The 47,626-nt window shown below is 44.6% G+C and carries 48 protein-coding genes and 3 pseudogenes; 34 read left to right on the top strand and 17 right to left on the bottom strand.

Translation table 11 applies throughout. From position 1 onward, the window contains the following. The 17 genes and pseudogenes from PSI14_RS16135 to PSI14_RS16055 form a co-directional block, all read left to right on the top strand. Positions 1-215, top strand: a pseudogene (locus PSI14_RS16135) (hypothetical protein); the annotation flags it as partial. Between the two features lie 299 nt (positions 216-514). Then, positions 515-1,201, top strand: coding sequence for a Rha family transcriptional regulator (locus PSI14_RS16130; RefSeq protein ID WP_273576839.1), 687 nt, complete (start codon positions 515-517; stop codon positions 1,199-1,201). Between the two features lie 350 nt (positions 1,202-1,551). Beyond that, positions 1,552-1,776, top strand: coding sequence for a DUF2560 family protein (locus tag PSI14_RS16125; protein WP_038218577.1), 225 nt, complete (start codon positions 1,552-1,554; stop codon positions 1,774-1,776). Positions 1,777-1,833: 57 nt separating this feature from the next. Continuing rightward, positions 1,834-2,289: a terminase small subunit-like protein gene (locus PSI14_RS16120; protein ID WP_046337074.1), complete on the top strand. Its 456-nt coding sequence runs from the start codon at positions 1,834-1,836 to the stop codon at positions 2,287-2,289. Next, positions 2,258-3,706 (top strand): phage terminase large subunit family protein, encoded by a 1,449-nt coding sequence (locus PSI14_RS16115; protein WP_273576837.1) that lies wholly within the window; start codon positions 2,258-2,260, stop codon positions 3,704-3,706. Before PSI14_RS16120 ends, PSI14_RS16115 begins: the two co-directional genes overlap by 32 nt. Further along, positions 3,706-5,793: a portal protein gene (locus tag PSI14_RS16110; RefSeq protein ID WP_273576836.1), complete on the top strand. Its 2,088-nt coding sequence runs from the start codon at positions 3,706-3,708 to the stop codon at positions 5,791-5,793. Before PSI14_RS16115 ends, PSI14_RS16110 begins: the two co-directional genes overlap by 1 nt. Before the next feature lie 13 nt (positions 5,794-5,806). Then, positions 5,807-6,715 carry a scaffolding protein gene (locus PSI14_RS16105; protein WP_273576835.1) on the top strand — a complete coding sequence of 303 codons (909 nt, stop codon included), beginning with the start codon at positions 5,807-5,809 and terminating at the stop codon, positions 6,713-6,715. 1 nt (position 6,716) lies between these two features. Continuing rightward, a complete protein-coding gene (locus PSI14_RS16100) occupies positions 6,717-7,997 on the top strand; it encodes a P22 phage major capsid protein family protein (RefSeq protein WP_273576834.1) in 1,281 nt (426 codons plus the stop codon). Positions 7,998-8,039: 42 nt separating this feature from the next. Then, the gene (locus tag PSI14_RS16095; RefSeq protein ID WP_273576833.1) at positions 8,040-8,285 is read left to right on the top strand and encodes a DUF2829 domain-containing protein; all 246 of its coding nucleotides are present in this window, start codon (positions 8,040-8,042) and stop codon (positions 8,283-8,285) included. 3 nt (positions 8,286-8,288) lie between these two features. After that, on the top strand, positions 8,289-8,465 hold the full coding sequence (locus tag PSI14_RS16090) for a hypothetical protein (RefSeq protein ID WP_273576832.1): 177 nt from the start codon (positions 8,289-8,291) through the stop codon (positions 8,463-8,465). Further along, the gene (locus PSI14_RS16085) at positions 8,462-8,971 is read left to right on the top strand and encodes a packaged DNA stabilization gp4 family protein (protein WP_273576830.1); all 510 of its coding nucleotides are present in this window, start codon (positions 8,462-8,464) and stop codon (positions 8,969-8,971) included. Before PSI14_RS16090 ends, PSI14_RS16085 begins: the two co-directional genes overlap by 4 nt. Next, the gene (locus tag PSI14_RS16080) at positions 8,931-10,349 is read left to right on the top strand and encodes a packaged DNA stabilization protein (protein WP_273576829.1); all 1,419 of its coding nucleotides are present in this window, start codon (positions 8,931-8,933) and stop codon (positions 10,347-10,349) included. Before PSI14_RS16085 ends, PSI14_RS16080 begins: the two co-directional genes overlap by 41 nt. A 2-nt stretch (positions 10,350-10,351) precedes the next feature. Then, entirely contained in the window at positions 10,352-11,029 is a 678-nt protein-coding gene (locus PSI14_RS16075) for a hypothetical protein (RefSeq protein WP_046337066.1), read from the top strand. Beyond that, complete coding sequence (locus PSI14_RS16070; protein WP_046337065.1) at positions 11,029-11,391, top strand: hypothetical protein; 363 nt, start codon at positions 11,029-11,031, stop codon at positions 11,389-11,391. Before PSI14_RS16075 ends, PSI14_RS16070 begins: the two co-directional genes overlap by 1 nt. Before the next feature lie 2 nt (positions 11,392-11,393). Further along, entirely contained in the window at positions 11,394-12,068 is a 675-nt protein-coding gene (locus PSI14_RS16065) for a P22-gp17 family phage DNA ejection protein (protein ID WP_273576828.1), read from the top strand. Then, positions 12,068-13,336, top strand: coding sequence for a phage DNA ejection protein (locus PSI14_RS16060; protein WP_273576827.1), 1,269 nt, complete (start codon positions 12,068-12,070; stop codon positions 13,334-13,336). Before PSI14_RS16065 ends, PSI14_RS16060 begins: the two co-directional genes overlap by 1 nt. Further along, positions 13,336-15,633, top strand: coding sequence for a hypothetical protein (locus tag PSI14_RS16055; RefSeq protein ID WP_273576826.1), 2,298 nt, complete (start codon positions 13,336-13,338; stop codon positions 15,631-15,633). Before PSI14_RS16060 ends, PSI14_RS16055 begins: the two co-directional genes overlap by 1 nt. Positions 15,634-15,646: 13 nt before the next feature. Here the strand turns inward: PSI14_RS16055 and PSI14_RS16050 are convergent, their stop codons facing one another. Beyond that, positions 15,647-15,937, bottom strand: a complete 291-nt coding sequence (locus tag PSI14_RS16050; protein ID WP_273576825.1) for a hemolysin XhlA — start codon at positions 15,935-15,937, stop codon at positions 15,647-15,649. Further along, complete coding sequence (locus PSI14_RS16045; protein WP_273576824.1) at positions 15,927-16,268, bottom strand: hypothetical protein; 342 nt, start codon at positions 16,266-16,268, stop codon at positions 15,927-15,929. The genes PSI14_RS16050 and PSI14_RS16045 overlap by 11 nt, the downstream gene beginning before the upstream one ends. Before the next feature lie 160 nt (positions 16,269-16,428). On the opposite strand from PSI14_RS16045, the gene PSI14_RS16040 reads away from it, so the two are divergent. Further along, entirely contained in the window at positions 16,429-18,537 is a 2,109-nt protein-coding gene (locus PSI14_RS16040) for a phage head-binding domain-containing protein (RefSeq protein WP_273576823.1), read from the top strand. Positions 18,538-18,568: 31 nt separating this feature from the next. On the opposite strand, the gene PSI14_RS16035 is transcribed toward PSI14_RS16040, so the two are convergent. Further along, positions 18,569-20,410: an acyltransferase family protein gene (locus PSI14_RS16035; protein WP_273576822.1), complete on the bottom strand. Its 1,842-nt coding sequence runs from the start codon at positions 20,408-20,410 to the stop codon at positions 18,569-18,571. A 517-nt stretch (positions 20,411-20,927) separates the two neighbouring features. Between PSI14_RS16035 and PSI14_RS16030 the strand changes: the two genes are divergently transcribed. Then, positions 20,928-22,142, top strand: a complete 1,215-nt coding sequence (locus PSI14_RS16030) for a tyrosine-type recombinase/integrase (RefSeq protein ID WP_273576821.1) — start codon at positions 20,928-20,930, stop codon at positions 22,140-22,142. A gap of 222 nt (positions 22,143-22,364) precedes the next feature. Continuing rightward, on the top strand, positions 22,365-22,577 hold the full coding sequence (locus tag PSI14_RS16025; protein WP_273576820.1) for a helix-turn-helix transcriptional regulator: 213 nt from the start codon (positions 22,365-22,367) through the stop codon (positions 22,575-22,577). Between the two features lie 267 nt (positions 22,578-22,844). On the opposite strand, the gene PSI14_RS16020 is transcribed toward PSI14_RS16025, so the two are convergent. Further along, positions 22,845-23,027 carry a YlcI/YnfO family protein gene (locus PSI14_RS16020; RefSeq protein ID WP_187651465.1) on the bottom strand — a complete coding sequence of 61 codons (183 nt, stop codon included), beginning with the start codon at positions 23,025-23,027 and terminating at the stop codon, positions 22,845-22,847. Between the two features lie 190 nt (positions 23,028-23,217). Here PSI14_RS16020 and PSI14_RS16015 point away from each other — a divergent pair, with 190 nt between their 5' ends. From PSI14_RS16015 to PSI14_RS16005, 3 genes are read left to right on the top strand one after another with little or no spacing between them, the layout of a single operon-like run. Continuing rightward, a complete protein-coding gene (locus PSI14_RS16015) occupies positions 23,218-23,409 on the top strand; it encodes a hypothetical protein (protein ID WP_273576819.1) in 192 nt (63 codons plus the stop codon). Beyond that, positions 23,402-23,809, top strand: a complete 408-nt coding sequence (locus PSI14_RS16010) for a hypothetical protein (RefSeq protein WP_273576818.1) — start codon at positions 23,402-23,404, stop codon at positions 23,807-23,809. The genes PSI14_RS16015 and PSI14_RS16010 overlap by 8 nt, the downstream gene beginning before the upstream one ends. Before the next feature lie 2 nt (positions 23,810-23,811). Continuing rightward, entirely contained in the window at positions 23,812-26,226 is a 2,415-nt protein-coding gene (locus PSI14_RS16005) for a primase-like DNA-binding domain-containing protein (protein WP_273576817.1), read from the top strand. A gap of 452 nt (positions 26,227-26,678) precedes the next feature. Here the strand turns inward: PSI14_RS16005 and PSI14_RS16000 are convergent, their stop codons facing one another. Beyond that, positions 26,679-27,125: a hypothetical protein gene (locus PSI14_RS16000; RefSeq protein ID WP_273576816.1), complete on the bottom strand. Its 447-nt coding sequence runs from the start codon at positions 27,123-27,125 to the stop codon at positions 26,679-26,681. A gap of 256 nt (positions 27,126-27,381) precedes the next feature. Between PSI14_RS16000 and PSI14_RS15995 the strand changes: the two genes are divergently transcribed. The 9 genes from PSI14_RS15995 (at position 27,382) to PSI14_RS15955 (ending at position 34,067) form a co-directional block, all read left to right on the top strand. Continuing rightward, on the top strand, positions 27,382-28,536 hold the full coding sequence (locus PSI14_RS15995) for a phage major capsid protein (RefSeq protein ID WP_273576815.1): 1,155 nt from the start codon (positions 27,382-27,384) through the stop codon (positions 28,534-28,536). 42 nt (positions 28,537-28,578) lie between these two features. Then, positions 28,579-29,127, top strand: a complete 549-nt coding sequence (locus PSI14_RS15990) for an HK97 family phage prohead protease (RefSeq protein ID WP_273576814.1) — start codon at positions 28,579-28,581, stop codon at positions 29,125-29,127. 2 nt (positions 29,128-29,129) lie between these two features. Beyond that, a complete protein-coding gene (locus PSI14_RS15985) occupies positions 29,130-30,347 on the top strand; it encodes a phage portal protein (RefSeq protein WP_273576813.1) in 1,218 nt (405 codons plus the stop codon). Then, positions 30,344-30,679 (top strand): phage head closure protein, encoded by a 336-nt coding sequence (locus PSI14_RS15980; RefSeq protein WP_099115757.1) that lies wholly within the window; start codon positions 30,344-30,346, stop codon positions 30,677-30,679. The genes PSI14_RS15985 and PSI14_RS15980 overlap by 4 nt, the downstream gene beginning before the upstream one ends. After that, positions 30,676-30,978 carry a head-tail connector protein gene (locus tag PSI14_RS15975; RefSeq protein WP_273576812.1) on the top strand — a complete coding sequence of 101 codons (303 nt, stop codon included), beginning with the start codon at positions 30,676-30,678 and terminating at the stop codon, positions 30,976-30,978. The genes PSI14_RS15980 and PSI14_RS15975 overlap by 4 nt, the downstream gene beginning before the upstream one ends. After that, positions 30,978-31,403, top strand: a complete 426-nt coding sequence (locus PSI14_RS15970; RefSeq protein WP_273576811.1) for an HNH endonuclease — start codon at positions 30,978-30,980, stop codon at positions 31,401-31,403. Before PSI14_RS15975 ends, PSI14_RS15970 begins: the two co-directional genes overlap by 1 nt. Before the next feature lie 117 nt (positions 31,404-31,520). Next, positions 31,521-31,874 carry a phage terminase small subunit P27 family gene (locus PSI14_RS15965; RefSeq protein WP_273576810.1) on the top strand — a complete coding sequence of 118 codons (354 nt, stop codon included), beginning with the start codon at positions 31,521-31,523 and terminating at the stop codon, positions 31,872-31,874. Next, complete coding sequence (locus PSI14_RS15960; RefSeq protein ID WP_273576809.1) at positions 31,871-33,532, top strand: terminase large subunit; 1,662 nt, start codon at positions 31,871-31,873, stop codon at positions 33,530-33,532. Before PSI14_RS15965 ends, PSI14_RS15960 begins: the two co-directional genes overlap by 4 nt. Before the next feature lie 271 nt (positions 33,533-33,803). Further along, the gene (locus PSI14_RS15955; protein WP_273576808.1) at positions 33,804-34,067 is read left to right on the top strand and encodes a helix-turn-helix domain-containing protein; all 264 of its coding nucleotides are present in this window, start codon (positions 33,804-33,806) and stop codon (positions 34,065-34,067) included. A gap of 369 nt (positions 34,068-34,436) precedes the next feature. Here the strand turns inward: PSI14_RS15955 and PSI14_RS15950 are convergent, their stop codons facing one another. Next, positions 34,437-36,194 (bottom strand): SMC family protein, encoded by a 1,758-nt coding sequence (locus PSI14_RS15950; protein WP_273576807.1) that lies wholly within the window; start codon positions 36,192-36,194, stop codon positions 34,437-34,439. Continuing rightward, a complete protein-coding gene (locus PSI14_RS15945) occupies positions 36,187-37,275 on the bottom strand; it encodes a hypothetical protein (RefSeq protein WP_273576806.1) in 1,089 nt (362 codons plus the stop codon). Before PSI14_RS15945 ends, PSI14_RS15950 begins: the two co-directional genes overlap by 8 nt. A gap of 632 nt (positions 37,276-37,907) precedes the next feature. Between PSI14_RS15945 and PSI14_RS15940 the strand changes: the two are divergent. Beyond that, positions 37,908-39,023 (top strand): annotated as a pseudogene (locus PSI14_RS15940) (tyrosine-type recombinase/integrase); the annotation flags it as partial. 8 nt (positions 39,024-39,031) lie between these two features. Here PSI14_RS15940 and PSI14_RS20285 read toward each other — a convergent pair. From PSI14_RS20285 to PSI14_RS20275, 7 genes and pseudogenes are all read right to left on the bottom strand, one after another. Beyond that, positions 39,032-39,404 (bottom strand): annotated as a pseudogene (locus tag PSI14_RS20285) (IS1 family transposase). Positions 39,405-39,470: 66 nt separating this feature from the next. Further along, positions 39,471-39,704 carry an IS1-like element transposase gene (locus PSI14_RS20280; RefSeq protein WP_370688869.1) on the bottom strand — a complete coding sequence of 78 codons (234 nt, stop codon included), beginning with the start codon at positions 39,702-39,704 and terminating at the stop codon, positions 39,471-39,473. A gap of 423 nt (positions 39,705-40,127) precedes the next feature. Next, positions 40,128-40,364, bottom strand: a complete 237-nt coding sequence (locus tag PSI14_RS15930) for a hypothetical protein (RefSeq protein ID WP_273576804.1) — start codon at positions 40,362-40,364, stop codon at positions 40,128-40,130. A gap of 423 nt (positions 40,365-40,787) precedes the next feature. Then, positions 40,788-41,630 carry an IS3 family transposase gene (locus PSI14_RS15925; protein ID WP_273576840.1) on the bottom strand — a complete coding sequence of 281 codons (843 nt, stop codon included), beginning with the start codon at positions 41,628-41,630 and terminating at the stop codon, positions 40,788-40,790. 20 nt (positions 41,631-41,650) lie between these two features. Then, positions 41,651-42,136, bottom strand: a complete 486-nt coding sequence (locus PSI14_RS15920; protein WP_273576803.1) for a helix-turn-helix domain-containing protein — start codon at positions 42,134-42,136, stop codon at positions 41,651-41,653. 83 nt (positions 42,137-42,219) lie between these two features. Continuing rightward, positions 42,220-42,627: a hypothetical protein gene (locus PSI14_RS15915; RefSeq protein WP_273576802.1), complete on the bottom strand. Its 408-nt coding sequence runs from the start codon at positions 42,625-42,627 to the stop codon at positions 42,220-42,222. Further along, positions 42,624-43,100, bottom strand: a complete 477-nt coding sequence (locus PSI14_RS20275) for a scabin-related ADP-ribosyltransferase (RefSeq protein WP_273576801.1) — start codon at positions 43,098-43,100, stop codon at positions 42,624-42,626. Before PSI14_RS20275 ends, PSI14_RS15915 begins: the two co-directional genes overlap by 4 nt. Positions 43,101-43,510: 410 nt before the next feature. On the opposite strand from PSI14_RS20275, the gene PSI14_RS15905 reads away from it, so the two are divergent. Beyond that, a complete protein-coding gene (locus PSI14_RS15905; RefSeq protein ID WP_273576800.1) occupies positions 43,511-43,696 on the top strand; it encodes a hypothetical protein in 186 nt (61 codons plus the stop codon). Positions 43,697-44,087: 391 nt separating this feature from the next. Here PSI14_RS15905 and xerC read toward each other — a convergent pair whose 3' ends face one another. The 3 genes from xerC to PSI14_RS15890 form a co-directional block, all read right to left on the bottom strand. Further along, positions 44,088-45,161 carry a site-specific tyrosine recombinase XerC gene (xerC, locus tag PSI14_RS15900; RefSeq protein ID WP_273576799.1) on the bottom strand — a complete coding sequence of 358 codons (1,074 nt, stop codon included), beginning with the start codon at positions 45,159-45,161 and terminating at the stop codon, positions 44,088-44,090. Between the two features lie 17 nt (positions 45,162-45,178). Next, the gene (locus tag PSI14_RS15895; protein ID WP_273576798.1) at positions 45,179-45,301 is read right to left on the bottom strand and encodes a hypothetical protein; all 123 of its coding nucleotides are present in this window, start codon (positions 45,299-45,301) and stop codon (positions 45,179-45,181) included. Between the two features lie 78 nt (positions 45,302-45,379). Continuing rightward, on the bottom strand, positions 45,380-47,626 hold a 2,247-nt coding region (locus PSI14_RS15890; protein WP_273576797.1), incomplete at its 5' end, for a toprim domain-containing protein.

Genomic DNA, 47,626 nt, shown 5'->3' with positions numbered 1-47,626 from the left:
TGTTAATTATTATAAACAAATTTCAGAACCAACAGGCGACATCTTGCAGATGTCCGTGCAAGCTTTCCATTCTGGGCTATTTGGGGGGAATACCACATCACAGGCCATGGCATAAGTCTGCATTGAAGCTAAAAGAGCAGCGCCTGCCAATAGGCAAGGAAGAAGATATTTTTTCATTTTACTCTCCACGTGTAACGTTATTATTGAAGGATTAATAAGCCTAATAATATTAGCTCCACCTAACAATAAGCCAAAAATGCTCAACAATTAGTCAACATCTAAAACTAAAGTCAATATTTCTTTACCCATTCCCTTGAGTGGTTAAAGGAATCCCCCATGCCATCAGTTAACGCTGGTGGCATTTTTGTATCTGAGTTCCGCGCACTCACCGCGCATTAAGTATCTAACCCGAGTCCGTTCACAAAAGCGCCCTTAGAGGACACCAGATAATGGTGATCTCGGGGTCTGGCTGTCCTACGTGAGCTGAGGGCTCTTTTTTGACAGGAGATTCACTATGAAATTAGTAGAAATTAAGAAATTTGATTTACTGGCTAACTCTATGGCAATTGCAGAGGGTGCGAAGAAGGCCCACGACACAGTTATCAAACTGGTTGATAGAAACATTTCTGACTTAGAAGAGTTCGGAAGGGTCGGATTTGAAATCCGAGCCTTTGATACAGCAGGCGGTAAACAGAAGCAAAGGGTCGCTCTGCTAAATGAGCAACAAGCCACGCTTCTGATTACTTACATGAGAAACAACGATATTGTCCGTGCATTCAAAAAGAAGCTGGTATCTGAATTCTTCAAAATGCGTTCAGCATTAGCATCCAAGAAGATGGATCGCAACACATCCAGATTGGAATACAGACCCATGACTGATGCTATCAAGAAATCACGGGAGGATTTAGGAAAGGATATTCTTCCGCGTCATTTCAGCAATGAAGCTGATTTAATCAACCGTATCGCATTGGGTATGACTGCGGCTAAGTTCCGTGTCCATCATGACATTGAGAAGAAAGAGCCTATCCGTGACTATCTGACACCAGAACAAATCCGGTGTGTTGCTGAGTTACAGAGGGCTAACACAGTGTTCATCTCTATGGGGTGGGACTATGAGCAACGCAATCATGCACTGATGGGCATCTACGAGAAGAACCACAAGAAGCCATTACTGGAAGAGCTGCATAGGTTGGCAGCTTGATGTTGCAATAAGAGGCTCTAATTTCGGAGCCTCCTCAAAATTGAGTGCGCTGATTTCATTAGTAAAGATGGGAATGCCGTCGAGGTCTTCAGTTTGGTTTTCGGTTTATTCAGCGACCAAATACTGAACAGAGGACAAAGCATCCTCAGAAAGATTAATCTAAGTACTTGATATTACCGAGACCGTCACTTTGGCACACCACTCAGTCAAACTTTCGGCTTATTGCTATTTTACAAAATTCTGCAAAGCATCCACATTCGGGTGCTTGATAGAGGTTTGTATAGGTTTTCGACTACCGTGATGTCGAGATTGCACGGGGTTATATTTCAATACATAGCAGGAAATTCCAAATGACAGAATTAACACCATCGCAACGAATGAGGTTGGAGATACTCCGACTGGTAATGAACGACACGGCAGCGGCACAAAAGGCCATTGAGTTTATCGGTGATGACACACTCAAGTTTGAGCTGTTCAAGGATCAATACAAACTCGTGCAAACCGAGTCCGGTGTTGTGGCTAGAACTGATAAATCCATTCGCAATGCTCAAGAGGCATTGAGTCTATTCAAATAGTTCATCACACAGCCTATTCATAGAGTGGGCTGGATAATGAGTTAAGGAGGTATTCGAATGGAGACTGAAAAGAAAAATAAAGGCGGCAGGCCTACCGACTATATGCCAGAGGTTGCGGAGGATATCTGTGCGCTATTGATGGAAGGGGAAAGTTTAAGGTCAATTTGCCAACGTCCGGGGATGCCATCGATTCGTGCTGTGATGTATTGGTTGCAACGACACGAAGAGTTCATGCAACAGTACGCGCGGGCGAGAGAGATTCAAGCAGAGGTTTTGGCTGAGGATGTTATCACTATCGCTGATACTGCTAAAGCAGAGGGTGCCGATGTAGCGAAAGCCAGATTGCAGGTTGATGCCCGTAAGTGGTATGCGTCAAAGATGGCACCTAAGCGATATGGCGACAAGATTCAACACGAGCAGAAAATCACGTTCACTGATATAACCGATTCAGAGTTAGATAAACGTATTAAGGAGTTGCAACATGCACAATCTGGATCGGGAGCAAAAGATTGAGCTATTGCGATTGCTGGAAGAGCAGCAGCGCCGTAAACAAGTTTATCGCTATCGGCACTACTTCGATACTCGCTATTTATGGCAGAAGAAGTTCATTACCGCCACAGCCGAATACACCCAGTGCGCCCTGATTGCGGCGAACCGAGTGGGGAAGACTGATACAGCCACATACATTGATGCCATTCATCTACTGGGGGAGTATCCGTCAGGCTGGACGGGGCATAGGTTCGAGCACGCTCCACTCATGTGGTGTCTCGGTTACTCTGGTGAGAAGTGTCGCGACCTGCTTCAAGCTGCCATTATCGGCAAGAAAGTTAACGGTGAGTTTGTTGGGGGGTTGATTCCTCCTGAACGTATCGTTTCAACCGAGCCGATGACAGGAACACCGAATGCGGTTCGTTCCGCTTACATCAAGCATCGCAGTGGCGAACTTAGCAAGGTTCAGTTCTGGTCATACACCCAAGGGCAGCACGCTTTAATGGGTGATGATATCGACTGGTTTCACATTGACGAAGAGCCCGAAGACCAGACTATCTACCCTCAGGTTCTGACGCGAACAGCGACAGGTGATCGGGGTAATGGTGGCAGGGGAATATTGACCTTTACACCCGAAAACGGCCGAACCGAACTGGTGATTAAACTGCTTGATGACCCAGCGGAATCTCAGTTCTGTATGAACGTTGGTTGGAATGATGCGCCACATCTGACAGAAGAAACAAAACGAAGCCTTCTCGAATCTTACCCAGCACACCAGCGCGACATGCGAACAAAAGGTATTCCCATGCTTGGCCAAGGCCGCATATTCGATTTCAGCGAAGAGGTGATTACTTGCGAGCCATTCCCGATACCTAAGCACTATATGGTTATCGATGGCATGGACTTTGGCTGGGATCATCCGCAAAGCCGCGTCCAGTTGGCAATAGACCTAGATAGCGAAACCTTCTATGTAACAAAAGCATGGAAGGCAAGTAAGACATCTCCGGCTGAGGCGTGGGGCGCTACTAAATCATGGGCTAATAAAGTGCCTACAGCGTGGCCACAGGATGGACTGCAAACAGAGAAGGGCAGTGGCTTGCAACAACGTGAATATTATCATGCCGCAGGTTTTTTAATGCTTCCTGACCCGGCGCAATGGACAGACGGCTCTCGCTCGGTTGAACCTGGATTGTTTGAGCTTCATGACCTAATGAGTACGGGGCGATTCAAGGTTTTCAGTGGGCTGCGTGACTGGTTCGAGGAATTCAACTTCTATCACCGGGATGATCGCGGTCGCATTGTAAAGACGCGTGACGACCTTCTTGATGCAACACGCTATGCCTACATGATGCGCCGTTTTGCTAAGCGTTATGGCGACATCGGAATTGTAAAAGAGAAGAAGATACCGGCACCCATCAGGCCGATAACAAGAGGTAGATAATGGCCGAAACAAATAGCAGGCTGGAGGCAATTCTACAGCGGTTTGATGAGGATTGGACAACCAGCGAAGAAGCCAGAACCGAGGCGCGTAACGATCTGTTCTTTAGTCGTGTGTCGCAATGGGACGACTGGCTAAACAAATATACAACCCTGCAATACCGTGGGCAGTTTGATGTCGTACGCCCTGTGGTGCGCAAACTGGTGGCAGAGATGCGCCAGAACCCGATTGATGTCATGTACCGACCCAAAGAGAGCGCCAATCCTGATAGTGCCGATGTTCTGATGGGCATGTACCGAACAGACATGAGGCACAACACGGCTAAAACATCGGTAAACATTGCCGTTCGTGAGCAAATAGAGTGCGGTGTTGGTGCATGGCGCTTAGTGACGGACTATGAAGACCAAGACCCGACCAGTAATAATCAGGTCATTCGTCGCGTTCCCATTCACGGTGCTTGCTCCCATGTCATTTGGGACGGTAATAGCCAGCAGATGGACAAATCTGATGCAAAGCACTGCACCATCATCCATTCACTGAGTAAAAATGGTTGGACGACATTTGCTGAGGAGTTCGGGTTAGATGGTGATGATATTCCCACATTTCAGAGTCCCAATACATGGTCGTTCCCGTGGTTCACGCAGAACACTATTCATGTAGCAGAATACTACGAGGTAGAGGAAAAGAAAGAACTCGTATTTATCTACCAAGATCCGTTATCCGGCGAACCTGTCAGCTATTTCAAGCGCGAAATCAAAGACGTGATCGATGAGCTGGCTGATAAAGGGATGGTCAAGATAGGTGAGCGCAAGGTTAAGCGTCGCCGTGTCTATAAAACCATTTTGTCATGCTCTGCCGTCCTGAAAGATAGAGAATTGATTGCAGGTGAGCATATACCCATTGTTCCGGTGTTCGGCGAATGGGGATTCGTGGATGATAAAGAAGTTTATGAAGGTGTAGTCAGGCTAACCAAAGACGGGCAGAGGCTACGCAACATGATCATGTCATTCAATGCTGACATCGTAGCCCGAACGCCGAAGAAAAAGCCGATATTCTGGCCTGAGCAAATCGCTGGTTATGAGTATATGTACAGCGGTACAGATGATTATCCGTATTACCTGATGAACAAAACGGATGAAAATAACGGAGATATGCCTACTCAGCCGATCGCCTACATGGATAATCCAGAAGTACCACAGGCTAATGCCTATATGTTGGAGGCGGCGACTAATGCAGTGAAATCCGTTGCTACAGTGGGTGTTGATTCTGAGGCGGTGAACGGTAATCAGGTAGCATTCGATACCATCAATCAGCTAAATATGCGGTCAGACCTAGAAACCTATGTGTTTCAGGACAATCTATCTACCGCCATGCGCCGAGATGGTGAGATATACGCCTCAATCGTCAATGATATCTATGATGTACCCCGCCATGTGGTCATGACGTTGCCTGATGGTAGCGAGAAAGACGTGCAGGTTATGTCTGAGGTCGTGGATCTAATGACGGGGCAACGTGCAGTACTCAATGATGTTCGCGGGCGTTATGAGTGCTACACCGATGTTGGCCCATCGTTCCAATCCATGAAAGAGCAGAATAGGGCTGAGATTGGCGAGTTATTGAAATCGGTTCCCATTGAGCATCCGGCGTGGAATGTCCTGTTATTGCAGTTCCTGTCATTGCTGGATGGAAAAGGTATCGATATCACCCGTGAGTACGCGACCAAGCAGCTTGTCGTGCAGGGTTTGAAGAAACCAGAGACACCAGAAGAGGAGCAGTGGTTAGCTGAGGCTCAGCAACAATCTCAGCAGCAACAAGACCCAATGATGGTGGCAGCAATGGCAGAGCAAGAGAAAGCGCAAGCTGAAATCGTCAATGCACAGACCAGAGCACAAGAGACACAAATCAAAGCATTCACCGCTCAGCAACAGGCTCAAGAATCACAGGCGAACACCATCTACAAACTGGCTCAGGCTAGGAACATAGATGAAAAAGCCGTGATGGACGCTATCAAATTGCTGAATGAGGTTGCTAAACAGCAACAATCTAACATTCCTACCGCCAATACTGGCGAGATCCCTCAAACCATGTGAGAGAGTAATAAACATGAGTGATACCAACGAAATTCAGGCTACTGAAGCATTAACCCTGTCCGGTAATCAGGCGGCGGCATCCACTGAAAGCAATGTTGATAATGCCAATTCAACGGGGCAGAGCGACGGATTTGATATTGTCCTGAGTGACGATGAGACCCAGAAACAAGACCCGGCAACAAACGCGCATTTTGCAGCCAAGCGTATCGAGCGTAAGCGCCAGCGCGAGCTGGAGCAGCAGATGGAGGCGGTGCAACGTGGAGAGTTACCGGAGGATTTACGGGTAAAACCTGAGTTACCCACACAGCCAGATATCAATAATTATTTGTCTGATGATGCATTGGCTAAGTATGACTATGACCAAAACAGGGCGCTAGCAGCATTCCAACAAGCTAACCTTGAATGGCAGATGAATGCGATGGATGCTCGCAGCAATGCAGTAGCGGAGCAAGGTCGCAAAACTCAGGCGTTTACCCAGCAATCAGCACACATTGTCGAGTCAGCAAGGAAACACTATGACGCCGCAGAAAAACTTAACCTGCCTGATTATCAGGAGAAAGAGGACGCTTTCCGCCAAGTCGTACCGCCCGGTATTGATACGGAAATTATGCATCTCTTCCCGGAGAAGTCGGCTGCGATCATGTATCACCTGGGCGCAAATCCAGAGAAAGCGCGGCAACTGCTGACACTCGGATCACAGCAAGCGCTAATTGAACTTACGCGCCTTGCTGACAAGTTAACTATCAAACCTCGCGGTAAGCAAATCTCTGCCGCTCCTCCGGCTGATGCACCATTAAGTGGCGATGTTACTGCTGTTACTGCTGCTAATCGTGATGCCATCCAGAAACAGATGGATGCAGCAGCCAGTAAGGGTGACACCACGCTTTACCGCAAGTTAAAACAACAGTTGAAAGGAATTTGAAATGGCTTTAAACGAAGGTCAAGTGATCACATACATGGTCGATGAGGTGATGGAGACCGTGGAAAACCTCACACCCATGGCGCAGCGTGTAGAAAAATATGCACCGCCTGCGGGTGATATGCAGCGTTCACAGAATACCGTGTGGATGCCGCTGGAACAGGAAGCGCCTACCCAGCCGGGGTGGGATCTCACCAGCAAAGAAACGGGTATTTTGGAACTGTCCGTTAAGTGCAACATGGGTGTGCCTGATAACGACTTCTTCCAGCTTCGTGCGGATGATCTGCGTGATGAGCACTCTATACGTCGCCGCCTCAAAGCATCCGGTCAAAAACTGGCGAACAACGTCGAGATGGCAATCGCGAAGCAAGCTGTGGAAATGGGTTCTCTGGTTGTGGCAAGTCCAGAACCAATCGGCTCAGCTAAAACGGGCTGGGATTTCATTTCTGAGGCCGAAGCGTTGATTTTCTCCCGGGAATTGAATCGCAGTGCGGGTTTGAGCTTCTTCTTCAACCCAACAGATTACCGTGGGGCAGGTCAGGATCTGACAAACAAAGACTTCTATGGTCGGATTTCGGAGGATGCGTACAAGTCGGGGACTATCCAGAAGCAGATCGCCGGATTCAATGACGTTCTGCGCTCTCCGAAAATGCCATCTCTACCAGCGTCTACAGCGACAGGCCTCACTGTTTCTGGTGCTCAGAAGTTCAAGCCTCAAGCATGGATTGCTGATGCTGATGGAAATCGCGAGAACGTAGATAACCGTACTGCTGTCGTTAAGTTGAGCGGCGCTGGTCTGAAACGGGGTGACAAGATTTCTTTCGCTGGGGTGAAATATCTGTCTCAGATGGCGAAGAACATTCTGACGCAAGATGCAACATTCTCCGTGGTGGCTGTTAACGGGAGTGATGTCACTATCACGCCAAAGCCTGTTGCACTCAGCGACGACAAGTTAACACCGGAAGAGCGCGCCTACGCCAACGTGAATATTTCGCTAGCTGATGGAATGGCAGTCAATGTACTGAACATCAAGACCACACAGGCGAATGTGTTCTGGGCTGATGATTCAATCCGACTGGTATCACAACCGATCCCAGTCAATCATGATCTGTTCTCAGGCATGAAGACTCAGAGCTTCTCAATTCCTAACGTGGGGCTGAATGGTGTTGTGGCCTACCAAGGGGATATCGGCACATTGTCCGGTAAGTGCCGTATTGCGCTGTGGTACTCCGCGTGTGCGGTTCGTCCAGAGGCTATCGGTGTTGGGTTGGCAGGTCAGAAATAATTACAGGGGTTTCGACCCCTTTCTTTTTTTGGAGTAATCACAATGGCTACATTTAGTGAAGCATTAGAAGCGGTAAAAGCAGGGAAATTTATTCATAGGGCTGGATGGAATGGCGCGAACCAGTTTATTGCCCGTATTTATGCAGGTAATGCCGCATATCGCAAAGGCGCAATCATTGCTGATATGCAAGATTGCCTTGGACTGAAAAACACCCAAGGAACTATGCAGCCCGGTTGGGCGCCGTCACAAGGTGATTTATTTGCAGAAGATTGGGTTATTCAGGAGTGACAGATGCAAAAGATGCTCTACAAATCAGACGGTGACGTCAGTGTCTGGGGAATGATGCTGCAAATCACGATCATTGAACCAGAGGAATTGGACGAATATTTGGCTGATGGCTGGGTTGAACATCCGAATGACACGTTGAAAACCGAGCCCGTAAATCTGGGTAAAGGTAAGGAAAAATGAGTCTAATAACCAAGGGTGACTTAGTTCAGGCAGCACTACGCAAGTTGGGTGTTGCCTCCAATGCCACGTTATCCGATATCGAACCGCAATCAATGGAAGATGCTATTAGTGATTTAGAGTTGATGATGGCGGAATGGTATCAGGACGGCGCAGGCATTGATGCCGGATATCGATTTGCTGATGCTGATAATCCACCCGCTGACGGTGACGAGCACGGCATGAAAAGTGGCGCTATCAGTGCTGTTATTCATAACCTCGCTGTGCGGATTGCCCCAGATTACGCCATTGAGCCGCCAATAAAGATCATCAACACCGCCAGATATGGCAAAGAGCTTTTGTATAAGCAATCTGCCATATCCCGCGCCAAGAAATCACGCTCTGATTATCCGGCACGAATGCCTATTGGTTCAGGTAATCATTGGGCGACTGTTAACGGCTGGCATTTTTATTCCGGGGACAAACCACATGCCGATTCAACAACTCCCCCTGATGAAGGGGACAGGTAAAGACTATCGCTCTGCCGATTATGTCGATTTGCTTCCGGTCAACATGTTGGCCACACCGAAAGAAATATTGGGCGCTTCCGGTTATCTTCGTTCTTTTCCTGGCATTACAAAACGCGCTGATGTTATTGGGATCTCTCGAGGTTCCGAGTTCAATACTAAAGAGGGTGCTGTCTATCGCGTGTTGGGGAGTAAGTTGTATAAATCCAACAATGCTATTGGTGATGTCTCCGGCTCCGGTCGTATCAGCATGGCACACAGTTACAATAGTCAAACAGTAGCGGCCAATGGTGTCATGTCACTTTATCGCTATGACGGCACGGTCAAACGTCTGGAGAACTGGCCTGCCTCGTCTAAATTCCAACAATATGAAATCGGCTCTGTGCGTGATATCTGCCGATCCCGTGGGCGCTATATCTGGGCGAAAGATGGCACTGATACATTCGGCGTAACTGATCTTGAGGATGAATCACATCCAGACCGTTATCGTGCATTGTACCGGGCGGAGTCTCAACCCGATGGCATTATCGGCATCGATACATGGCGTGATTTCGTGGTGTGTTTTGGTTCATCAACGATTGAGTATTTCTCTCTGACGGGTGCGACTGATACACAGGCCGCTATCTATGTCGCTCAGCCCTCATTAATGGTGCAGAAAGGCATTGCCGGCACGCATTGCAAAACAGTGTTCGGTGATTCCCATGCCATTATCAGCCATCAGGCCACTGGTGCGCCATCGGTCTATGTCATTCGTCAGGGACAAGTAGCCCCGATAGCCACAGCATCAATAGAGAAGATACTGAGAGACTACACAGCGGATGAACTGGCTGCTGGTGTAATGGAAACGGTGCGGTTCGATGCACACGAATTATTGATTATCCATCTACCGCGTCATGTTTTGTGCTACGACGCCTCAGCCAGTCAGAGTGGTGTGCAGTGGTGCATCCTGAAAACTGGCCTGTTTGATGATGTCTATCGCGGTATCGATTTCATGTTCGAGGGTAATCAGATAACGGTTGGTGATAAACGCGAGCCTATGACCGGACAGCTTAATTTCTCTGCATCTGACCAGTACGGGCAGCAGCAGGAGCATTTGCTGTATACGCCAATGTTCAAAGCCGACAACGCACGGGTATTCGATTTTGAGTTAGAAGCCTCGACAGGTGTATCTCAATACGCTGACAGGTTATTTCTATCTGCAACGGCTGACGGTATCAATTACGGCCGAGAACAGATGATCGAACAGAACGCGCCATTTGTTTATGACAAGCGGGTGCTTTGGCGGCGTGTTGGTCGCATCCGTAAGAACATTGGATTCAAGGTTAGGGTTATAACCCGCTCTCCTGTCACTCTCTCCGGCTGCCAAATCAGGTTGGAATAATTATGGCTGATAATAGTCTCAAAAACCCTGTAGAAATACAGGCGACTCGAATAGATGCAACGTTGCTCCCCAGTAATTTCTCCCAACCCTATTTTCTGTATGTTGTTCAACAGGGATCTGATTTAGGGAATGTGGCAAATAAGGCTAATCAGGCGGGTGATGGAGCCTATGATGCTCAGGTTAAAAATGATAAACAGGATATTATCTTGGATGATCATGGAAAAAGAATAACTCGGGCAGAAGAAACGCTAGAAGACCACGAAGTCAGAATCATCAAAGCAGAGGAAGACTTAGCAAAACTTGAAGTTAGGGTTTTGAATATCGAGCATGACGTTGATGGTCTTAAGATAAAGATACAAGATATAGATGGTCAGATATCTGAAATAAAAGTTGATTATGTATCCAAGAAAGCAACAGCAACTCAAGTTATCTCGTCACCCATCGATGTAAAAAACAACTACCTAATAAATGGCCTTAATGTTGTTGGTCAAAGGGTTACTGGTTTTACTGCAATGACTGGGGCGGCAAATAAAGGGGCAATTGATGCCAATCAGTCATGGAACGCAGGTGAAACTTACGATCAATCTGCCACCCAATCTCTAATGAATGCAGTCACATCGCTAGCCAAAAGATGCAAAGCGTATGAAGACGCGCTCAGGACTCACGGACTCATCAACTAATGACCAAAATTGACATGATTACAGGCTCACAACTCATGCGGTTGTGGGGCGTTCCGTCATGGGTGGATTATCCGGCTGATTATTATCTCTGGCAGGGCTGCGGTGTATTTGTGGTGATTGAGCGAGGCGAATATGTTGAATTGCATATGGCGATGAAGAAAGGCGAAAGACATCGCTCCAGTGATGCCGCCAGCAATATTCTTTCATTGATTGGCAATAGGGTTATCCATGCGCCGATCCTTTCAGCATCGAAGCACGTCTGTAATTTGGCGCGGAAATTTGGTTTTCACCTGCAATCAGATGATGTCGTTGAACTCATTGATGGGCGCAGAGAACAATTATTTTTAATGGTTAGGAGTTAATTATGGGTGGAATAGTTAGCGGTATCGGTAGCGCTGTCGGTGGGATAATCGGTGGTATCGGGGCGAGTAAAGGCGCTAAAGAGCAGTCCCGGTCAAACGACAGAGCCATCGATGCTCAGACACAGATGTTTGAGCAGCAAGGCCAGTGGTTATCACCATTCCGTGAAGCGGGTCAATCTGGTCTTTCTGGGTTGCAGGGGATGGCAGGGAAACCTATCGACCGAAACGCCTTGCTCGGTCAGTACTTCAATAGCCCGGAGTACGCACAATTAGCAGATCAGGCACGATATCAAGCGCTGGCGGGTGCTGAGGCAACAGGTGGGTTAGGTTCTACGGCAACAGGTAATCAGTTAGCCAGCATTGCGCCGCAACTGGGACAAAATTTCCTGAACATGAAAACGGCTGAGCAACAAGACATGTATAACCAGTTGCTGGGGTTGGTTAACGTTGGTCTGTCTGGTGCGGGTGCTCAGTCTGCGGCAGCGGCTAACAATGCGAATGCTCTCGGTTCGTTGTACAGCCAACAAGGGGCAATAAATGCAGGTAGAAAAGCACTTCCTTGGCAGATTGCAGCAGGTGCTAGCAATAGTATCAATAATGGTGCATCACAGGACATTAATCAGTTCGGCGGCATGGCCAGCAAAATGTTTGGCGGGATGATGGGGGGCATGTTCTGATGGTTCAGCCAATTAACTATTATGAATCTCTCATGCCTGATTTGGCAGGTCAGGCACTAAAGGAGACACAAAATAGGCTCGGTCAATCTCAATTGACGGGGCTAAACCTGCAAAACCAGCAAATGCAGCAGCAGATGAGCGAGCAGCAAGCATTTAAACAGGCGTTACCCGGTGCTATTAATGATCCGCAAAAGCTGCGAGAACTGGCAGTTCAATACCCCTCTCAACTACAAAATATTCAGGCTCAATTGGGGTTCAGAAGCGCACAAGATGTTGCAGCACTAGATAGCACGGTAAACCAATTGCAGTTAGCGATATCGACAGGCGATCCGCGCAATGTGGCAGCGGCTATTGTGCAGAATGCTGAGATTATCCGGTCTAAAGGTGTCGAGCCTCAGCAACTAATGACTATGTACGCGAACAATCCTGAGCAATTCAATGAGGTTCTTTCTACCGTTAAGCTGGGGACATTGAGCGCGAAAGACCAGTTTGCAGTGTTGGATAAGAAAGAAGGCCGGGAAATTGATCGCGGGAAATTGTCGGAGAGCATCCGCAGTAGTCAAGCGTCTGAGTCGCTACAGGCACGAGGCCAAGATATATCCGCAACCACAGCGCGCAGAGGGCAAGATATCCAAATGCGCGGGCAGGATATTTCCGCTGAAAATGCTCGTCTCGACAGGGAGATAAAAAAGTCTGCACTGGCTCAAAATGCCATTGACCGTCAATTGAAAACAGAAACAAATCAAATCAAGCGCGATGATTTACTTCTGAAACAACAAGAGTTTAAACGGAAAGGCGAGCAAGCTAAAACTGATAAATATGATACTTATCTCAGTCAGGTCAATGCTATTGATCAAACCATCGGTACGGCAAACCGGATATTGGATAGCCCGGGATTTAATGGATATTTTGGGATTAACATAAACCCCTTTGGTAACAGGTATCTTCCCGGTACTGATGCCGCCAATACTGAGGCCTTGGTTGACACACTGAAATCACAGACATTTCTAGCAAACGTTCAGTTAATGAAGGGGCTAGGGGCATTATCTAATGCGGAAGGGCAAAGAGTGACAGATGCTATAGGTAAGCTTTCTCCCTCCATATCAGAAAAAGCGGCCAAAGAAACGATTAAGACAATCATTTCCGTCACCAATAAGGGAAAGCAGAGACTGGATAATAAATTCAGTACAGAGGCGGAGAAATATAGAAAAGAGCAAGCTGCTCCATCCAGTAATCAAAGTGAATATTCAAGTTTATGGGGTGACTAATGGCTAAACCGTGGCGGGACGTTGTTGCGTCCTCACAATACCAATCGCTAAACCCACAACAGCAGGCAGCGGCGCAGGAACAATATTTCAATGAAATAGTTGTACCTAAAGCCGGTGATAAGGTCGAAGCCGCACGACAACAATTCTATGCAGCCTATCCATTACCACAACAGCAACAAGCGGGTAGCCCAATCGCAGAAGCTGGAAAAGGCTTTCTTCAAGCTGGCGTAAACGTGGCTAATATTATTCCCAGCATTGGTGATGCCGTGGTTAGTGCTGGCGCTTGGGCGGGTGAAAAGGCTGGATTAGGTGATGGAACATACACACCCGCACAACGATTTGAGTTACCAAACAGTCTTAAGCCCCAAGATTCTTACGCTAAAATCGGCGCAGAAGTCGCGCCGTACTTAATACCGAGTGTTGGCACAGAGAAAGCCGCAGTAGCCCTTGGCTCCGTTGCCAATGCGGGTAAACTGGAGAGAGGCGCAACTAAACTGGCTGATATGGTGGCTGAAAATACTATAGGCGCATTGGCTCAGAACAGCTCAAAAGATAATGCGGGTGGGCTGGCGACTGACCTCGGTATTGGTACTGCTGCTAGCGGAGTGGCTAGGGTTGTCACGCCGGTTCTGGGCAAAGCACTGAATGTCGTTGGTGAAAAGACAGGACTGAATAAGCTATTCCGGGGAGCAGAGGAAGGTGCTGGAGCAGGTGGAGCAGGTGGAGCCGGACAAGGTGCACCGCAACCTCCTCCTCAGAAACAACTAACGCCAGAAGAAACACTTCGCCAAATGGCAGCCCAGAAGAACCCCGACTTAGCTTCTTCCCTTCAAGGTCTTGATGTCAAAGTGCAGCCTGATGTAAAAGCCGCCGCTGATAGACTTGGAATAACTGAGGATCTTCTCCCTTCCCATTTATCAGGCAACCAACAATATCAAGCCGTTGAACAGGCCATTAAATCCCGTGCTGGTTCTGCACTAAAGCAGCAAGAAGATGTGGCCATCCTGAAACTTTCTGAGAGTGCCGGAAAACTCATTGATGACGTTGCTAAAGCCCCTGATGCACTATCATTGAATCAGAAAATTATTGGACAGGTTGACAGCAGGATGGCAGCACTTGAGCATCGTAGTGATCAGCTTTATAAACAGGTTGATAATGCCATGCTGCCCGCAACCCGTGTTGAGGCTAATAATACAGCCGCAGCACTTGAGAGAAAGGCTGATGAACTAGGGGGCTGGGAAAATCTGGACACGATCGAGAAGGCTGTATTCAAGGTCGTTAATCCCAGTCAGGATGGTATTCTCACTTATGCCAACTTGAATAAGCAGCGCCGTTTAGTTGGTCAGGCATTATTTAAAAATCGCGGTCCATATAAAGATGCTGATGAGGGAGCATTGCGATATCTCTACTCTCAGTTATCTAAAGATCAGCGGGCTGTATTAGGTGATGTGGGGGCTGGCAGGGACTTTGAAGTCGCTCAGCGCTTGGTTCAAATGCGTAAAGGGCTGGAAGATCAGATGGTGCAGTTGCGCGGCAAGAACCTGACAGGAGATATCGCGAATCGTAGCACACTGGCAGTTGCCTCTCTTGCGCGAGGGAATTCGAAACAATTCTCTGAGCTAATGAAAAACATTCCCAGCAGACAAATGCGCCAAGAGGTTGCAGGGACTGCTATCAGGGATATGCTATCAGCAGGTAAGCGTGGTGCAGACTTTAATCCGGCTGGATTCGCTGACTGGTATCAGAATCTAAGGACATCTGGCAACATGCGTATTCTCGCGCAGTACATGCCCCGCGAGTTTATGTCTGGACTACATGATACTTATGTCGTGGCCAATGCTATCCGGCGAGCAAAGTCATTCGAAATAACCACTGGAAGATTGAATGATTTTACAAAACGTTTTGACGCAGTGACTGCACCTCATGAGTTAATGGCGAAATATGCCGGGAGAGTCGGCACAATGGCAGGGACTAAATTAGGACCATTGGGTGCCGTGGCGGGTGGTGCATTGGGTGAAAAGCTAGCGGTTCGTGCTCGAATGGCTGGTGGTGCAGGATCTTCGGAAGCGGCTGAGAAATTAATTTTATCACCTGAGTTTCAGCAAGCGACTAAAGGCATTGAAGTTCCTCCGGCGAGAGGAAAGAGCAAATACCGTAAAGCTTTTGATGAAGCCAAGCTCCGAACCGCTAAGCAGTGGAGGGAATTTTATGGCTCATTGCCAGATATTGATAAGCGCACAATTGCCCGTATAGGGATAATTGGCTGGGTTAATCAGCAAGAAGAGGAAGGGCGGTGATTCCCTTCCCTGCTTAGAATATGAACTTAGCAACAGCAAGTGAGATCCCAGCGGTCGCGATGATGGTCGCCGCTATCCACTTTGTTTGTTTGCCTATCTCTTCGTGTAGGTCAGCTCTGGTTACATAGTTTGACCTTATAACCGCAACATCGGTCTTGATGGTAGAGACTTCTTTTTCGAGTTCTTTGATGCGTTGTAGCATATCATCACCTCCGCCGCCGCCATCACCTTGCTCATGATGCTTGGTATCTTGTTGGTTTAGCGGCTCTCTTGTTATTAAGCTTATAACATTATTATTTTGCATTTTCTTCAACCCATTTTAGCACGACGCTGGCGTTATAGCGCATTTCATGACCGCAGTTTTCGCACAAAATCCAGTAGGAATAACTTTCAATATTAAATTGAGAGTCATCTGTCACGATGCCAACCGTGTCATATCTGGCATGCTTTAATGTTTCATTGTTTTCTTTATCTACAAGTTCCATCTGGGGGACGCTAAGGTCTGAGCATCCACATGATAAGCACTTGTTACTAGCGTCTTTAGCTTTAATGAAATCGCCAAACGATTTTATGTTTACCTTAGCCAGTCTTCTTAAGAAGCTCAGCCATTCTTGTTTGTTGCTTTCGTCAGACATTATTTGTCCTTTTTATGTTCATTTTTTCTCATCATACAGTTTAGCCAAAGTTTAGAAAACCATCTGTTTTACTAACGCCGCCTAGTGCGGATTTTTTTACATCCAAATTTCAACCAATACAGTTTCCCCCGCTGGGATTTCGCACGTCTGGAGAACATAAATGTCAGAAATAACCCCTAATGTTGTCGTCTCAATGCCGTCTCAGTTGTTTACTATGGCGCGCTCTTTCAAGGCGTGCTCTAACGGCAGAATTTATATTGGCAAAATCGATACCGATCCGACCATTCCAGAGAACCAGATTCAGGTTTATTTGGAACGTGAGGATGGGGCGCATATCCCTGCACCTCAGCCTATCATTATCAATGCGGTGGGCTATCCTGTTTATGCCGGGCAGATTGCTAAGTTCGTGACCGTTCAGGGGCATTCTATGGCTATTTATGATAGCTATGGGGTGCAGCAATTTTATTTTCCCAATGTGCTTAAATATGACCCTGATCAACTCAGGCTGCAGCTTGAATCTCCGTGGGGTGCTAATGCTATCATGGCAGATGATAAATTTACTGTGGGCGATGTCATTAACTATCAGTGGAAAACAAAATCACTCGATTATTTTACACATTTGGGCGGAAACTATATTCAATCTGCGGCTGATTGGTGTAAAGAAAACGGTTATGCCTTGGTCATTCCGCGTGGCAAAGAATATGAATATTCAGAGCGTGTCGTATTTGAAGATATCACCTTGTTATGGGAAGGAACGCTAACCCTGACCAGCCTAATAGACTGCGGCATTGTGTTCAGGCGCAATGTTATGATGCCGACCTATGGGCACTTAAAATCATCAAAAAATATTGTTTTGCCTGATGATTATTTTATGGTTGGCTTTTATAGTTGGCGCTCACCGAATGGCACGCTCGGCTGCCAGGATAATGTTATCTCAGGGCGTTTGGATATTCGTAATGGTCATATTGATTATGACGGATGGGATCAGGGCAATGTTGATGATTATGCAAACCTAACGGGGGGCGGCGTGTTAATGTTGGGGGGGGCGTGGATGCGCCCAACACTCGGCGTTACAGAGCGTTCATGGGAAAATGTTCACCGTAATAAGTTAAACTTCTACATTGACGGTTTTAGTTATTCACTGGTCATGCAAGGCATTTGGGAAGCTGAATCGCAGGATCAGTTTAACGGATGGGTGAATGGTAACACCATTGATATCAGGGCACGGCGCTTTAAGGATGCAATACGTTTGTTGTGCTCATCGACCAACCCGCAAACCACTCGTGGTGGGGAGGTTTCCAGTAACATCATTCTGGCTGAGTTACAGTCCACAAAAGTAACAACAAAGAGATTTATGTATTGTGAAGGATATGATAATAAATTCACAATTAAAGGATGGGATATAAATGCAGGGAATGATGATATATTGTTCGAATTCTCTAGAGGCGGAAAGTCACCAGATGTATTCCAAGAATCAACAAATAATATTGTAGAGCTATTATTTTCCACTCTAAATGACGGAGAATCTTGGTATAGTAAATTTGTAAGAGAAGATCTCCCCGGGGCTAACAATTTTATAGCTGAGTCTTTCCCATACAAAAATATATTCCCTGAGTCATCAGGATACGCTTTATCAGCAAGGGGATCATCACATGGATACATAAGAGGTGTTGATAATTTTCTGGGTAATTTCGCATTAAGGCCAAGATTCAGAACTAGAGTTATTAAAAACGGCAGCGACATAACATCTTCTGTTGAAAACATAAATAATATGTTTGATGGCAATCAGTCATCATCAACAAATATAAATGTATCCACTAGTGATTCAGTCTCTATAGAAATGGAAATGATATCATCCATTTATAACTTTACGCTTATAGGCCAAACACTTTCATATATATCAGCTCTAAAAGGAAAGGTGAAATTAGAGGCTCTTGATTCAAACGGCAAGGTTATATATTCAACTTACGAAGATTTAAGATCAACTAATGTTACTGGAATAAGATTAATGGTCAGGGTATATACCCTGAAAGTGACTTATTATGATTTTGAATCACCTAGTATTTTGAAGATAGGATGTATTTTTGCTAAATGTGACTCACATAATACTAGAATGGGTGTTGTTGGAAGTTCAGGTGGTGATGTTTCTGGGCATGTTAGATTTTTAACTAAAAACTCATCCCCGGTTATAATGGATCAAGTAACAGGGCAGTTTTGGGAAATAATCGTTGAGAAAGGGGTATTGAACACAAGAGCATACAATCCATAAATATAATGCCCTCTAACGAGGGCATTTATTTTTAATTTATCTTATCCATTATATATTTAACAACAATATTGGAACCGTATATTGACAAATGGCTATTATCGGAATATATAGGATCGCTATTTTTATTTAAAAGAAGGCATCTACCATTTTTGCATAACGCATCGTTCGGATCAATGAAGGTGACATTGTTAAAACTAGACTCAATTTTTTTTATATCTTCGTTTATCATTATCTTCTTCCTCTGATTATCGGAAGGACAAGATTTTAATAATTTGCTTATCGGCAAGTTGTTTCTAGCTAAGCATTCAAATGATTGCGTTTCACTACCATTTGTTTTACCAATTATATAATAATGTCTTTTATGTCCACCTATTTTTATTAATTCCGCAAGATCATTAACTATAGCCTGATTAATGTTTTTCGTTAATTTTTCACCAGTTATCCGGTTTGTTAATTTATAATCTCCCCAAGACATGGATAATATAACATCGGTTTCAGGATGGCTATTCATAACATGAATGAAGTTTTTATATCTAAGAATACATAGCCTATCATCATTATCATCAAATTTAGAATAATAATTTTGAGTTATAAAACAACCATCTTTAAATATACCAATAGCTTTGAATTTTTCATTCTTAAAGCTATTCATATATTGTCTACTAAAGCTATCACCTGTTATTATAGCTCTTGGTTTTTCACCATCACTGATATTAAAATACTGTATATCACTGGCCTGCCTTATAGCACTTCCACCAAAATACTCCCTATGAAACTCTTTCTTGGTTAATTTATATTTATCATCAACCCTGAATCCTAATCCATCTATAGAAATTGTATATGATGATGCCATTGATATCAGGAAAATAAATAATAATCCATATTTGTAATTTCTTCTTTTTTCAATGAAATTGAATATCACAAACGCGATAATGATTATTGAAATCAAATAAACAGCAAGGTTAATATTTACATTTATTTTTTTGAAAAAAACAATAAATGGCCAATGAACCAAGTAAATTGAATATGAGTATAATCCTATTTTTTGAAATACTGCATTAGATAGTAATGTTTTATCATTATTAGCTAATATACATAAGTACGCTCCGAATACAGGAATAAGTGCATTGTAACTAGGCCATAAACTATCATCTGAAAAAATAAAAAATGCTGAAATAACTAATGATAAACCAGCTACCTCAATGATTATTTTATTGTGTTTTGTGGTATTTATTGGATATAGAAAAGCCAATCCACCAATCAGCATTTCCCATGCCCTTGTATACAACATGAAGTATGACAAGGTTTCATCAACGGAAGATAGGTAAACACAAAAAGAAAAACTAGCTAAAGCGGATATTAAAACAACTAATTTCAGCTTTTTAATGGAAATTAATTTTGATAATACAACCAATACTATTGGATATACTACATAAAACTGCCATTCAACAGAAAGCGACCAAGTATGCAGGAATAGCTTACTGAATGCATCTGCATCAAAGTAACCTGACTCATTGGCATATATAATATTAGATATGAACAACAAGCTTGATAATCCGTGCTTCCCTACCAATTGATAAGTCAACGGTTCAAAAAACAAATATCCCAAAAATAACACAATAGCAATTACTGCAACCAATGCGGGAACTATCCTTCTGACCCTAGCCTGAAAAAATCTTAAGATAGAAAAATTACCACCTTCTAATCCTTTGAATATAATTGATGTCATTAAGTACCCAGAGATGACGAAAAAAACATCAACCCCAGCAAACCCACCAGGGAGATAATTGCTGTTAAAATGAAACAATACAACGGACATAACAGCTAAGGCTCTTAGTCCATTTATGTCTTTTCTAAATATACTTTTTTGCATAACTTTGTTTGCTTTCTCTTGTTAAAATCGATCGACTATATCATTGAAGAAAACGCAAATCACCACCACTTTATGCCTGATATCTCATCCATGTAGTCGGCGGGCTGGTGGGTGGGGTATGGTCAATGGGTGATGTTTCGAGGTAGGCGAGATAATTATTGGTGGTGTTTCGTTGTGTCGTATTTGTGTCGCTGATAGAGACACGCGAATGACAACAAGAAACAATAAGAGGTGAATAACGACACAAAACACGATGCGAGCGAAGATAAGTCGTTATATTTCAGTGGGATACTTGACGCTCCACGTTCTTCTAAGCCGTAGGTCACAGGTTCGAATCCTGTAGGGCGTACCATCCTTTCATATCGTAACGTCTTCCGAAGTCTACAAAACCCCAGTAAATACGCAGTATTAGCCTTTTCCTGTTCTCCTGTAGTCTAGTCAGGTATGTTGAAATCTACAGATCTCTGGGGGCATAATAGGGGGCATTGTTAGGTTCAATCAAAATGGATGCCCCCACATGAAGTTGACAGCCAGACAGATAGACACCGCAAAGCTCAAAGACAAATCGTACAAACTCTCCGATGGTGGGGGCATGTACTTAGAAATTTTTCCGAATGGTTCCAAATGTTGGCGGTTAAAATATCGCTTTGCAGGTAAAGAGAAGCGATTGGCATTTGGTACTTATCCCACCGTAACGTTGGCAGAGGCCAGAAACAAAAGGGAAGACGCCAAAAAGATATTGGCAAATGGCGATGATCCGGGGCAAGTTAAAAAGCAGGAAAAAAGAGAAAAGGCTCTCATCGTAAATAACAGCTTCGACAAAATCGCCCTTGAGTGGCACGCTTACAAGGCTCCCAACTGGTCAAAGGGTTATGCAGAAGACCTTTTAGAAGGCTTCACAAAAGATATTTTCCCTTATATTGGCAAGCAAGCTATCACCGATATCAAACCTTTAGACATGCTCACCGTTTTGCGCAAAATGGAACAGCGCGGCGTTCTTGATAAGTTGAAAAAAATCAGGCAGGCATATAACCAAGTTTTCAGATACGCAATTGTCACAGGAAGAGCAGAATATAATCCTGCTGCTGAACTGGCTGGAGCATTAGCAACACCGAAAGCCAAACATTTCCCGCATTTGAATGTTGATGAATTACCCGCGTTCCTACAGGCACTTTCCCTCTATAGCGGAAGTAAGATTACTCAAATCGCGACCAAATTACTTTTACTTACCGGATTAAGAACAATAGAACTGCGAGCCTCTACTTGGGCAGAAATTGATTTCGATAAAGCAATTTGGGAAATCCCACAAGAACGCATGAAAATGCGTCGGCCTCATATTGTCCCACTTTCTGAGCAGGCTCTGGCTTTGCTGAGAGAGTTAGAGGCGATCACAGGCAGATTTAATTTTGCTTTTCATGGCAGGAATGACGCAGGTAAGCCAATGAGTGAAGCTGCTATTAATCAGGTTCTTAAACGTATTGGTTATGGTGGAAAAGCCACAGGTCATGGATTCCGCCACACCATGAGCACTATCTTACATGAACAGGGCTATAACACTGCTTGGATTGAAACACAGCTTGCTCATGTTGATAAAAACAGCATACGAGGCACTTATAATCATGCCCAATATCTGGATGGTCGTCGGGAAATGCTGCAATGGTATGCGGATTATATGGATGCACTCGAATTAGGAGAGAATGTGATACATGGAAAATTTAAGAAACGTGCTTAACTGAATCAATATAAAATAATTATCTTTGTTGTTTAATATATAACTATTTATGATTTTTTTAATCATAAATAGTTATTTTGTGGTCTATAAAACATATTGGATTCTTTGTATGAAACAAAGCACTATCCCAGTGTGATGATCTCACATTATAAATTCTGTTTAATTATCCCTGTTCTAACAACGTCCAGAAGCATCAATTATAGACAAGCTAACGGGGAAAATATGTCAACAATTACTATACCTAAAGAAAATCTTATTCGCTTGCCAGAAGTTCAACGCAGAACTGGTTACAGCAAAGCGTGGCTTTATAAACTTATTGGAGAAAATAAATTTCCCAAACAAGTTAAAATTGGCTCTCACTCAATTGCTTTTATTGAATCAGAAGTCGATAGCTGGATAGCTAAACGCATTGCCGAATCTCGTGGTGAAATGTAATAAAGAAATATTACTGGCTGATAAGCAGAGAAAACATATTCTCTCATCATGAATAAAAAAACAGCAAATAAAAAAGATGATAAATAAAAACATGGCTAATAACCGTGATAGTATTTTATATATAAAAAATCAGGTATGCGATATTTTTATTAATTATATTGCTGTTGATTGGATTGAAAAAGAAAAGGATAACACTGCGAATGTTATCCTTAATTTATTCTCTTTTAAAGAAATAGCTAACTACTGGATTTATTATCGATTAATTAGCTATTGCTCAGATGAAGCTTTAGCTTTGCGCTGGCGGCGTTTGATCTCAGCTTTGACAGAGGTAACGATAAACTGTGCTTTGTTTTCGCCTTCTGCAATATATTTTTCCATTTCTTCTACAACTTCATGTGGAAATCTTGCGTTTAATTGTTGTGACTTAGAATTCTTAGAACCTGTTGCCATTGCTGAACTCCTTATATATAGGTGCGATTCAGTATACACAAAAGGAATTATAAAAAAAGAATTGAAGTGCGATTCAATTACAAGTAAAGTGAATCGCACCTTGAGTGATTCAAGGCAGAAAAGACAACGCCCCGAAGTGCTTGGAACCACTATCGAGGCGTCTAACCACAACGTAAAGGAGATTTACGCTATGGCTGACACACAGTCTAACCAAACTCGCCTAAAATTTACATTCCTAATTGCATCCGGCACTCAGCGGCTGGTGGATATTTACCCGTTATGCTTGATTATCGTTCTGGCAAGCAGTGAAAATGAAGCTCGTCTATTGGCTGACATGTCCTCTCTGATCTTTGTATCACGTCAGGAGGCACACCATGAGTAATAAAACAATCTCATTAAAACAAGCTCTATATCGCGCAAGTCTTGGCATTTCACTTTTCACGTTCATTAGCAAAAAAGCCAAAAATGAATGCGAAACCAATTTAAATAATCTGATTGCATTGGCGTACGGCATTCATCAGGAGGTTCACCGCGCCCTGTTGAAATATGCTCCGCAGCCACCGATGAATAAATTATTAAATTGCATTGTATACAGAAAATCCGATCCGTTAGGTCAGGCTTCATTTCGTGCGGGTTTATGTACCTCTTTATATGAGATCATTCTTGAGCAGGCAAGCCAACACTGTTCGGAAGAGTTACACGATTTGCTGTCGCTAGCCTGTGATATTAATCAGGAAGTTTACTATTCGCTCTATGCAGCGGTTAATGGCGAGGACGAGTGATCATGAGTCAGGGAAATAATAATCAGAAAAGCCGCCCGTTAGATATTATCCGAACAGTGAAAAAATCAGCCATCAACCACTGGCAAAGCCTGTTACCTGCTTGTGGCGTTGATGTTCCGGCAAAAGGCAAACACGGCGCTTGCCCGATTTGCGGCGGTACTGACCGCTTTCACTTTATCGATGATAACCATCATGGCGATTGGCACTGTCGTCAGTGTGATGCACCCAATCACGGTGATGGTCTGGATTTGATCGCAAGAACCAAAGGGATCACGGTCTTTGCTGCCGCTAAGTTGGTAGCCGATGCGCTGGCACTTCCTTTACCTGAATCCAAGTCCACCAAAGAACAGCCCCGAACAGCGAAACCTATTGCTGAACGTATCGTAACAATGCTCGCTACAGCTATTACGGGTGAATCTCAATATCTGATGAAAAAGGGGCTGCAATGCCCCAATCAGCGGTTATTGAAAGATGGCTCTTTATTACTGGTGGTTCAAACGCTGGACGGCACGATCACAGGCGGGCAAACCATCAAGCCTAATGGTGAAAAACGCCTTGTCTCAGGGACTCAGAAGAAAGGCAGTTTTATTCCTGTCTCCGAGATTACCGGAACACCAGACACTTTCATTATCACCGAAGGTTATGCCACAGCGTTAACGGCCAGCCAGTTACATGAGGGTGTGGTATTGGCAGCCATTGATGAAAGCAATTTATTCACCATTGCCGAACAGGTCAGAACACAGTGGCCTAACGCAAAAATCATCCTTGCCGCTGATAACGATTGGCACGAACCGGAAGAGCGGGACAAAAACGGCAGGCTAAAAAAGAATGTCGGCAAGATAGCGGCAGAAAAAGCAGCTATAGCGATTAACGGCTGGGTCACGCTACCGCCTACGGCATTAAAATCTGATTGGGACGATTATCGCCAGCATCACGGCATTGAGGCAGCAAAGCAGGTATTCAGTAATGGATTATATCAGGTTGGGGAGCCAAAACTCATGGAAGCAGAAGCGGTGATTATCCACGAAACAAAGCCCAAAAAGGCCAATAACAATCTGGCACAAATGGCAGCCAGTCAGCGCGGGGCACTATTGGTTGAACGTTACGGTAAAGTCGCGGTTCATCCTGATAGCGAAATGGTTTACCACTATAATGGTACAACATGGGAAACCGTGTCGGATAATGAGCTGCGCCGCGCAATGGTGGCAATTTTTGACCAGCACGAAACCCCTTACAGCCCGAACGGGATCAATAACGCTATCTATGCCATGAAATTACAAGTGCCGGTTATCGGGGAACAACGACAGGATTTAATCGGGTTCCGTAATGGTGTGTATGATTTATCGGCTCAACAGTTTACCCTGCACCAGCCGGAACATTGGTTAATGAATCATAACGGTATTGCATTCACCCCGCCTGCTGTCGGTGAAAATTTACCAGACCATGCCCCAGATTTTTATCGCTGGTTATCCCATGCGGCGGGAAGCAATGAAAACAAGATGAACCGTATTAAAGCAGCTCTGTTTATGATCCTGGCAAACCGCTATGACTGGCAGCTATTTATTGAAGTCACGGGCGAAGGTGGCAGCGGTAAAAGCATCTTTACCTATATCGCCACCTTATTAGCGGGGGAACACAATACGGCCAGTGGCAACATGCGGGCACTGGACGAAGCCAGAGGCCGATATCAGTTTGTTGGGAAAAGCCTGATTACGCTGCCCGATCAGGTTAAATATGTCGGCGAAGGTGCAGGCATTAAGGCCATTACCGGCGGCGACCTGATTGAAGTTGACGGAAAATACGAGAAGCAGTTTTCAACGATTATTAAAGCTGTCGTATTAGCCACCAATAACGAGCCGATGAGCTTTACAGAACGTAACGGCGGTATTGCAAGGCGGCGGGTGATATTCCCGTTTAATATTCCGGTCAAAGAATCAGATAAAGACCCACATTTACCGGAGAAAATCAGTCGGGAATTGCCGGTCATTATCCGCCATTTATTAAACGAATTTGCCGACCAGAATAAGGCTAAAAAACTGCTACAGGCGCAACGCGACTCGAATGAAGCGTTAACGGTAAAGAGTCATTCTGATCCGTTGTATCGCTTTTGTGGTTATCTGGTAACCGTCAATGATGCAACTGGGATGAAGATGGGCAATAAGAATATCAGCCCACGGGCACCGAGGTTGTATCTGTATCATGCTTATCTTTCCTTTATGGAAGCGCACGGCTTTGAACGCCCGCTAACACTGACCAAGTTCGGCGAATCGCTCCCCAAAATTATGCTGGAGTATAAAAAGGGGTATCGGAAAGTGCGAACCAAGAAAGGTTATTCTTATAACGTTGAGTTGTCCGAAGAAGCCGAAGAGTGGCTGCCGTCAGTGCCTGAGTGCCGAGGCTTTAAATCCTCTCTATAAAACTTTTGGGTTTAAGTCTGCATTCTATGCACCATTTTAAATATCTATCTGTATTTAAAATAAAATAATAGATGTATAGTTATTTCTTAGCTATACATCAACTATACATTCTCTTCATTAGGATAAAAAAGGGGGTGAATAGGGGTTACAGTTAATGAATATCATATTAATTACCACAAACCCAGATGTAGCAAGGCTTTCGGAGAATTATGCAGAGGGTGTATAACTGAGAGGACGTAAAAGATTTATAGGGGGGTACTTTTGTGGGAAAACTAACCGAGACGCTACATTAGTGTTTAACATACGGGAAAATTTAAGCATATAGAAAATATTTCCCGTGATTGTTTTGTTTGTGCCCTTTATTATGTTGGTATAAAATTCTTATGAGTTTTTGTTATTACCTTGAATCGGTAGGAATACCAGATAGCTAAGATAATTTACACAATTACCAGCTAATAATATTCGCCATAATCGCTGTCTAGCCAATCTTCTAATTTAGTGTCTCTTAATGCATTTATCTTTATTTCTTCCATTAAATAATATTCAGGGAATGTACGTTCCTCATCCAATTCAATAAGTTCATTTAGTCTTTTCGTTTCCTGTATTGCGGTATCCTTATTACTAAATAAGAGAAATGAGTCACGATAAACTTGACCAAAGCCCTCTGCATACATAGATGCAACGTATCCAATTGAATTTAAATTAAAATCGCTCTTAATTAATTGTATTTCTACACCTTCTCGCAATATATCGTCTTTTTCAGCATGACTCATTTTTTCAGAATATTTTTCTTGTGCTTTTTTTGCCAGTTCTTCAGTTTCAAATATACCAAGAATAAAGCATGGGCCTTGATAACCTGATATATTTAAAATTAGGAAATAATAATTAACTCCATCCATTGTAAATTAACCTTAATATTATTAATCCAATCGGCTAGCATAACCAGCAACCATTTAAAATGGAATGTTTTTTTACAATTTGATAGGTAATCTTTCTATAAAATAAATTCTCATTGTAAATTTAAATAAAAGAAATAATTTTAAGATGAAATTTTTTATGTTTTGTATGTTAGAACATCATAGTTAGATTCCTTTCTTATTATTTTCATGGTGTTAAAAACTATGTACTGAAACAATAACTTTTCTGAAAAATACCATGAAAAAACTACTCGAATTACGCCAACAAAAAGCTGATTTAACCCAACAAATGCGCTCACTGCTGACCAAAGCCGAAGACGAAAAGCGCTCACTATCTACCGATGAAGCCAAACAGTTCGACGAGCTGCGCAGCCAGTCTGATTCTCTGAATACGGAAATTGCTCGTTATGAGGCATTATCTGATGAAGAACGCAGCCAAGCCAAAAACCAGCCGATCAATAACAAACTCAATAATGACGAATTGCGCCACTATATCCTGACCGGAGAAACTCGCTCCTTATCTACGGGAGTTCCGGCAGACGGTGGCTATACCGTTATCCCTGAGCTGAACAAACAAATCATGCAGCAGTTGGCTGATGAGTCGGTTATGCGCCGAATCTGTACCATCAAAACCACACGCAGCAATGAGTATAAACAGCTTGTTTCGGTCGGTGGTGCAGCGGTTGCTCATGGGGAAGAAGGCAAGGCACGTAGTGAGACAGCTACACCGAAAATGGAAGAAGTCAGCATCAAGCTGTTTCCGATTTATGCCTATCCCAAAACCACGCAGGAAATTATCGATTTTAGCGATGTCGATATTCTGGGCTGGTTAACCTCAGAAATCGTTGACACCTTTGTTGATACCGAAGAAACCGATCTGGTGAGTGGTGACGGCAGCAAGAAAGCAAAAGGCTTCCTGTCGTATCCCCGTGATACTCAAGTCGACAAGATACGTGCGTTCGGTACACTGCAAAAGCTGGATGCTGCCAAACTGGAAGCCGATAGCCTGATTGATCTGAAATTCCTGCTTAAAAACAAATACCGTAAGAACGCCGTTTGGGTGATGAATTCCACAACTGCCGCCAACGTGCAGAAGCTGAAAAATGGCAACGGGGATTACATCTGGCGCGAACGCCTGCAAGCAGGTGATCCTGATATGTTGCTGGGCTTGCCTGTCCATTATCTCGAATTTATGCCGGATAACATCATTGCTCTGGGTGACTTCAAACGCGGCTATTTCATCGTTGACCATCAAACGGGCATCCGCACTCGTCCCGATAATATCACCGAGCCGGGATTTTATAAGGTACATACCGATAAATATCTGGGTGGTGGGCTGGTGGATTCCAACGCAATCAAAGTGCTGGAAATCAAAGGCACTAAAGCGGGTTAACGGTAAGGGGCACTGCGCCCCTTTATAATCTGGAGTCTACCAATGAAAAATGATTTTGAAATCCGCACTGCTTCCCTTTCTGCCAGTGATAAGAAACTGACCGGTTATGTGATTAAGTGGAACAGCCGATCCCAAATCCTGTGGGATGAGTTTGTCGAGCAATTCGCCCCGAATGCGTTCAGTGCCAGTTTAACAGCAGGCGCAGATATCAGAGCACTGTATGAGCATGATCATATGAACCTATTAGGCCGCACTACGTCCGGTACATTGCAAATTAGCGAAGATACCACCGGATTACGTTTCGAACTCACCCCGCCGGATACGCAGCTAGGACGCGATGTGCTGACACTGGTTGAGCGGGGTGATATTTCCGGTATGTCCTTTGGTTTTCGTGCCGTTAACGATCGGTGGGATACCAGTCAAACACCGTATATCAGAACCGTTTTAGAAGCCGAACTGCGGGAAATTACTGTTACCAGTTTACCCGCCTATCCTGAAAGTGGTGTTGAGATTGCCAAACGATCCCTGAATGCGGTTAAGCCTTGTTATGTGGATTTGCGCCATTACTGGCTGCAACTGTCCGAGGTGTGATCATGTGGCCTTTTAAGCGAAGTACTCCAGAACAGCGCAGTATGACGATGGATGAATTTTTTTCTCTGGCAGGCATATCTAATACCAAATCCGGCGAGCATGTTTCCCCCTCGACCGCCGAGGGTTTACCTGCCGTGATGAATGCCGTCACAGTGATTAGTGAAGCGGTCGCCACCATGCCCTGTTATCTCTATCGGGTTCAGCACCAGCACGGCAAAGAATCCCGCGAATGGTTGAGCGATCATCCGGTTGATTATTTGCTTAATGAATACCCGAACGACTGCCAGACCCCGTTTCAGTTTAAGCGAACCCTGATGCGTCATTGCCTGTTAAATGGCAATGCATATGCGGTCATCGTCTGGGGAAAAGACGGACAGCCACAATCATTACACCCTTACCCGCTGTCAGCGGTTGTCCCACAGCGATTATCGGATCACCGCTTTGCTTATACCATTACCGAACCCTATAGCGGCAAGGTCAAAACCTATCTACAGGAAGAAATTTTGCATTTGCGCTATGCCACGGAAGATGGCTTTTTGGGGCGCTCACCAGTCACAATTTGCCGAGAAACATTGGGTTTAGGGCTGGCACAACAGCGCCACGGGGCAAGCATTATGAAAGAAGGCATGATGGCAGCAGGCGTGATTAAAGCCACTGACTGGCTGGATGGCATCAAGGGCAGTAAGGCACTGGAAGCGCTAGAACGCTACAAGGGTGCACGTAATGCAGGGAAAACGCCTATTCTTGAGGGTGGGATGGATTACCAGCAGTTAGGCATGAGCAATCAGGATGCGGAGTGGCTGGCCTCCCGCCGTTTCACTATTGAAGATATCGCCCGTATGTTCAATGTCAGTCCGATATTTCTGCAAGAATATTCGAACAGTACCTACAGTAACTTTAGCGAAGCGTCACGCGCTTTTCTGACTATTACCATGCGTCCGTGGCTTGCCAATTTTGAGCAACAAATCAAATCCGCCTTGCTGATGAACTCACCAAAACGAGGCATTCGCTACCAAGTTGAATTTGACACAGCCGATCTGCTTCGCGCCAATCCGAAAGAACGCTTCCAGAGTTATGAGACGGCGATTAAATCCGGTGTGATGTGCCCGAATGAAGCTCGTGAACGGGAAGGATTATCGCCCCGTGCCGGTGGTGATGAATTCAGTCAGGCATGGAAGCAAACCGTGGAAATCAAACAACAATCGGAGGCCAAAAAATGAGAGCAGGCAGATTACGGCATCGGGTGACAATCCGAAAAAATGAAGCCAGTCGGGGTAAATTTGGTGAAGTACTCAACAACTGGGTAGATTTAGCCACTGTCTGGGCAGAAGTCAAAGCGATTAGCGGACGGGAGCTGGTGGCCTCCGGCGCCGTGTTCTCAGAAGCCACAGTGCGTATCTGGCTGCGTTATCGTGCGGATGTGACCACAGCGAACAGTATTACCTTTCACGGCGCGAACACGACGGGCACAGCTTTTAGCATTATGGCGGTCATTCCCGATGCGAAATACACCCGCCTAGAGCTACTTTGCAAGGGAGGGATATTCCGATGAGCCGGATTGAAATTCCCCTGAATGAAATCAAGCAGCATTGTCGGCTTGAGGACGATTACACCCTTGATGATAGTTTATTAACGGGTTATGCCGATGCTGCGTTGGAAGTCTGCCAGCAACATATCGGTAAGCGGTTTGGTGATAATCTGGCATTTACCCCAGCGATTAAAGTCGGTTGCCTGCTCTATATCGGCTTGCTGTATGAAAATCGGGAAATGGCAACGGATGTTGAACTGAAAGAAATCCCGTTCACCATTAACTCATTGTGGTCTGTCTATCGTGATGTGGGGATCTACTGATGCCGTGGCAACCATTAAGGCGTTGTAGTTATCCGAGTTGTACGCAACGAGTAACGTCCGGTCGCTGTGAGGAACATCGGCGGGAACAGAACAGGCAGCGCGGTACACGTACCGAACGTGGCTACAGTAACCGATGGAGCAGATACAGATTGATGTATCTCAAAACGCATCCCTTATGTGTACATTGCCTCAAACAAAACAGTTACACACCCGCCACCATTGTGGATCACATCATCCCGATACAAGGTGAAGCAGATGTGCTGTTCTGGCCTGCATCCAATCATCAAGCACTATGCCATGCCTGCCACAACCGTAAGACGGTACAGACAGATCCGATAACTAAAATGAAGCGAAAACAGGGAGCTTATCGGGAGCAGGAAGAAAAAGTAGCACGGTTGGTTAACTTCGGAATAATAACAAATTGAAATAACGGGGTGGGGTATCAAAAATGACAAATGCCCCTCTGAACGGAACCGCCCCCTCCTTAAATTTTTACGCTCGGCAATTTTTTTGAAAATAAATCACAAGGAACAGAGAACATTATGGCAAGAGCACCCAAACCACCCACTTATTTAAATGACATTGCCGCCAGCCAATGGAAGGCCAAAGGTAAAATCTTAAGTGAGCGGGAAGATCTGAACGCCGCTGACTGGAACAATTTAGAACTGTACTGCGTCAACTACGCTATTTACCGAAAAGCCGTGGCAGACATTGATATCAGGGGCTTTAGCATTGTGAACAGTCAGGGTAGTGAAAGCCGTAATCCGTCATTGAGTGCCAAGGCCGACGCTGAAAAAATCATGATAAAAATGTCTTCATTACTGGGTTTTGATCCGGTATCACGGCGGAAAAATCCGGTGGGAACAGAGGAAGAGGACGAGCTAGACCGACTATGAACGTATGGGAACAGTACGCTTTTGATATCGAAAACGGCACAATTCCGGCCTGTAAACGGGTAAAACAGGCGGTAAAACGTTATTTTAACGACCTGAATAACCCGTTTTATACGTTTGATACCGAAGTTGTCGAACGGTTTATTGGTTTTGCCCGTCTCTGTCCACACGTCAAAGGTCATTTGCGGGGTAAACCGATTATGCTGGAGCCGTGGCAGCAATTTGCGTTTGCTAATCTGTTCGGCTTCAAAGTGAAGGCCACCGGTCGGCGGAAGTACCGCAGTGCTTACATTCAGGTGCCGCGCAAAAATGCCAAATCCACCGTTGCCGCAATACTGGCTAACTGGTTTCTGGTGATGGAGTCAGGCCAGCAGGATATTTACACCGCTGCCGTGAGTCGTGATCAGGCGCGCATTGTGTTTGATGATACCCGTCAGATGTGCCTGCTATCAAAACCGCTCAAAAAACGGGTAGCTATCCAACAACACAAAGTAACTTGCCCGAAGAGCAACAGTCTGTTAAAACCACTGGCAGCCAAAGCCGCTACGATTGAGGGTACAAATCCCAGTCTGGCGATTGTCGATGAGTACCATTTGCACCCGGATAACGCTGTATATTCTGCCCTTGAATTAGGCATGGGTGCACGTCCCGAAGGCATTCTGTTTGCCATTACCACGGCAGGCAGTAACGTGATATCGGCTTGTAAACAGCATTATGATTATTGCTGTCAGATACTGAGTGGCGAAGAACAAAACGAATCGTTATTTGCCCTGATTTACGAGCTGGACGACGAGAACGAGATTGATGATGAAAACCTTTGGATTAAGGCCAATCCCAATCTGAATATTTCCGTGGACAGTGCCGCTTTGCGTGACACCATTCAGAAAGCGCGAGGTATTCCCTCACAATGGACAGAAATGCTCACCAAACGCTTTAATATCTGGTGTCAGGGCGAAACACCGTGGATGGGGGAAGGGGCTTGGAAAGCCTGTAAGACTGATTATGACGAGAACGACCTGAAAGGACTGGAGTGTTACGCTGGCTTGGACTTATCTTCAACGGGGGATATCACCAGCATCTGTTACACCTTCCCCGTGGATAACGAACTGTTATTACTGACCCGTCATTACTTGCCGGAAGCTCAGTTACAAAATCCTGCCAATAAGAATCGGGCAATTTACCGTCAGTGGGCACAAATGGGCTGGATACGCACCACAGCAGGCGATTGTATTGATTATGACCGTATTCGTGATGATATTCTCAAAGACAGTCAGCACTTTGATATCAAACTGATCGGTTTTGACACGTGGAACGCCACCCACTTAAGAACTCAGCTACAGGGAGCAGGCTTGGATGTTGAGCCATTCCCGCAAACCTATATGCGATTTAGTCCCGTTGCCAAATCAACCGAGGTGTTTGTTAACCGCAAGGTCATTCGTCACAATGGCGATCCGGTTCTCTCATGGGCAATGTCCAATGTGGTGATAGAGACCGACGCTAACGCCAATATCAAACCGAACAAGAAGAAATCGGCGAACAAAATCGATCCTGCAATTGCATTTCTGATGAGCTTTGGCACATGGCAAGCAGAGCATGAAGAGTTTGTGTTTACCTTAAGTGAGGTACAACAGCTACGTCTTAACACATTTAATGGAATATAACGTAAAAAGGTAAGCACTTTTACTGATTCGCTTATTGAAGCAGATAAACCAATCAGTTAAAGTAGCCTCGCCATTGGCAAATACCGATGGTCAAGGCGTCGCGGCCTTGTGCGCTTATACACTGGTAAGAATCTTTACCAGTGTGCCTGCTATTACCTTTTCTATGGTGGTTCAGGCGGGGGAGGCTTCGGCCTCGCCGGAGTAAGCGCCGGTCCGCGAACCCTGTCTGAATCGCCACCATCAATATTAATTAATGGAAGGGGTAGCAGAAATGAATAACGTTAAAAATGATTGGCATCAAGCGGATATTATCGCAGCATTACGTAAACGTGGTACAACCTTAGCAGCTGTCTCCCGTGAAGTGGGACTTAGTTCATCTACACTAGCAAATACTCTTAGTCGTCTTTGGCCTAAAGGTGAGTGGATTATTGCTAATTATCTCGAAATACATCCTTCAGAAATCTGGCCTAGTCGGTATTTTGATAAAGATGGGCAGCTTATTGAGCGTAAGGCTCGAAAGAGAGCATTAGAATAAAAATAATTAAACTGGGATATGAAGTTAAAGGATTGGATTAATAAATTGATTACTCTAACATAATTTAATTAATGAATTTTTGTGCTTATATACAGCTATTTTTTCATTTAAAATAAGCACAAAATATTTATTATGAAAACCATGCATTCATTAATAGCGAGTGTTCTAAAATATTTACTTCAATGAAGTGACTGATTTTTCCTAACGATTTCATCGCTCTTCTGAATCACAATAAATAATGCTGTTTTCAATTGGGAATACACTTTCATTTAATTAATAGCATGAATTAAGTTTAATATTTGTATTTGTATTTGGATCTTAATGATCAGGAAGATATAGGGCCATCAGGCCCTATTTATTTGTATATTACTACACAGTTTGGAGTAGAGAAAACGCATCATCCAGTAAAGTTTTTTCTTTATCATCTAAATCTGTCTTGAGTAAAAATGATCTGACAGATTTTGCATTTCCTATACATATTTGTTTTGCGTTGCCAGAGAAATATTTATTATTTATTTCATCGATATTGAAAAGAGCATCGCCATTTAATGGATTGATTTCTTTTTTAAACTCTGCCACGGTAAATAACATTTGTTCCTGATTTCTCGCTTCATTAGCGAGGAATTTGAATATAATCTCTCTATTTCCAACATCAATATCTTCTTTGAAGATAGCATCTAGTAAAAAGGGAAAATTATGGATGATAGATTTTTTTGAAATCATTTCATAAAAAGCAAAGTGGTATGCCATAACTATTTTATGTAGTTCAACTCCTTGATAGGGAAACGATGTAATCGAATAAAGCTCTCTATATCTTGCATGATCGGGTATTTTTACTTCTAAAAGTTTTGCTTTCTCTTTAAATATTTTTAAAAATTCCCATTCTGTTTTTTTGCGTAAGTTATCTATTTCTAAATCATTTCCTAATTCTTCGATTCTATCCTGTAGGAAAGATATTTCTTTGTTATAATTGATTTCCTTTTTTGATATGCCTTCAAGAAGGATCATATTTGCATGATGATTTATCCAAGAGTTAAAGCTAACTTCTTCAATTCTAGATTTTTTTAAAATATCATATTCATAGTTAATGATTTTGCTATTTTTTTTGATTTTCTTCTCAACTGAATTTAATATTGACACGGTTTTTTTTATTTCTTCAGAAACGCGATCTTTTTCTTTTGCAGCATCATTGATATCTTGAGAATAAATATATAAATCTTTAATATCTCCGGGTAACGTTTGCTCACATACAGGGCATCTATCTACCCGTGGTTTTTGTAACTCCATATTTTTGATGGTCTGCAAAATCACTTTTTGGCGACCACGAAGCATACTTATTTTATTACATAGTTTTCCATGCTGAGCTTCTTCTGAGGCCAGTGTTGTTGCTAACATATCGTAATTTTTTAAATATTCGAGTGATTCGCCTTTAAATCTTTTTTCTAATTTCTCTGATAAGTTTAGATTTTTATCATTTGATTTATAATGACTTAATTGATTAAGTTCGTATTCAAGTTGTTTCTTTTCTTTTTGAAGGGTATATTTCTGTAATCGTTCTGTGCCGTTTTTTATTCCAGAGTAGTAATCTAAATAGTCAAATTTAAAATCTTTATAGAAACGATAATCTCCGATAGATTCCCTCAGGTAAACCCATCCAACAGATTGGGATATATAGTATGGCAAAAAAGCAGCTTCTATCGGAGCATTGGTAAAATCAGTTTGTTTCTGTAGCATTAAATTAAAGTGGAATAACTTATTGAAAAGTTCCTTATATCTTCCATACTCATAAGAATTATTGCTATTTATTCCATCAAATCGTATAGGGGAAGTACCGTCAATACGTATAATCAGAGTATCATCTAAGCGTACAAATACAATTTTCTTAATTATATCATTTTCTTTAATTTCACACTCAAGGCGAAATATTACATTTTGACTGATTATATCATGAAGATTTTCTTTTGAATCATTGATGCCCATTGAATAGAGAATTGACTGTATCAGTGTACTCTTACCAGAAGTATTCCTACCATGTATAATATTTACCGATTTTCCAAAATCGGTGCGAAAGAAATTTTTGTTATTGATGGAATATGCTAATATGTTTTTTAGGGTTAATTTAGGCATACATTCCTCTTGTTTCTACATACGCTGCTATAATTGCAAATGCGACCATATGCTCTTCTAGTCTTGGATTATATTCACTAATATACATTTGATATAACTCAATAATACATTCTGGTTCACTGCTATGGTTTTCATCAACATCAGTACTTTCAGATACAAATTTATAGATTTTTTTATATTCTATTTGTTGTATGTCTTTAAAGAAATCAAAGCAATTATCTAACAACTCTTTTGCTTTTCTTTTTATGGGAAGCTTTATTTGTAAGCCCTTAGATAATTCTTCAGAACATTGTCGCCAGAAGTCAAAAGTTTTTTTACTCTCGGCGAACATATTAAATGTAGTATTTATTTTCTGCTTGGTAAGTCGTTTAGACTTTTCTGTTAATAATGCATATCCTGCATTGTTATATGCTAATTCGACGTCTTGAAGTAGTGCCATCAATGTTGTTATTACTGCTTCATGATCACTAACATCACTACCTAGGATTTCTGTAGATAAACCAGTTAGAGTTCTTTTCCATCCTTTATAACTCTGTGGAAGATCGATAAAATTAAACCTTACATTGGCTAACTGGTTAAAATCGGCCATTTCTCCATCTTTCAAATTTGATTGAATATTTTCTTTTATTTCATTATTTAGCTCTGAATAATTCCGAGATATGTTAGATATTTGAATTTTTTCTAAAGCTCGTTTTTTACCTTGTACTCTTTTACCCTGAAGGAGAATATTCCTATTTGTTAGAAAAGAAAGTGTGTGTGCATAAGTGTCAACTTTTGGATGTGTGTCATTGATAAGTTCTTTCCCTACGAGAGAGATTTTTCCAATGATTTCGCAAAATTTTTGGTCGGTTTTCCAGTCATCTCTGGATTTTTTTGCTTGATAAGTATCGATATTCTCAATATTGCCATTTTCATCAATGAAAGCAAAAAGAAAATCTTCATGATGTTCAATGCATATGAAATAGTCTATAGATGATGTGATTAGTTTTTCGTAATCATCAAAAAGAAGATATACAACACAGCATCGTTGGAATGTATACCCTGAACCACCGTCAACACCTGAGTTGATGCTTTCTGACATTCTAGCATTCCCTATTTATCAACTTTTTTGCGTAAACCTGAACTAATACATCTTGCTTTAACCCTTAAACGACAAGTTTAAGTATGAAGTGATTTGACCTCTTCTCTATAGAATATTACATTACAATAGAAAGATCACCTAACACATTGCAAAATATGTATTTTTACCGATTCGTGCTTTGATGAAGATATGATACCTTTACCTTGATCTGCACGAATGTGACTTATTTCCTGATGGTTCATCAGGCTTCAACGGCACTTTTGACTATGGTTCAGATTATTACAGCAGTCTAAATTTTGTTTATCACATGAGATTCCGTTATTCTCTGTCAGTGGACAAAATACTTGTTCAATACAGAAAGCTAGTCTCGGGGGCATTTTAGGGGGCATGTAAGATAATTGAACTAAATAAAATTATTTAAAAACAATAAATTAAGTAATGTTATTGAATCCTGTAGGGCCCATTCATATCGTAACGTCTTCCAAAATCTACAAAATCCCAATAAATACGCAGTGTTGGCCTTTTTCCATTCTCCTGTAGTCTAGTAAGGTATGTTGAAATCTCCGATCTTATAGGGGTATATTTAGGGGTACGTTTAGGTTCAATGAAGTGAGATACCCCCATGAAGCTAACAGCCCGACACTGCAAAGCCGAAAGAAAAACCCTACAAACTTGCAGATGGTGGCGGACTATATCTATTGATTAATCCAAATGGCTCCCGCTATTGGCGGTTAAAGTACCGGATCGCAGGCAAGGAAAAATTGCTCGCATTGGGGGTATATCCTGAAATCTCCCTTGCCGAAGCCTTCGCAATCAATAATAGCTTTGAGTCTATAGCCATTGAATGGCATGAACATAAACGCCCCAATTGGTCAAAAGGCTATGCCGAAGACATACTGGAATATCTGAAAAAAGACATCTTCCCGTATATTGGCAAACGTGCCGTTACCGAGATTAAACCCGCTGAAATGCTGGCTGTACTCCGAAAGATGGAGCAACGCGGCGTTTTGGATAAATTGAAAAAAACCAGACAGGCTTGTCGGCAAATTTTCACCTATGCCGTTATTACCGGACGGGCTGAGTTCAATCCCGTTACTGATCTTGCCAGCGCACTGAAAGCCCCCAAGCAAAAACATTTCCCACACCTTTTAGCCGACCAGATGAATGATTTCCTCATCGCCTTGAATGGTTATAGCGGAAGCCAAGTGACGCAATCAGCGACACGCATGCTGATGTTGACCGGAGTACGAACCATTGAGCTGAGAGAATCGGAATGGACTGAATTCGATTTTGATAAAGATATCTGGCAAATCCCCGCCGGGCGAATGAAAATGCGCCGCCCTCACATTGTTCCGTTATCAAGCCAGGTTAAAGCCATTCTTATTAAGTTGTACGAGATTACAGGACGCGGGAAATACGTTTTTCCCGGTCGTAATGATGCGGGTAAACCGATGAGCGAGGCCGCCATCAATCAGGTTATTAAGCGCATTGGTTATGATGGCAAAGCAACAGGCCACGGTTTCCGCCATACCATGAGTACGATCCTGCATGAACAAGGTTATAACACGGCTTGGATTGAAACTCAGCTTGCTCATGTTGACAAGAACAGCATCCGTGGTACTTACAACCACGCTCAATATCTGGATGGTCGTAGGGAAATGCTGCAATGGTATGCGGATTATGTGGAAGCACTCGAATTAGGAGAGAATGTGATACATGGAAAATTCGGTTGTGTATTAACTAGTTAGATCTCTTATTAAAAATAGTTCTCACGCTCAATGAAAGTACCAATCACTTTATCGTGCATTTCCTCTGATTTAGAATACCCTATCGTTTTTCGATTCAGTCTTTTTATCCGGATTCGATGCGTTAAATTGTTTCTTTCTAAACGTTGGTGAATGCCTTCCCTGTCAGGTGTTCTTCTTCTGGGAGGCGGTCATACACAGCATAATCATCCGTACAATAAAACTGGATATTAAAGGGCGATAAAAGGGTAAGCAGTTTGTCTAATGTTTTCCGGCTGCGATCCCAAAAACAGGTGCCACTATTCGTTTCAGACGGGGTTCCCAAGCATACCAGAGCCCGCGTTGATTTTTCTTGTTCCCCACAAACGACCCTTGCTCATCCATTTCACAGATAAGCTGAATGTTATCCCCGTCAAGAGGAAGCGTCGTCACGTTTCGGGGGGTAAGTTTTTAGGTTGTCATGACGGTACTTGTGGCCACTTTCAGGACACGGGCGGTGTCGCGGATCCCTCGGTTATTCATTGCCATATCGATAATCTGTTCTTTAACACCGAGTTTACAGGCTTGATAGGTGTATTCCAACTGAAAGACCTTACAGCAGGCATAACAGCGATGGCCGCCATTTCCTTTTCCATGTCCTTTGACCTGTTCTGATGTGTGACAATAAACGTCAACTTTAGCCATACTCCACCCTTAAAAAGTTAGAGCATATCACAATAACTAACTATTCAATACATGACCCAAATGTTCATCTAACTCACTTAAGTCTTTTAGACTTGAAACGTTGACAGTTATTTTTTCATCACAATATGGGCACTGAATCGTATGATTTAGTTCATAAAATCCGTCTTCGAACCCATCATAAATCATCTCTTTTTTCTTCAGATTTTTCATTTTTAAGTTCATGGAAGCCTCTTAAGAACACTATCTGTTACTAACTGTTCAATTTTACCAGAAAGTTCATATTGAGTACCCATACTAGGCTATCCAAACTAGGGAATAGCTGGAACTGATTGGTGATTATAAAAGCCGCTAATGGCAGGGAGTGAGCCGCTCTTAAAAAGAACAAGGCCGGAAGATCACGGAGATCTCTTCCGGCCTTGTGTTTTATCCATACACTCTTTTTATATCAGAAACATACTCCCAGAAACGTTGGCATGCATCTTCTTCTTTTTCAAACGATTCTACCCAACTACGCGCACCTCTTTCTGCATGATAGACTAGCCAATATCCATCCTCATAACTAAGGCAGATCCTATCATCGGGAGCACCTCCTTCTAATGAATAGTATGATGATGAGATCTTATTCTCTTTTAAACGTTTTCTCAGTTCTTCTTTATTCATTGATACACCTATTAATCTAACGGTATGGGTTTCCCTTTTAATGTTTTTGACACTTTTTCCAATGAACCATTGTCAATTAATTCTTTTACCTTCGCAGGCAAGTCGTACTGTGTGCCATGTCCTGGATAGTCAAACTAAGGAGCAATAGCTTAAAGAAGCCGGATTTGATATTGGCGGCTCGGTCACGGTTAAGATCATGAACGGCTGTTTAGTGCTGATACCCGACAGTGACGAGACGAACAGCCTCAAACAGCAATACCAGCGCCAGCGGGAGCAAATCAGTGAAATTAAGCTGAGGATGCGGGAGCTGATTGGGGGGCTACAAAAGCAGCTAAGGGCAGGGACTGAGCAGCTCTTAAAAAAGAAGAAAGCCGGAAGATCATACGGATCTTTGAACTGACCCCAAAAAGTTGGACATTTTAGTTAAGCGGCGTGTAAGGCCTGATTTCGATATTCTATCGGAGTTAGGCCTTTTAATTTCACCTTAATCCGTTTTGTATTGTAATATTCGATGTATTCTTCTATCTTTTCAATCAGTTCATCAGCATCTTTAAAATGCTGTCGGTGATACATTTCTGTTTTGAGTAAGGCAAAAAAGTTTTCGGCCATCGCATTATCCAAACAGTTCCCTTTCCTCGACATACTTTGCTTAATATCTTTATCAGCAAGTTGCTTTTGATAAGCCCTATGTCGATATTGCCAACCTTGATCACTGTGAATCAGTGGCTTAGCGTGAGCCTCTAGCTTATCTAATGCCTCTTTTAGCATTTCAGTCACTAAAGGCAGACTCGCCTTTTTCGCCACGTTGTAAGCAATAACCTCTTGATTAAATAAGTCAATAATAGGTGACAGATAGACTTTTTGTTCATTCACTTTAAACTCCGTCACATCCGTTACCCATTTCTCATTCGGTTTTGTCGCGTGAAAATCTCTTGCTAACCAATTCGGTGCTGTTTTACCCACTTCTCCACGATAAGAACGATATTTCTTCGGCCTTACCGTGGATTTTAGGTTTAATTGTCCCATTAATCGTTGTACTGTCTTGTGATTGATTTTAAAGCCATTTTTTATCAATGCTAAATGAATGCGACGATAGCCATAACGACCTTTATGCTCATGATAAATAGTCTTAATCATCTCTATTTCTTGTTCATAAGCACGCGTTTTTTTAAGCGCTTGACACTGATAGTAAAACACGCTTCTTGCAAGATTAATGGCACAAAGTAAGTGCTTTAATGGATATTGCTTTTTAAGAGCTAAAACAATTAACGCTTTTTCTTTGCGAGTTAGCGTTTCTTCTGTTCCAGCTCTTCTAACTTTTTTAGGACAGCATTTTCTGCACGTAAATAAGCTAATTCTTCTTTAAGTTCCTCAACTGTCATTTCGTCATCAGACTTCGGCGGGATTTTAGGTCGTGATTTCATTGGGGGTCTTCCTCGCTGAGGACTTTCAAGCCCTTTGATACCGGTTTCATTATACTTATCAAGCCAGACTGATAAGGTACCCGGGGTCGTTAAATTGAGAACTGCGCTCGTGTGAGTGAGAGACCAATCATTTGTCCACATTAATTTTAAAGCCTGGAGTTTTGTTGCAGCACAAAGAGAGTGAGACGTTGGCAAAAAGGCGTTATCACCATGAATGGCAACCACTTGAGCCCAGTATCGAATTTGTCGAGAAGAGATTGAATATTCCGCTGATAGCTTATCCGATGCGTTACCTGCCAGACATCGTTTAGCAATAATGATTTTTAGTTCACGACTATATTTAGACATAAAAAAACCCCCAGTCATTGGTTGTCCAACTATTGGGGGTCACTTCACTTTCCGGCTTTATCTAAGCTCATAAAGCAGTTATTTTATCGTAGCGATTCAAACCATTGAAGATGGAATTTACTTTGCTCTTCTGGGGTGTAATTAACATCTTTATCTTCAAAATCAAATATATGAACCATATTTTCAGGTAAACCATGCTGACCTAATGTAGTCTCATAAGCCACTTTTCCTAATCCCATATCTCTCTGCATTGCAGATGGAAACACATTTATTTTTGCTCCTTTGCAAAGAAAAATTATATCTTTTAATTGGTTTCTCAAATCTATAAAGCATGAAAAATAGTCGGTATCATTTGATTCTGCTAACTGATTATTATTATGAAATATTTTCAAACAACAATCTCTATTAGGAGAGGTGATCAGGTGCAATTCAGCTTCTTCCATTTTTCCATTTATTATTATTTTGATTTTTCTTTTATCAATGCCTGTCATTTTCCATACCTCTTTGGATTTAAAATTGTATAGTCCCACATTTCTCCATCAGCATTAACTGCTCTTGCACCTAATATATCTTCAGATTTAACTCCACCGGGTATTGCAATTTCTGCTTCTCCAGGATACGGCGATTTTGAACCTAGAACCTTGTTTACATCTATACCATTATTAGTTTTCATGGTGTACATATACCCGCTTTGGCTTCCATAATTTGTTGCAAAACCAATAGTTTTACTCGGATCAGTAGTCGTGCTTATAAAATTGCTTGGAGGATTTTTATTATCTAATGCGTGCAGATACAAATCATTGCTTGGTCCTCGTGTTTCAAATCCTTTTTCAAAAATTTCAGTGAAACTTCGTGTATCTCCGCGATACGTTATAAGGTAATCACCTTTATTCCCAACTCCACCTGCCAAACCATATGGATCAACCCAACCTGTGGGATTATGCACATAAGAATACGGATTCACGCCGCCCAGCAGCCCGATGGGGTCTTAGGGAAGGTTCAGACGTGGTTATACTTTTTTAAGCGATTTTTTCCTTGATTATCAGCTTATTAAAGAACCCTTTTTACCCGTTTAGCCCACATCCGCGAACTTAAAACGCCGATACGCACTTTTGGTCTGTTTTGCGATGTTGCCCCGGGGCGCTTTTGCCCTGCTACCGCTGTAAGCTGTTGTGCAGTATAGCGCCCCTTTTTCCTTGTGATGGGCTGAAGAGCCTGATTTTGTGCGGTTTTTCACTTTCGGCAACGGGCGAACGCCGACCAGCTTGTCTGGGCGGTGGGTGCACGTTCTGCGGGTGCGGGCGGCATAGAGCCTGCAAGCGGCGCCCTGCGACGCTCGGGATCACTGATGTTTCAGATGGAGCACGGCTTTGCATGACCGCACCGTGTTTTCAAGGGAAGCCCCCTGCGGGGGCTGCACGGGGCGGAGATGGCGAGCACGGCAACGAGCGAGGAGCGCAGCGACTGCGAGCCGGGCACAGCCAGTGCAGCAGGGTTGGGGCGGGGGAGGTAAACAACGGAGGCCGTAAGGCCGACCTGCCTACAGGGATGTTTGCCTGAGCAAGGCAAGGAAGCTAAAGAGGACGCTGTTTTTGCCGGAACGGGGCACGGTGCTTAAGATTGGCTCGGTGTTTGCCGAGGCAGTGCTCAGATACCGACAGCAGAAGGCGAAGCCTTGTGCGGTGCACCCTGCGATGCCGATAAGTGGGGGCGCAGACATAATGTCAATTATACGCTGCGAACCGCTCACCGATGCCGTTGACGGGCGGCGGGGCGGCTCGGTGAGTGGCGTATAATTCCCCCACATTATGTTGAGTGGGCTTTGGGCGGCCTGCACCGACTCAACGGGGACACGGTTGTTCAGGCCGCCCATGGCCCACGTACCCCCGCAGACACTGAGGCCGACGGGCAGTCCGGCCACGGTCTGCCCCCGCACTGAACGCCAGCTAACTTAACGGGGAGGAGCGGGCTGTCCGCTACGCTGGAGTTTCGGCTCGGCATCCGGTTTTCCGCTGGCACGGTCTGAGCCACTCTCCGGCGGTTCGGTAGGCTTGTCGGCTTCCGGCAATGCCTGAGGGTCACGCTCGGCCGGATGGGTTTGCTTATGCACTTTCTTTAAGTGCCCGATAGCGACCCGCGTATACACTTGGGTGGTATTGAGTTTTTCGTGTCCCAGCATCGCCTGGATATGGCGGATATCGGCCCCGTTGTCCAGCATTTGGGTTGCCATTGAATGCCGGAACAGATGGCAGGCACCCGGCTTGTCCAGTTGTGCCTGCTGCCGGATAGCCTTGCCCGCGATGTGTGTCAGGTGCCCCGGACTGAGCGGCCTGCCCTTTTGCGAGATAAACAGGTAGCCGCTGTCATATTGCGCGGCCAACTGGGGCCGGACATGCACCAGATAACGTGTCAGCCAGCTTAGCGCCCGCTCACCGATGGGGACCACCCGGTCTTTATGGCCTTTGCCCTGATTGACCACCACCGCCCCGCGTTCGACGTCGATATCCCCCCACCGGAGCTGGCGCAGCTCCATACGCCGGATGCCGCTGCTCCAGAGGATTTCCAGCATCACCCGGTTGCGCAGCCCCAAGAGACTCTGGTCGTCAAGGCTGTCCAGCACCTGCGTGGTTTCCCGTTCACTCAGGATCTGGGCAGGCAGCCGCTTTTCTTCTTTCGGCAACACCAGTTGCTCGGCCGGGTTGTAGAGAATGTGGTGGCGTTGCAGCAAGTAGCGGAACCAGATCCGTAACGTACTCAGACGGTCGCGCTGGCTGTTATTGCTGTACGGCTGACCGTCAGCCTTGCGGTAACTGCGCAGATAATGCTGCCAGCTTTCCAGCAACCCCAGCGTCACCTGAGCCGGATACTGCACGGTGCGCTGTTCGCACCAGTCCACGAACGGTAACAGCCGTTCCCGGTAGGCTTCCAGCGTTTTTCTGGTACGTCCCTGTGCCGTCAGTGTATCCAGATACGCCAGCAGTTGCTGGCGCAGCGTTATCAGTGCGTTGTCGTGTGAGAGAGTCATGCGGATTGTCCTTTTTGTTATGGAAGCGATCCGGCAGTACGGGATGGCGGGAGTATTTTAGTGTGTTGCCGGAACAGTGATTTTTCGTTTTGTCCAACTTGCGAGCTGTCAGCCTTGTCTGGCTGTGGCCTGATAGCCATTTTGCCTGTCCCAACTTGAGACCAACTTGACCCCAACTTGGGGGCAACTTGCGTTGTTTTCAGTCCAACTTGCGCCGATCATACCGGTACGATCAGGCCGCTTAAGTGGGCGCTGTCACCCTCGCCGTCCCACAGCAGTTCGTATTGCAGCAGATGCCCGCGACTGCCGCCGTGGATCAGCAGGTATTCCATCTCAGCCAGCCGCTGGCAATGCACTTTAAGCTGATTGTCACTCCATTGGGTAAAATCGCGGATATCCCGCCGGGTAAAGCGCACTTCCCGCAGCGTTTGCTGACCTCGCGATGCCATTGCGCGCGCCATCTGTTGGATCAACAGCAACAGCTTGCGCGTTTGTGGCGGCATTTCGTCCAGCGTCCGGCCTAAAATTTCATGCGCTAACTGATTGGCGAGCCGGATATCGTCTTTCGTGACTTCGATATATTCCAGTGTCTTGCCGCGATGCGCTGCCGTTTTGATTTCCCGCTGATACTGGTGCAACAACGCGATGCTCTGGATCAACGTGAGATATTTCATATGGTCGCGGCGGGTGCGGGTTTTGTCTGACATAAAGGTCAGTTGGTGAGCATACGGATTGACCACATTCAGCGGTTTCAGCAACCGCTGGGCGTTCTGGTGCAACATGGTGAGATAGTCGCGCTCGTTCTCAGCCAATAAGCCTTCCAGCGTCTGTTTCTGGCGCTGCACCGCATGGATGGCTTCGGTCTGTTCGCGGGATTCGTTGACCGTCAGCACCAGACAGCGATTGAGCAGTTCTTCATCCACATCGATGGCGGTCGTGGTTAACATCAGCATCACCGGGCCTTTGACGGTATAGCTTTTGGTGACGAGGTTTCCGGTCGCTTCATCCTTGCCCGTACTCGCCATTATCAGCTCACCGTCTGACTGCAACAGCTTGAGCGCGTAAGCCGCCTGCCGCACACCTTCTTCTTCCGCTATCGCTAAAATCTTGTGCTGGAGATTGGTTTCCCCCAGATAAAACAGACTCTGGCCGGTCATGGCGCTGTACTGGATACGTTCTTCTGGCGGGATCAGGTTGAGCACCGCCTCCATTAAGCTGCTCTTTCCCGCGGCGCTGCTGCTCTGGATCAGGACGGCTAACGGTTTGGGTAACTTTCGGCTTACCGCTGCCAAAAAGCCAGCCAGTAAGTTAGTGGATTCGCCGACCACACCACAGGCGGCTAAGTCAGCGGTAATACGGGCTGTCAGGTACGGTTCTTGCAATAACGCCAGTGCCGCTTCCCGTTCTGCGATCCCCATTTCCGGTACGTTGGGGGCGGTGTCCACTGGCTGTTGCTGCCACTGTTCGACCGCCAGTAACACCTGTCCCAGTACCCGCCGGAGGTCGCCTTCGGTTAAGCCCAGCTCAGCAGCAGCCATGCGGGCGTAACTGTTGCGTGAGCGTCCGCTCATCAGATCAATCCCGTCAGCGAACAGCATGCCGCTTTGCGTGTCCAGCACCTGCGCATTGAGTTTCATCGCCGCCGCGCCTGCTTTCACCGTACTCATGCCGCGCAGACACCATTGCAGTGTGCCGACTGAGATAAGCAACTCGCCATTGTCGCCGGACTCACACACCACATTCGGCGTCACGCGGGGCGCGGGTTCAGCGGCTAAAGGGGAAGCGGGTTCTGGCTCAGGTGTCTGGCGTTCAAGCGCCACCATGCCCGCCACGTCCTGCATCGGCACCGCGCCTTCAATCAGCAGGGCAAAGGCGGATTCCGGTTCGGCCATCTGGCACAGGTAGCTGTTCGCATCCCTGCCCGGCGGGAACACCACACGCAGCGGCGTGATGCCTTTGGCAACCAGCGCTGCCGCCAGTTTCACCGCCGCCTCATTGCCCGCTGTATCATTATCAAAGGCGATCAGCACCTGTTTAATGCCGTGCTGTTCAAAGATCTGCCAGTGATCCGCGGTGACACCATGCACACCATAGGCCGCCGTGACATGGCGCTGCCCGGTGACCCAGAACGACATCGCATCAATCAGCGATTCACACAGGATAAGTGTCTTGGAGGCACCCAGCGCCGCTTCATTCCAGACGCCTTGATGTGCCCCCGGCAGGTATAGATGGCGAACGACTGATGCCCGCAGATCATCACTGATCATGCGTCCGTACAGTTCATGGATTTGCCCCTGCGTACCCATCACCGGCACAACCAGCGCACCGCGCAGATGTTCACGCCCGTTCTCCCGCAGCACGCCAACCGCTTGCAGACGGCGGCGGATCTCTGCGCCGGCCTTTTGCTTACTGGGCGGCAGGCGGTAAGCGAGCGTTCGGTTGGCAAAGCCCAGTTTGAACTGTGC

It is taken from the genome of Xenorhabdus anantnagensis, assembly GCF_028598555.1.
GTDB lineage: Bacteria > Pseudomonadota > Gammaproteobacteria > Enterobacterales > Enterobacteriaceae > Xenorhabdus > Xenorhabdus anantnagensis.
The sequence above is the reverse complement of the archived record's forward strand: the minus strand, read 5'-3'. Positions and strand labels throughout refer to the sequence as shown.

Bases quoted from the DNA above. Each gene is read 5' to 3' on its own strand.
- PSI14_RS16130 (WP_273576839.1), top strand. From the start codon at position 515: ATGAAATTAGTAGAAATTAAGAAATTTGATTTACTGGCTAACTCTATG.
- PSI14_RS16125 (WP_038218577.1), top strand. From the start codon at position 1,552: ATGACAGAATTAACACCATCGCAACGAATGAGGTTGGAGATACTCCGA.
- PSI14_RS16120 (WP_046337074.1), top strand. From the start codon at position 1,834: ATGGAGACTGAAAAGAAAAATAAAGGCGGCAGGCCTACCGACTATATG.
- PSI14_RS16115 (WP_273576837.1), top strand. From the start codon at position 2,258: ATGCACAATCTGGATCGGGAGCAAAAGATTGAGCTATTGCGATTGCTG.
- PSI14_RS16110 (WP_273576836.1), top strand. From the start codon at position 3,706: ATGGCCGAAACAAATAGCAGGCTGGAGGCAATTCTACAGCGGTTTGAT.
- PSI14_RS16105 (WP_273576835.1), top strand. From the start codon at position 5,807: ATGAGTGATACCAACGAAATTCAGGCTACTGAAGCATTAACCCTGTCC.
- PSI14_RS16100 (WP_273576834.1), top strand. From the start codon at position 6,717: ATGGCTTTAAACGAAGGTCAAGTGATCACATACATGGTCGATGAGGTG.
- PSI14_RS16095 (WP_273576833.1), top strand. From the start codon at position 8,040: ATGGCTACATTTAGTGAAGCATTAGAAGCGGTAAAAGCAGGGAAATTT.
- PSI14_RS16090 (WP_273576832.1), top strand. From the start codon at position 8,289: ATGCAAAAGATGCTCTACAAATCAGACGGTGACGTCAGTGTCTGGGGA.
- PSI14_RS16085 (WP_273576830.1), top strand. From the start codon at position 8,462: ATGAGTCTAATAACCAAGGGTGACTTAGTTCAGGCAGCACTACGCAAG.
- PSI14_RS16080 (WP_273576829.1), top strand. From the start codon at position 8,931: ATGCCGATTCAACAACTCCCCCTGATGAAGGGGACAGGTAAAGACTAT.
- PSI14_RS16075 (WP_046337066.1), top strand. From the start codon at position 10,352: ATGGCTGATAATAGTCTCAAAAACCCTGTAGAAATACAGGCGACTCGA.
- PSI14_RS16070 (WP_046337065.1), top strand. From the start codon at position 11,029: ATGACCAAAATTGACATGATTACAGGCTCACAACTCATGCGGTTGTGG.
- PSI14_RS16065 (WP_273576828.1), top strand. From the start codon at position 11,394: ATGGGTGGAATAGTTAGCGGTATCGGTAGCGCTGTCGGTGGGATAATC.
- PSI14_RS16060 (WP_273576827.1), top strand. From the start codon at position 12,068: ATGGTTCAGCCAATTAACTATTATGAATCTCTCATGCCTGATTTGGCA.
- PSI14_RS16055 (WP_273576826.1), top strand. From the start codon at position 13,336: ATGGCTAAACCGTGGCGGGACGTTGTTGCGTCCTCACAATACCAATCG.
- PSI14_RS16050 (WP_273576825.1), bottom strand. From the start codon at position 15,937: ATGCAAAATAATAATGTTATAAGCTTAATAACAAGAGAGCCGCTAAAC.
- PSI14_RS16045 (WP_273576824.1), bottom strand. From the start codon at position 16,268: ATGTCTGACGAAAGCAACAAACAAGAATGGCTGAGCTTCTTAAGAAGA.
- PSI14_RS16040 (WP_273576823.1), top strand. From the start codon at position 16,429: ATGTCAGAAATAACCCCTAATGTTGTCGTCTCAATGCCGTCTCAGTTG.
- PSI14_RS16035 (WP_273576822.1), bottom strand. From the start codon at position 20,410: ATGCAAAAAAGTATATTTAGAAAAGACATAAATGGACTAAGAGCCTTA.
- PSI14_RS16030 (WP_273576821.1), top strand. From the start codon at position 20,928: ATGAAGTTGACAGCCAGACAGATAGACACCGCAAAGCTCAAAGACAAA.
- PSI14_RS16025 (WP_273576820.1), top strand. From the start codon at position 22,365: ATGTCAACAATTACTATACCTAAAGAAAATCTTATTCGCTTGCCAGAA.
- PSI14_RS16020 (WP_187651465.1), bottom strand. From the start codon at position 23,027: ATGGCAACAGGTTCTAAGAATTCTAAGTCACAACAATTAAACGCAAGA.
- PSI14_RS16015 (WP_273576819.1), top strand. From the start codon at position 23,218: ATGGCTGACACACAGTCTAACCAAACTCGCCTAAAATTTACATTCCTA.
- PSI14_RS16010 (WP_273576818.1), top strand. From the start codon at position 23,402: ATGAGTAATAAAACAATCTCATTAAAACAAGCTCTATATCGCGCAAGT.
- PSI14_RS16005 (WP_273576817.1), top strand. From the start codon at position 23,812: ATGAGTCAGGGAAATAATAATCAGAAAAGCCGCCCGTTAGATATTATC.
- PSI14_RS16000 (WP_273576816.1), bottom strand. From the start codon at position 27,125: ATGGATGGAGTTAATTATTATTTCCTAATTTTAAATATATCAGGTTAT.
- PSI14_RS15995 (WP_273576815.1), top strand. From the start codon at position 27,382: ATGAAAAAACTACTCGAATTACGCCAACAAAAAGCTGATTTAACCCAA.
- PSI14_RS15990 (WP_273576814.1), top strand. From the start codon at position 28,579: ATGAAAAATGATTTTGAAATCCGCACTGCTTCCCTTTCTGCCAGTGAT.
- PSI14_RS15985 (WP_273576813.1), top strand. From the start codon at position 29,130: ATGTGGCCTTTTAAGCGAAGTACTCCAGAACAGCGCAGTATGACGATG.
- PSI14_RS15980 (WP_099115757.1), top strand. From the start codon at position 30,344: ATGAGAGCAGGCAGATTACGGCATCGGGTGACAATCCGAAAAAATGAA.
- PSI14_RS15975 (WP_273576812.1), top strand. From the start codon at position 30,676: ATGAGCCGGATTGAAATTCCCCTGAATGAAATCAAGCAGCATTGTCGG.
- PSI14_RS15970 (WP_273576811.1), top strand. From the start codon at position 30,978: ATGCCGTGGCAACCATTAAGGCGTTGTAGTTATCCGAGTTGTACGCAA.
- PSI14_RS15965 (WP_273576810.1), top strand. From the start codon at position 31,521: ATGGCAAGAGCACCCAAACCACCCACTTATTTAAATGACATTGCCGCC.
- PSI14_RS15960 (WP_273576809.1), top strand. From the start codon at position 31,871: ATGAACGTATGGGAACAGTACGCTTTTGATATCGAAAACGGCACAATT.
- PSI14_RS15955 (WP_273576808.1), top strand. From the start codon at position 33,804: ATGAATAACGTTAAAAATGATTGGCATCAAGCGGATATTATCGCAGCA.
- PSI14_RS15950 (WP_273576807.1), bottom strand. From the start codon at position 36,194: ATGCCTAAATTAACCCTAAAAAACATATTAGCATATTCCATCAATAAC.
- PSI14_RS15945 (WP_273576806.1), bottom strand. From the start codon at position 37,275: ATGTCAGAAAGCATCAACTCAGGTGTTGACGGTGGTTCAGGGTATACA.
- PSI14_RS20280 (WP_370688869.1), bottom strand. From the start codon at position 39,704: ATGGCTAAAGTTGACGTTTATTGTCACACATCAGAACAGGTCAAAGGA.
- PSI14_RS15930 (WP_273576804.1), bottom strand. From the start codon at position 40,364: ATGAATAAAGAAGAACTGAGAAAACGTTTAAAAGAGAATAAGATCTCA.
- PSI14_RS15920 (WP_273576803.1), bottom strand. From the start codon at position 42,136: ATGTCTAAATATAGTCGTGAACTAAAAATCATTATTGCTAAACGATGT.
- PSI14_RS15915 (WP_273576802.1), bottom strand. From the start codon at position 42,627: ATGACAGGCATTGATAAAAGAAAAATCAAAATAATAATAAATGGAAAA.
- PSI14_RS15905 (WP_273576800.1), top strand. From the start codon at position 43,511: ATGACCGCACCGTGTTTTCAAGGGAAGCCCCCTGCGGGGGCTGCACGG.
- xerC (WP_273576799.1), bottom strand. From the start codon at position 45,161: ATGACTCTCTCACACGACAACGCACTGATAACGCTGCGCCAGCAACTG.
- PSI14_RS15895 (WP_273576798.1), bottom strand. From the start codon at position 45,301: ATGGCTATCAGGCCACAGCCAGACAAGGCTGACAGCTCGCAAGTTGGA.